Genomic DNA, 57,671 nt, shown 5'->3' on the forward strand with positions numbered 1-57,671 from the left:
GGTCTGTTAATTATAGACCGGATCGAGGAGAGTTTGCTGAGTACTATGATATTGATGAAAAAAGTTACATTCCATTTGGACCTGCTATTTGTTTAGCTATAATGGTATTAGTTTTTTATTTCCATATAATGATGTGATTCTCCACATAAACTCCTCGTTTATATAAACGAGGAGTTTATCAACTAATTAGAATTGATAGTAAAGGTTAGGTCATCATTACCTAAATTAATCTTACGGCTTGTAATCACTGAGCCATTATGAATGACCCTAGCTTCTACGGGGTGTAAACTTCTTTCGATATTCACGTGAAATTGGTTCATTTCATTTCTATTAATTTGAATGGGGGCTAACTGAAATTGTAAACATCTTCCAGTTATAAGGCTGACTTCGAGGTAATCTAAATCTGTATCGAGTTTATTACTATCATCAGGATAGACCATCCCATAAGAACCATTAAGGGCAGGGTAAATATAACTTGGCAATTTATTTTCGGGGTCATGTAACCCTAATAAGGTTATCACCTTAACACCTTGCTTGTAAGGGACCAAATCCTTAAGAAGTGCATCATCATCATGCATAATCCATTCGCGGCCATCAGAGATATAATGTAGTACTTCATTATTATGTATAATTTTCTGAGTATCATTTAGATGAAGAGTAATACTATAACTTGCTGAAGTATCAATAGTAATTAAATAATCCGGGTAATTATTGGGGGTAGGGAAAATAATATTAGGTGCGTGTCTACCATTATAACAGTGGATCATAGCTTCTTTATTAAACTGGAAAATATTTATTAATTGCTCTTCGGTGATATCTTTACCATTTTCTATGGGGACATCACTATAAATATATTTTGATGTGGTATGACGGTACTCTCTCATTTGTTGTAATTCTTCATCCCAGCGAGAAAACCCTGTGGCCGAGTTAACATTAAAAACAGCTTTACTTTCAAGAAAATGTTGAATTTGGTTAAGGGAATGAGGAGTATGTAAGGTAAATGCATTGTATTTTTCATACATAGGTGACCCCCCAGCCATTGCATCATGGCCGAGAGAGTGTTCCTTATAAGGGAGTGCGAATAACCCTTCACCTTCATTTTCTAAATACGTGGGTTTATTTCGTGTTGCGCTTTCAAAATTGGGAATAAAAAAATTATTGTGGCTATCCCATCCCCATGTTGAATTTCGCTGGCTAGGAACGGCGTTGACAGAACCATAAAATCCACCGGGGTAGTGCCCTAAGCCATAATTATGTCCAATTTCATGACTAAATTCATTACGAATAGTGTCATCTAATGTCGCCATACCTGCACCACCAGAACCGCCGTGCACTTGTAACCCATTTTCATATTTTCCTATAGAGGTGTGTACGGTTATTTGTGGTGTTACCATGTTACTCGCTTTGTCTCTTCCTGCATTGAAAAAGCCGTAGTTGGCAAAATTAATTCCAGATGCAATTAACGATTTTGCTATGTATTCCCGCATAATGCCGGTGTGCCAACCCCCATCACCAGGAGCAATACCTACCAGTAGCCGGCCATCATGCAACATAAGTTCGGTTAAATAAATAGGATCGTAGGTTGTTACCGTTAAGCGAGATAAGGGGACTTGTTGAAAATATTGCTGATGATATTCATGCATTTGTTGAAATTCGAATTTGTCCCTATAGGGTGTTAACATACCAATAGCAATAGTATGGAGAAGTAACTCATTAGGTGCACCAATATCTATATATTCAATATCTCCTTTTTTATCTTGATGTGTAAATTGTAAGGTAATATTAGGCTTAATAAATTGGCTTGGCACTATAATTGACCAACAATTACCAATATAGTCTATTTTTGATAGGAATTGGTCACAGTTATTTTCTGTATTTATTTCGAACCAAGTGCCATCTACATTAACGAGTGTAAGTTCGTCACCTGTAGCTAACTCAACATTTCTACCATTGAAAAATACTGAAAATCGATAAGTTGATTTACATTGAAATATGATTTTTTTTCGCGAATATTTTTCATCTGACTCAACTTTGAATGATGAATTATAGTGACCATCGCTGGTGATTATTTTAACCGTATCATGATTAAGAATAATATCATTAAAATAATCGGGGTCATCTAACTGATGCAATTGTTTATCATTACTAACAATGATAGTAACTTCATTAGGATGGGGTTGGGGAGGACTAATATTGGCATAGATTGGTTCACAAGTTGACGTTAGCTCATTTGGATTTTTCATCTTAGCTTCAAATATAATACGTTTTTGTTTATCAAAAACAAATAACTTGACGTCATCATTATGCGCTATGAATTCTCTAGGTTGGAATAGAAACATAGTTTTTCGATTAGATATTATTCTTGGTTGAATATCATCAGCAATATGCTTTCCCGCTGGGATTATACAATTCTGTACATAATGAACTGAACCTGCCAATGTACCGCTTGTATCACTTTTATATTTGTTATTATTAAAATGAGAGTTATTTCCTTTAGAAACAATAAGTTTATTGAAGTAACCTAATGATTTATTATTTTGTAATATTATAGTTTTGTCATGTGCCATTTTAGTTTTCTCATTTATAAAGCATGATTTTATTTCATGCGAGGTTGTTTTGGGCGTTTTAATAATAGATATATAACCAAAATTGAATCTATATTATTATGATTTTTTGTGTATATGGATATGATATATTTAAGTATATAATTAATTTTTTTAGTTAATAAATAAAATTCAAGTGACATTGTTTTAAATGAAGATGTGGGAAATTAATTATTGTTATGTTTATTCTGTTAAGCTATATTTATTAGGTAAGTAAAGTTTAACTTTCATTTTCATGATTCGCTAATTAGGAGGCAGTTTATTGCCTCCATTTTTTTACTATTTCAACATTAGTCTTTATGGCTCCCTCATGTTAATTTTCAGTGTATTATTATTTATACACATTAGAAAATAATGAAATCAATTACCTTTGTAATTAATGTTATTAATGCAAGTTAATATTATTAAGGTTATGTTTATCAATATGACAACTTGGTGAAAAGTATCTGATAGTATGTAAGTGAAATTTTAACTGGTGTTTTTATTAACCCTTAGAATACTCCTTTTTAAATTATTACTCTTATGAGGGGTAATAGATTGTATTGACCTAAATATTTAAATTTTTAGATGTGTTAAATCAGTAAAACAATATTTCTAATTGTTAATATTTATATATATCACTCATGAAATTAGTGAAAAATAAAAATAAATACAATTATCTGATTTTACTCCAATGCTGTCATTATTCCAATATTTAATCTGTGATAAATGATGGGGTGGAGTTAAGTAATAACCGAAAAACTGGTTAATCCCTAATAAGGATAATTATAACATGAATATAGGCAGGGTTTAGGATTGAATAGCTACCCATTAAATTGAACTTATATTATTGTTATGCATATAATCCAAACCGCCTTATTGGCTACTTAGTCAAAATTATTAAGGCGAAATATTTAAATTGATTTTATCTAATAGCTAATAGTTAATAGATAAAAATAAATAAGGAAATTATATGAAATTGTTAAATACAGTAGATGCATCAAAAGTTATTGGTGGAACAGCGCCAGTGTGTGAAACATCATTTGATACTGTAACAGTAGGCGCTGGCCTGACAACCTGCCAACAGATCACAAAATGTACTGATAAGCACGGTGAAGTAAGTTATAAAGCACAACCTGCAACAGGTAAATGCCCTTTATAATCTAGTTGTTATGTAATAATTATAAAGCATGCTGAGGAGGGATTCTTTGCATGCTTTGCTTTCAATCCAATGGTAAAACTGTAATGAATAATAGAAAAATATCTAAATTAACGATTATCATATATACCTTGTTTGTCATTATGATTGCTGTGCTTACAACAGTCATGTTTTATCATGTTTTTATTTTTGAGACCTTTAAAGATAATAGTCAAAGTCAGCAAACATTTTTTGAAATTTCTGCCGAAAAAGTATTGTCGAGCCCAATAAAAGAAAATAACAGTATTATTGAGGTTATGTCATATGGATGTTATGACTGCGGTATAAATAATGATGCCATCATGAAGTTTGCAGAAGAACTGCCTGATGATGATAATTTCAAAGCAATACACTTAGCAAGTAAGTATACTCCACTAGCGGCCTATGCACCTATTTTTGCGACTTTAGAAGAAATGAATATTGAGCCTAGTTTACGCTCAGCCATTTTTAATTCTGTTTTAAATGATAATGTTGATTTTAAAAATCAAGTCGAACTATTGGCATGGTTGAAAAAGCATAATGTTGATACTGAAAAGTACCTTGAAATTAGCAATACCCCAGCTGTAGCTGAAAAACTTGATTATATGGAGAGCATTGCTGAATTCTACAATATTACGGCAACACCCGCTTTCATTATCAATAAGCGCTATGTTGTTTATCAAGACCGTGATTTTCCTGAATTTACTAAGTATATGGCAGAACTTTTAGAAAAGAGTAAGCAGGAGTAATTGTGGGCCGCTTTATTATTGTATGGCTAATTTTTGGTATTAGAAGTGTCGTTGACGCAGCACTTGTAGGTATTGTGAAATTAAATACCTGTGCGGTGACTCTATTTAGGTGGTTACTGCGTTATATATCTACACCACTATTATTAATAGTTAGTTATACATTATGCCGCCTTGGGGTTATCGGTAGGAATTATCGTAATAGAACTAAGGTCGCTACTCAAAATTACCAGTGTTTAATGGATAAACCAGGGCGTATTGATACCGCATGGATCGCGGTACGCCGGTATATTTTAGAAGAGGGCGCAACTTGGGGGCAAAACAGACAAATCATGTCACAAATAGAAGCGTGTACACACAAACTTAATCAAATTGTTGAGCCTCTGCATGAACAACAAGTCCCCGTTATTCTAGCGCCATTGCATATGGTTTCTGATGTATTAGCTACTATCGTAGGGGCAGGAACATCACCTAAAAATGCGACGGTTATTGTGTCTTCAAGTGCTGAGCAAACTAAATTTGATGATACCGCCCGTATTCTTGGGGGAATTAATTTATCTTATTGCTCAATACATCAAGAGGATAAGTCATTAGCAAAAAATTTAATGACATTAATGACTGAAACGGCATCAGGACAGAAAAATATGATTATTTTCCCTGATATTACCCCAGATTATACGATTCATACGGGGGAAGGGATAAATAATAAATTAGCTTGCCGTTTATTTAATCGTCCAGCGAAATTACATAGTGGTGTTGTTCGGTTATCCAAAGTGATTTCAGCGCAAGTCGTTTTCTATAACTTATATTGCAAAAATGGAATACAAATCAATATTTATCCTCCTGTGCACGCAACAGATATTGCTAAGCAATTGCCAATCATTATTGAAAAAACGATTCGAGATTACCCTAATGATTGGCTTTTGTGGCATAGCCATTCACTTTATTTTATTAATCATTGACCTCTTATGAACAAGATTATCCCTAATACTGTTTATCAAGAAGAAACGAATGAATGTGGTTTAGCATGTATTTCTATGTTAGCCCATACGCAAGGTGTTACTGTTTCACTTGATACTCTGCGTGAACGCTATCCTGCGACAGATCATGGCACTTCTTTGTTAGAACTTTCGACAATACTTAAAGACTTCGGTATTGCAACTGCTCCCGTTCTTTTTGAACATGATGAGCTAAAAAGTATTCCGCTTCCTGCAATTTTGCATTATGGCGCTAACCATTTTGTTATTTTAGCTTATCGGAAAGGGAATAATGTCTGTGTGATCAATCCAGCGATTGGTCAGCAATGGTTACCGTATTCAGCGTTAAAGCTAGAAATTAGTGGTTATGCACTTATTTTAGACCCGAATAACCAAAGCCAATCAGATGAGGCAAATACGGTAGGCGGCAAAGAGCAACAAACAATTCAAAAACGCCCTTTGGGGATAATGAGTTTAAAAGAAACCAGTGCTATTTCGGGAATTTATTGGTTAATGCTACTGACTTTTTTAGTTGGTTTAACATTATTTATTATGCCAATAATGGTAAGTAATGCTGTTAATAAAGCATTTTCTGATATTGAAAATGCGGATTTCCCCTATGGGTTATTTATTGTTGCTTTTGTACTTGCCTCTTTACTGGCTCTTGGTGTTAGAGCGGTAACTGAACGGTTTATTAAGCACTTTGTATTAGTCAATAGTGGAGTGGGTTTCTCTAAATTACTGAGTAATTCATTACGCTTTTTTGAAAAGCGTGCACCAGGCGATGTTTTTAGTCGTTTTATGGCTTGGCAATCGGCAATGGCACAGAAAATAGAGCTTGATAACCAATTACGTACAGATTGGGTTATTGGCATTATTGCGCTGGCAATTATGTTTTGGATAGCGCCTGTGTTAGCTGCAATTTCATCTGTTGGTGTAACTGTGATGGGGTTAATCAGTGTTTGGGCTATTATTCGTGACCGCTGGTATACCCAACAATTGCAATTAAAAACAGCTTCATTGAATGATTTTTTCATGGAAACCCTTCAAGGGATACTGACTATTAAAGCAGGGGGATTGGAAGAGCAACGTAAAATACAATTTGCATGGTTAAGTCGGGATTTATTCACTTGTATTCAAAAAAGAAATGTTTATGAGCAAGTTAAAGGGACTCTTTACCAATTGACCGGTAGCCTAGAAATGGTGGTATTTATGTTAGTCATACTCCCAATGGTCGCCAGTAAAATGATATCCCTTGGTGATTTTTTTGCTTATAGCTTTATTCGCCAAATTTTTACTTCCTATATTACCCGAATTTTTTATTCGATTATTCATAAATCTCAATTACATATTATTGATACACGTGCGAATAGCTTATTTCCAGAGCGAATTGAACCTGCGGTAGCGAATTTCCACGCTAAGTCGCACCTTGGTGGCGCTCCGAATTTAACATTTGAACATATTGATTTTAGTTATGATCCGGCCAAGCAAATTTTAAAAAATGTTTCTTTGGATTTACCTACAGGCGCTCAAATAGCTATCGTCGGGGAGTCTGGCGCCGGGAAAAGCACACTATTGCGTGTGATTGCAGGGTTAATTCCATATCAACATGGCCTTTGTCATTCTGATGGGGATACGATTGTGTATCAACAATTGGCGCAGTTAGTGTGTTTACAAAGCCAAGAAGATATTTTATTTAATACCTCAGTTTGGGAAAACATCACACTGTTTGCACCGAATATTCAGGAAAAAGAACAAAAAATCATTAATAAACTGTTAAAAAGCCTAGTATTAGATTCAGTGGTTAATAACCTCCCTGGGGGAATAAATGCCCTTATTCGCGAGAGCCATAGCGCTTTATCTTTAGGCCAACGGCAGCGTTTATTATTAGCTCGCTCTATGTATAGCACTAGGCCGATATTATTACTTGATGAGCCAACCGCTAATCTAGATGAAGAAACCGCCGCTAAAGTTATTCAAGCTATTCAAAAGCATTGCCATGAAATGGGCAAGACGTTAGTTGTCGTGACACATAGTGATAAGATAACTTCAAGGTTTGATGTGGTTTATCAAATCATTGATGGTGAGCTAACAAAGACTATTGATAACAACCGTGGTCAGCAGGAAGCTCAGTTGAACAATCCACTTTTATTCGCTGAGTCAGTGCCATGAAACAGTGGGCTCAGCGATTTAAATTACGGGGTTCCAACCTACTGATCGTGCTCGGTATTACCGCTGCACTATTTGCTATCGTGTATTTCGCTACAACACGCACTGAGTCGAATATTGCTCAAGAAATGACGGTGATAACAGCCGACCGTGGTGATATCGAAAAAATCATTATGGTAACCGGGACGTTAAAGCCTTCTGTACAGGTGAATGTAGGTGCTCAGGTTAATGGGCAGATAAAGTATTTGTATGCTAAACAGGGAGATAAAGTCTTCAAAGGGCAAATACTTGCTGAGATTGACCCCGCCATTCAAAAATCTGATTTACGTAATGCAATAGCCAAGTTATCGAGTGTTAGAGCCCAAAAAGCGTCTTCAGAAGCTATATTAGTTCAATATCGAAAAGCCTTTGAACGACAAAAAAAATTACGTAAAGACGGTTCTGGCATCGACAGTGATTATGAACAAGCACAAGCACAATATGAAGCGCAGCAGTATCAAGTCAAAATGAATGAAGCATTAATTGTTCAATCAGAAATGGAAGTTGAAACAGCAAATGCAAATTTAAGTTACACACAAATTTTAGCGCCAATTGCTGGGGAAGTATTAGGGATTGTCGCAAATGAAGGGCAAACGATAGTATCTTCCCAAACGGCTCCAACGATTTTGGTATTAGCTAATCTGGATAAAATGCAAATTCAAACGCGTATTTCAGAAGCAGATATTCAATCCGTACATTCAGGTCAACCGTTATATTTTTATGTGCTTGCAGACCCAGATAAACGTTATGAGGGAACGATGGGGTATGTTCAACCAGTGCCTCAAGAAGCTTTAGAAGAACGGAATATGGCAAGCGCAAATAACCAACAGAATAATGCCGTATATTACTCAGGGACCTTTGAAGTTGATAATAAAAATCGCGAATTAAAAACGTCTATGACAGCACAAGTATTTATTCGTGTTGCTCAGGTTAAAGGGGTTGTGCGTATACCGGTTAATGCTTTAGGTCGTTCAATTGCCGCCAATGAATATGAAATCACGGTACTTAATGGTAATCAACCCGAGACTAAAACGGTTGTTGTTGGGATCACCGATCGCCATTTTGTTCAAATTATTCAGGGTCTTGAAGAGGGTGAGCAGGTTATTGTTTCAAATAATATAGGAGTAAGCTAATGGCTCCTATGATCACTGTAAAAAATATTTATCGTGAGTTTCTTGCCGGCACTCAGAGAATTCAGGTACTGAAGGATATATCGTTTTCTATTAACCAAGGCGAAATGTTAGCGATTGTTGGTGCGTCAGGTTCCGGAAAGTCCACACTAATGAATATTCTCGGCTGTTTGGATAAACCAACACGCGGGGAAATTTATATTAATGGTATTGCAGTGCACTCGGCGGATAGCGAAAAGCTCGCTGAACTGCGCAGTCAATATTTAGGCTTTATATTTCAGCGCTATCATTTGATGCCGTACTTAACGGCTGAAGAAAATATTGCTATTCCTGCATTATATACTGCGATGCCAGAACAAGAACGCCAATCACGCATACAGTTATTAGCCCAGCAACTGGGAATAGAAACGCGGTTAGCGCATAAACCGTTTCAATTGTCGGGGGGGCAACAACAACGCGTAAGTGTTTGTCGAGCACTGGTCAATGGCGCAAAAGTCATTTTGGCGGATGAACCCACAGGGGCTTTAGATAGTACTAGTGGTAAAGCGTTGATGAGTGTACTTCATCAGCTTCATCAAGCGGGACATACCGTTATTATTGTCACACACGACCGAAATATAGCCCAACAGACTCAGCGGATCATCGAAATTAGCGATGGGGAAATTATTTCTGACAATGCGAATAATGTGCTGAAAGATGAGGCAATTTCCCCGTGTTTACCAGTTGTTAACAGCAATGGGCGCGCTTCATTATGGCGTAGAGGTTTAGAGTCAGTACGCATGGCTTTTCGTGCCTTATTAGGGCATAGGATGCGGGCATTTTTGTCTATGTTAGGCATTATTATCGGCATATCCTCGGTCGTTTCTTCTGTTGCTGTTGGCGAAGGCGCTAAACGTACCATTATAGAAGAAATTGGTAAGTTGGGTAAAACGACGTTAGAGCTCCGCCCTGGCTTAGGCTGGGGGAGTAAACGCCCTGATTTAGAAAGGGCGCTTTCTTTAGATGATGTCAACAGTCTTGCGACACTTCCATGGGTTACTACGGTCTCACCCGTTATTACAAGTGTCCCTACTATTATTTATAAAGGGCTAGATTCATCTATTATGTTAAATGGAGTATCCGATTCCTATATAACCGGACAAGGGATCACCATTATACAAGGGGATAGCTTCCATCAGTTAGACATCGTCAATAAAGAACCTGTTTTTATTTTAGATGATAATAGCCGTCATATTTTGTTCGGTCCAAATGAGGAACCATTAAACCAATTGGTTCAAATTAATGGGACACCTTGGCGTATCATCGGTATAGCGAAAAAAGCAGGCCCAAAAATGACCAATAATTTTATGATTGGCTGGGCACCTTATACCGCCGTTTCACAACGAATAACCGGTGATAAGCCCTTCGAAGCCATTTCGGTTAATTTTGTGGATACGCTAGATCTTAAACAAGCGACCTCTCTAGTTGAATCCCATTTAATGAAAACCCACGGCACAAAAGATTTTTTCATTGAGTCGGACGACCAAATTGCGATGACCTTGCAAAAAACATCAGATTCAATGTCATTGTTGATCACCTCGATTGCGGCGATATCTCTTTTAGTTGGAGGCGTCGGTGTGATGAACATTATGCTGGTTTCAGTTACCGAGCGTACACATGAAATTGGCATCCGTTTATCCGTTGGTGCGAGACCTTCCGACATTATGACTCAATTCTTAATTGAAGCTGTCATGATTTGTTTGTTAGGGGGAGTAATTGGTATTGCTGGAGCATTAGCGAGTGGTGCGGTTTTTTCTTATTTAGCTGTTGAATTTCGGATGGTTTTTACGCTCACGCCAATCTTATTTGCTTGCGGTTTTTCCGTTTTAATCGGTTTTATGTTTGGATATTTTCCCGCATACAGAGCCGCGAAGCTTAACCCAACTGAGGCATTGGCCAGAGAATGAAAATAATCAAGGCTATTGGCTATGGCGTAATATTTCTACTGACAGGATGCGGTAGCTTAATGCGGACTGAATATCAGCGTCCTCAATTGGACCTGCCAGACCAGTGGCAACAAAATGTACGGATAATTAGCTCGCAAAAGCCTCTTAATAGCCAGACTCAATTACTTAATTTTCATGACCCAGCATTAATGAAACTTATTACGTTAGTATTGGAAAGTAATAATGATTTGGCATTAGCAGGCATTAAATTGAAATTGGCGCGTGCCAGTGCAGGGTTAACAAATACCAATCTTACCCCTGATTTTTCATTTACAGGCAGTGCTTCAAATACCAAATCTATTAAGCATGGTAGCCGCCCACAAGAAAATTATAGCTCAGGGCTTTCATTGAATTATGAATTAGATTTGTGGGGGAAGCTTGCACGTATACGTGAAAAGGATGAATGGGAAGCCGTTGCTAGTGAATATGATTACCAAGCGACAAGACTAACGCTAATCAATACCACCTCTCAACTTTATTGGCGTATCGCCTTACTCAACCGGCAAATTGATAACCAAATAGCGGGAAAGATGATTGCTGAAAAAATATTAGCACAAACAGAATCTTGGTACCACGCTGGGAAAGTCGGACAGTTGGATGTATTGCATGCGAAACAAACTGTAATTAACCGGCAAAATGAGTTAGAGCAACTTATAAATCAACAACAGAATACAAAGAATTCATTGACCTTATTGCTTAACAGTACGGTATTGCCTGAATCTATTGATATTAAACCGATTAATCTTCGTCAAAATGTGCTTGTTGAGTATTCAGCACCGTTAAGTGTGATCTCGACCCGACCGGATGTGCGTGCCATCGAATCAAGGTTACGTTCTATGCTCGCCAACTCAGATGTGGCTAGGCTCAGTTTTTATCCAACCTTATCACTGCAAGCTGCACTGAATGCAGGGAGCCAATTGTTTAGCCAATGGTTCAGCGACCCAACTCGGGTAGTTGGTAGTGCCGTTTCATTACCTTTTATTCAATGGAATACCGTGCGGTTGACAATCGAGCAATCAGATTTGCAAGTGCAGCAAACGGCAATCGAATTTCGTAATAGCGCCTATAACGCCATTATGGAGGTTAATAATGCCATTAATGCTCGAACAATGGCTGAGACTCAAAAATCACAGCTTTTCGAGGCATTATCACTCGGCCAGCAGCGCTTAGCACTGACCACAAACCGCTATCAAGCAGGCGCTGTTAATTACCAAACTTTGTTAACGGCTCAAGATGATTTGTTGTCCATCGAAAATTCATTAGCACAAAACCAATACGATTATTTATATGCCACGTTACAGCTTTGGTTAGCCCAGGGTGGTGAGAATTAATATGAGAGGATATCAAGCCAATGTCACAATTTAAGCGTGTTGTCGTTACGGGATATGGCGCTGTTACACCATTAGGTGAGACGGTAACTGAATGTTGGCAAGCCATAATGGATAAGAAAATAGGCTATCAGTATGTTGATAAAACAGAAAGTAATATTTCTAGTCATTTCTTAGGCTTAATTGATAAAGAGCCTAGTATGAAAGGTATACCCGCTGCTATTCGTCGGCGCCTGCCTCGCTATGCGCGTTTAACAATGGCAGCAGCACGCGAAGCCATGCAAATGGCTTTTGGTCAGAGTGAACCTAGTGAGCACTATGACCCGTTATCCTGCGGTGTCATTATGGGGACGGGATGGGCTGGGTTAGATGAAAGTTACCTGTCCATTGATGAGTTTAATAAGACAGGCATGACATCCCCATTTAACTGTTTTTTTTCAATGCCTAATGTAACGACGGCAGCTTGTAGCCAATATTGGAATTTACGAGGCTATCAAAATACCTCTATTGCCGCTTGTGCTACAGGAACGATTGCCATTGGTGATGCATTTGAAGTTATTCGAAGTGGTAAGGCTTCTATGATGCTAGCAGGCGCAGGAGAGTCACTACGCAGTAATTGTGCTGTGTGGAATATTGATATTTTAGGCGCACTATCCCATGAATCAGAAAATATCGAACGAGCTAGTTGCCCATTTAGTGCAGACCGTAGTGGGTTTGTGCTTTCAGAAGGCGCGGCAGTACTATGCCTTGAAGAGCGGGAAAGTGCTTTGGCTCGGGGTGCAACCATTCTCGGCGAAATTACGGGCTATGCGAATTTTTCTGATGCTTTTGATTTTACGTCACCCGCGGATGACTGTGTTGCGCGTACTCAAACGATTCTAACAGCGTTAAAACAAGCCAATATTACCCCAGAACAGCTCGATTATATTAATGCCCATGGTACATCAACTCAGCTTAATGATTTAAATGAAACTGAATCATTGAAGAGGGCTCTAGGATCTGCAGCATATAAAATCCCTATTTCAAGTACCAAATCCTATTCAGGGCATTTGATTGCTGCGGCAGGCAGTTTTGAAGCCATTGTTTGCTTGAAAAGCATGCAAACAGGGGTGATGCCGGCAACAATTAATTTAAATAACCCAGATCCCCATTGTGACCTTGATTATATCCCGAATGAACATCGTGAAGGGACAGTATCAACAACGTTGAATCTAAGTTTTGGATTCGGTGGCGCAAATGCCGCACTTGTTTTGGAAAAATAAAATGAAAACCTTGTGTTATAGCCTACAAGACGCCCACAGTTGGGCAGAATTTTCAGGGGATTATAACCCGGTCCACTTTGATTTACCTTGGGTTCAAGCTAACGGAGGGGAGCGTCTTAGTGTACATGGCATGCGTGCATTATTAGATATAAAGCATTTTTCAAGCCAACAAGTTTCTGTCAGTGAGATTGATGCGAATAGTGATGTTAAGTGTGTGGTCCGAATTCGCCAACCATTATGGAACAATATTGAATACTCGTTAGTTGCAGGGAGTAAAGTGGGGACTTCAGCGATTTTAACGGCAGATGACCAAAAATGCATAACCTGTAATTTATCAATCACAGAAAAAACTGAGGTTTATTCAATTAAAAATGCAAAGAAAATCAATGCAATTGAACTGGTAAAAAAGCAGGAGTTGTTTGATACCCATTTTCAACAGCTGCCATTGTGGATGTTTTTAGATGCGGTACTTTTTCAATACCTTATTGAGGACCAAACACTTTTTCAACAGGAGAATATTGCGGTTTGGTTACCTAAAGACACCACATTTAAAACCCTTTTTTCTGATTACTTCGTTGTGCAAACACACCAAGAGCTGCGGTTTGATCCTACGCTTTTACAACCACAAATGCTGGAAGACAAGACTATGGCTCTTAATATTGATATTCAGCCAGCGATTGTAACAGGGACTATTGATTCTGGTCTGTTGGTTTGTCTATCGCTGGTGGCTGAATACCAACGTAAATTTATAACGAGTGCGATTACATTGAAAATAAGTTCAACCAATAACTTAAATGAAGGGATGACTAATGAGTGATTATCAAACAATTTATCTTAAAATTAATGAAATGATCTGTGATGCAAAAGATTTAGATGAAGACATTGACGCTAACCAAACACTCGATCAAATTAAATTTGATAGTTTAGATTATGTTGAGTTGATGGTTTTAGTTAAACGTGAATATAACGTTGCACTCACTGCCTATTTTTTCATCGAAAATTCAACGATGACCATCAAGGAATTAATTGAGTATATTAGCAAGGAGTCTAGCTCATAATATGTCTACTAAATGGATTTTAATTACAGGTGGTAGCCGTGGGATAGGCCAATCACTCGTAATAGAGTTACATAAAAATTGGAATATTGTATTTACAGGCCGAAGTGAAGAAGGCTTGGCTGAGACGTTGAACATCGTAGAGAATAACCCTTCAGATTTATGGGTTAAAGGTTACGCCTGCGATGGGAAAAATGAACAACAAGTTCAAGAGCTTGCGCTAATGTTACTTGAGTCACTAGGCCCTCCAAGCGCCATCATTCATAATGCTGGTATTACTAGGGATGCTCTTCATATTCATCAAGATGCCGCTATTTGGCAAGATGTTATGGATAATAACCTTATTTCAATCATTAACTGGAACCGGCACCTTGTTCCTGCCATGTTACTTGATGGGCATGGCTCTATTGTGTTGATGTCTTCTGTGACTGGGCTAAAAGGTAATATCGGGCAAACGGCTTATGCGGCTAGTAAGGCCGCAATGTTTGGTATTGCGCGTTCTTTAGCACATGAGGTAGGCCGGTTTGGGGTCCGGGTAAATTGTGTAGCACCAGGTTTGATTGAAAGTGATATGACTAACGCGATCCCTGATGCAAAACTGAAAGCAATCCTAAAAAATATTCCATTACGTCGCCTTGGTCAACCAGACGAAGTGGCTAAAGCGGTTGAGTTTTTAATCAGTGATAATAGCCAATACCTTACAGGGCAAACCCTTGTATTGGACGGTGGTTTTACGGCTTAAAATTTGAAATTTATTTCACTTATAATTAATTTACCGCTTTTTGGATCGTATATATGGCAGCATTCAATGTAGGCAAGTTAACTTATTGTCTACATTGTTTAAAAAGATGGTAATTTATAACCCTATATTTGGATTGAAAAAATATTCTAATATATTTTTATTAAAATTATTTATCTCTTTTTTTATCAACGGCTAAATTAAAGTTAATCTTTTTGTTTTGGTTACGAATATGTTCTTTGATTTCTTTTTCTAAAACAGGCAAATCACCCGCACATATTTTATCAAGCAAGACTTTATGTTCCTGGATGATTTCTTCCATTGGTTTAGTAAAAGTTGATATTCCAATGATAATCGTTAATTGTTTTGATACGTTTTCCCATAACGAGGTGAGTGTTTTATTGCCACTCAATTCACAAAGAGTACGGTGAAAATTGACATCACTAAGGGAAAATAAATAACTATCTTCTAATTTTGCCGCCATTGTCATTTTATCAATGCACTCTTTTAGTTTTTCAATGCATTGATTATCGAGATGCTTTTTCCCAGTAATGAATTTTCTTATGACGTGTAATTCGAGTAAAACACGAACTTCAATAAGTTCATCAAGGCGTTCCTCAGAAACTGGAGCCATGCGAATGCCTTTAAATGGTTCATTGATAACGATGCATTGGCTTTCGAGAATGCGTAGAGCTTCCCTTACAGGGACCCGGCTAACATTCATTTTTTCTGCGATTTCTTTTTCGACAATTCGATCGCCGGGGAGAATATAACCTCGAGTTGCTGCCTCAACAATTTTATCTACAACATCATCGGTTAGTGTTCTTGCTTTAATCGGTTGCCAATAATCGTCTTTTGAAGGCGTATCAAAAGGGCGATTTTTGTTTTCGTCAATCATAGTGAAAGCCTATAAAATTTTTATTAATCAAAAGATTAATTATCTTCTTTATGTTAAATCCTATCCAACAAAATTACCACATCATCAAATAATAGACCACTAAAAAACAAAAAATTACCTATGTGCTGGTGGGTTTACAAACCAGATTTAGATCACAATTTACTCTATTGAATATTGTATACAATTATACAATCATGTTTAATGCATTGAAAATCAGTTCTGCTTAAAGAAGGAAAAACCATGTTAAATCTGTTGGAAGATATAAAAATTACCGAAATTGTTGCTGTGCCATTATTTGGCGAGAGCCCTAAAGGGGGGTGGTCGAATGAAATAAAACCTGAAGATCCTATTCATGCCATTGTGGCAATACATACGGACGCAGGTATTACAGGGTACGGCAGCGTGTTTACCGATGGACGACTTGTAGAGGCAGCCATTCCCATTTTGGCATCATTATGTATTGGTGAAAGCGCACTGCAACCAGAGCGTGTCTCTGAAAAATTAAGACAAAATACTTTTTGGATGGGGCGTGGGGGAACATTAACGCACACCATCAGTGGGATTGATATTGCCCTATGGGATATTTTAGGGAAAGCAACTGGGCTACCTGTAAGCACATTGTTAGGCGGGAACTACCGTACCAAGGTACAACCATACTGCTCTTTGCTTATGGAAGAGCCAGAGACCATGCATCAGGTTATTTCTGAGTATAAAGCACTTGGATTTAAGGCATTTAAAATTGGTTGGGGTCCATTTGGTCGTCGTAATGATCATCAATTAGACCGTGCAATAGTAGAGTCTGCAAGGGATGCGGCAGGGCAAGATTCCCAGCTATTTATTGATGCAGGAGCAAGTGATGCTTACTGGCCAAATGGGTTGAAATGGGCTATTCAAACAGCTCATATGTTGGCTGAATATCAAGTGGGTTGGTTTGAGGAAGCCTTGCGACCTGATGATATCGAAGATTTTAAAGTGTTACGTAAAGAAAGCCCAGTACCAATAGCCGGTGGTGAAGTGCTAACTCGTCGCCAAGCATTTTTACCTTGGTTATCCCAAGGCGCTTTTGACATTGTACAACCCGATGTGACAAAAGTTGGCGGTATTTCTGAGCAGCGCCGGATTGCATGGTTAGCCGATGAATTTGGCGTTAAATATGTTGGGCATGGATGGAATACAGCGATGGGGCTGGCTGCCGACCTGCAAATGGCGGCCGCTTTCCCTCAAGTTGATTTTGTTGAGTTTATTGGCGGTAGCCAATATATCGATGGCATTGTTAAAACTCCATTTAAAGTTGACGAGGAGGGGTATCTCACTATTCCGAATAAACCAGGGCTTGGTATTGAGCTTGATGTAGATAAATTAGCTAAGTTTACAATAAATCCAGAACGTTTATTTAAGTAACTTATATTATAAGCCAGGTAGTCATAATATTTGCCTGGCTTTCCATTCTTTTAAAAAGGTTTGGTTATTATGGCATATAAGAATAAGGGTACTAAAGTCAGATTTTCGATAGCGATATTAATGACTCTTGCTATTGTCATTAATTATCTAGACAGAACAGTAATGTCGGCAGCTGCGCCAACTATTTCAGAAGAGTTACAGATTTCGCCTGAAATGATGGGCTGGATTATGTCTGCATTCTTTCTTAGCTATGCACTTTGCCAAATACCTGCGGGGTTTATTGCAGATAAATATGGCCAAAGAAAAACGTTAGCAGGGTCAGTCTTGTGGTGGTCTCTAGCTACAGCTGCAACTGCGTTAGCAAAAACACCGCTGAGTTTTATTTCTACTCGTATTTTAATGGGGATGGGGGAAGCAGGGGCTTACCCATGTAATAGCGGTATTGCGGCAAAATGGTTTCCAGACAGAGAACGTGGCCGCATTACAGCATTATTCGATAGTGGTTCAAAATTCGGAACAGCTTTTGCCATGCCGTTAGTTGTTTGGATCATTGCAAAATGGGGCTGGGAAGCTGCATTTATTATTTGTGGTGCGCTTGGTGTACTTTGGGTATTTGCTTGGCTTAAAGTTTATCACGACCCAGAACAACATCCTAAGATTAGCCCTGAAGAACTTGCTTATATTCGCGAAGGTCAGGTAAAAAAAGAAGGCATTGATAATATTCAGCCAATGAAATGGTACCACTTAATCCGTTATCGCAATGTACAAGCAATGTGTATTGGGTTTTTTATGTTGGACTATGCCATTTATTTCTTTATTACATGGTTCCCTGCTTATTTAATGATGGAAAGGGGAATGAGTTTAGAAGAAATGGGCTTTGCCGCGATGTTGCCACCTCTTTGTGGTATCGCTGGGCAATGGTTAGGTGGGTGGACAACAGATTATTTATTTATTAAATATAATAACGTCAGTCTTGCACGTAAAATACCTATTGTCGGCGGAATGTTAATTGCAACCAGTATTGCATTCTCCGGTCTCGTAGAGTCTACAACACTGATGATGGCATTATTATGTTTATCTTATGCAGCCCTTGCATTTGCTGCATCCGCGATTTGGTCACTACCAGGAGATGTTGCACCTCGTAATATGACTTCGGTACTCGGTGGAATGCAAAGTGCGGTATCAAATTGTGGTGGAATATTAGGGCCTATCGTAACGGGTTATATTATTGCTGCTACAGGGTCATTTATTTGGGCATTAATCGTATCAGGGATTGCTTGCGCTATCGGTGCTTTAGTCTATTTGGTTATGTTAAGAGATATTAAGCCAATTGTGCCAGCAGATCATGAAATCGAACAAACTAATTAACTCTAAATTATAATTATTATTTGGATATATAAAACATGTTTATTTTTGATAAAGACATCATGGCGAAAAATATTGCTCCGGGTACGTTAAGGAAAATATTTTTAGGTAGTAAAAATATGATGATAGCAAAAATATCCTTAGCTACAGGAACATTAGGTGAGTTACACCAACATCAACATGAACAAATGAATTATATTTTATCTGGCTCATTTAACTATCGCGTAGGGGCAATAGTTAAAGTAGTAAGCAGTGGTGATGTTATATATGTACCTTCAAATGAAGAACACCAATGTGAATGTTTATTGGATGGTGAAATATTAGATATCTTTGTTCCTATGAGAGAAGATTTTATCAATTAATTAGCTAAATATCTTTTATATTATATCGCCGATAAATAAAGCGGCCCGCATTATGCTGGCCGTTTTATTATAAAAACATTATTAAATTTTTTGTATTATAGTAAGCATATGGTGTTTGAGGTGAATTTTACCAACCACTTGTTTTTTCTTAACCTCAGTTTTTTTTTGCAAAAACATATAAATAGAATGTGGCCTAAATTTAAATTAGAGTATTTTTCTTTAACAACCTTAAGGTAAATAAAAGTTTTTACGTAAGGTTTATTCATGCGTTATGAAAAATAGACTCTAATTTAATTAAGTTAATTATGATTTTTTAGTGTTATTTATATCTCATTTTATACCATTAAGCACAGTTCTTCTTACTCAAGACTAGCTATTTAGTAATTGTTAATGAAATTTTTCATTTGAGTTTCAGCATTAATATGCTCTAACTCAATACGGCTTGTGTCCATAGCAATACCTTCAACACCAATAAAAGTGGTGTGCTCAATTCCAACAAAACTGAGTATATCCCTTAGATAATCAACAAAATAATCAGATTTATTAGCATTTTTTAATCCACCTTGACTTGTTAAAATTAAAGCTTTCTTATTTTTAAGTAAACCAATGCGTTCGTTATTTACATAATTAAACGTTAAACCTGCTCTGATAATAAGGTCAAAGTAGTTTTTTAGTTGACTAGGAATTGATAAATTATACATCGGAGCTGCGATTACGATTAGTTCCGAAATTTTAAGTTCTTCAATAAGCTTATCTGATATAGCTAGAGCTTCTTTTTGTTTTTCACTTTGTTGCTGCTCTGGTACCGAATAGTACGCAGAAAAAATATCTTCATCCATAATTGGTAGAGGAGATGCTATTAAATCTCGTTGAATAATGGCGGTATTCTTATGATTTTCAGTCCATGAGTGCTCAAAAGAATCAAGCATACGTTTAGTATGGGATTGCATTCCCATAACCGATGATTTAATGAGTATAATTTTTTTCATTATATTGTTCTGCTTATTCACTTATTGTTTTAATAATCTTGTCGTATATTTCTTTAATTACGTTTTCTTTGTTTTGGTTGTATACCTGTACATTGGTTACTTTAACCGAGGCCATTTTTTTTGCCTCTTCGTATAATCTTCTATCATCGGCATGTGTACGTAACCAATCTCTAAATAAGATATGACGTAGGTGCTCAGGGCAGTCAGGCCCGAATACATGTAAATTAACTCTTGGTTGTTCAAGGCGAAACATGCGATGTTGGTACCACGAAGGTTCTCTTACAGTTAGTAAAAAACCAAACTCTTCTAATATAGGAGCATAATTAAGTTCTTGTTCCGGGTTTTTGACAATTAAATCAATGTCAATTACTGGCTTTGCTGATAGATCTGAAACTGCGGTAGAGCCCACATGCTCGATAGCAAGCGCCTTATGACCTAACTTGTTTTGTATATTTTGTTTAATCTGTTTAAATTGCGCCTGCCAGTTTGGGTCATAATCAACCACATCAATTATTTCTGTTTTGGGTTTTCCTAGTACCCATGGGTTTTCATTTGGATTACTCGTTTGAAAAGAAGTAATTTGTTCTAAGTGTTTTTTGTAATACTGTCGTTTTGAGTTATCCATATATGACCTTATAATGTAATTTCATCTTCGATAAGAATAATATCGTCTATGGTTTTTTTATTAAAATGAATAATTCGAAATTTATAAATTCGATTTACGAATGGATTGGTTATGAAATATACAGACTTGCAAATTGACTGGTTAAAATGTTTTGTCGCTGTAGTAAATACAGGGTCTGTCTCTGCTGCTGCTTTGGAGATTCATCGCTCACAATCTGCAGTCAGTATGCAACTAAAAAAGCTTGAGTCATCACTCGGTTGTCAATTGTTAGTACGTAATCCTCGGCAACATCAATTAACCTACGAAGGTCAAAAATTATTGGGTTATGCAAGGCGGATACTGGATATACATAATGAAGCTATTATTGCATTTAATGGTGGTGAGCTAGAAGGGCGAATCAGACTTGGTGTTCCAGATGATTATGCTGAAAAATATCTGACCCCTGTATTAAAACGTTTTGCCGCATACCATAGCTCCGTTGAAATAGAGCTTAACTGTGAGCAATCTACCTCATTGATACCAAAGGTAGAAAAGGGTGAAATAGACTTAGCTTTAGTCTCAAGAGAAAATAATACTCAGGGAGCATTATTATTTTATGAGCCTATGGTATGGGTCGGTTCTTCACAATTTGAAATTTGGCGACGTGACCCATTACCGATCGCGGTATATGAGCACACCAGCTTGGCAAAACGAAGCGCCATCAATGCGCTCTCATTACAGGGGCGTAGATATAAAATTGTTTATAATAGTTCGAGCTTGCCAGGGCAGGTTGCTGCTGTTGAAAGTGGGCTGGCCGTTGCTGTACTGACTCAATGTAGTGTTCCCCCCAATCTGGAAATATTAGGCGCATTGCATGGGTTAGGGCCTTTGGAACCAATGGGTGTCGCAGCATATAGAAGTAATCAGTCTCTTGGAGATCAAGCTGTTGATAGCCTCTATAATCTCCTAATCCAAACTCTAAGAGTAGCTAAATGAGTTTGAAAGATAAAACACATATACTTGGTTAGTTAAAGGAAGCCTCCATTTTTTATGTTTTACTACTTTTTTAACCAACTGTTAACATGGCTAAGGGCCCCCTTTTTAGGCTTATAGAAAACCAATATAATCCCCAGTATAATTGCAGCCATGCCAAAGATGCCAAATAATGAAGGTTTATTCCCAAGAATACAATAGTCAAGCAATGACGTAACAATCGGAACAAAATAAAATAAGCTAGTTACATTCACTACATTCCCCTTACTTAATAAATAATAAAGTAATATTTGAGCGATAACGGAAATAAATATACCTAGAAATAGGATGGATATCAGAAAATTCAAGTTAAAATTAAAATGTACAGTTTGCATTGGAATGAATAACAAACATAGTACCAAACTGACAGCGTATTGAATCGGTAACACTCTATATGGAGATTGCTTAATTTTTTGCTGTGAAATAGCTCCGATAGTCATAAATAACAGTGCCATTAGCGAAAGTACAATGCCCATAATAGGTAACTGGGAAGTTATTAAACTATGCCATACAAGCACAATTAGGCCGGATAACGCCATAATTAACCCAACTAACCTGTAGCCATAAATTTTTCGTTCTGTAATACAGAGTGAAAGTATTGGTTGTACTCCCATAATAGTGGCGATAAGACCAGGAGTAACACCATTTTCCATTGATAAAAAATAACAAATAGAGTAGCCACCGATTAAAATAATTCCTACCAATGCCGTTTGTAATATCATTCCTTTTTCAGGTAAATATTGTTGTTTATATCTGCAAAATATCAAAATGACAATTAGTGCGATACTAAATCTAAATACTAATAAAATCATAGAAGAAGCATTATCGATTCCTAGCTTAGTAAAAATTGCAGCACTGCCCCAAAGTAAAACAAAAGTACCAGTGATAACTAATGATTTTAGTTTGTCTACTCCCATATATTCCTCTTTATTGCTTATAATATTTTTTCATATACTGAAATTCATTCACTTGCCGGTATTTTTAGATCTTAAAAATAGTCAGCAATATTTTTAATATTCAGAGTGATATCATGCTATTGAACTTAACTTACTGAACTTGATTATAAAATCAAATAAATCAGCGTGGTGACATTCGAAAATCGAATAATTCAATAATATCAATAGAGTTCTATGGTTTTAATCAACATTTATCTTTAGCCAAGCTAAAAAATGAGTCTTTCCTGAAATGTAGATAGGTGGAGTAGGAGGGGTAGTAAATGCCATAAACAACGGGTTATTTAAAATAAAAATTTTTTAAGTTTTACGCCATTTAAAATTAATTTATTGAAGTTTAGATTATTTAACCTCTCTCCAGATATGGTGCCACCAATTAAACTAAGATGTACTAATTTACCAATTGTTTGAGCATGTTGAGCCGGAATAGGTAGGCTTCCTAATTTATTAATAACAAAATTTAAACGCTTCTCATCAACAATCGTTTGATACTCTGCAACGATAGGGTCATGTAATGCCCAAGCTCTGATGGAAATTTCTCTTGCTGTTTTTTTTCTTGATGTGAAATTAATATACTCTGTAAGCACCTTATTGATACTCGTTTCTTGTTCTAGTTCATTTAATATTTTATCAGTATATTCAACAACCCAACAAGAAAGCATTGAACGGATAAAATCTTCACGGTCATTAAAATGATGATAAAAGGAGCCTCGGGTAACATCTAGTTTCCTAGCAACTCTCTCAACAGAACAACGTGTATATCCTTCATTATCCAAAATATTAAAACCTGCGTTAATCCAAGATGTTCTCGTTAATTTTTTCATTTTCAATACAGTCTGTGTATGGTGATTCAAGTTCTGATACGTTAAAGCTTAATTTGTATTTCCGCTAAAAGGAATAAATTTATGAAAAAAATTGTGATTGTTGCATTTGATGATTTTACGGATATAGACCTTTTTTTTATGTGGGATATTCTTGGCCGTAACCATATAGATTGGCAAGTCAAAATATTAGGGAACAAATCAAGCTTACGATCAGCACATGGCTTAAACATACATGTTCAAGGGGCATTATCTGAAGCGAATTCAGCTGATGCGGTATTATTTAGTAGTGGTAAAAATGGCGTACCAAAGGCGATTGAAAATGCAGATTTTTTATCCGAATTTAAATTAAACCCTGAAAAACAGTATATCGGTTCTATTTGTGCAGGCGCTTTAATTCTTAATGCATTAAACCTATTACCTGAACGAAGAGCCACCACTCATCCAGATGCTAGGAATGCATTATTAGCATCACAACTTGAGCCAGTAGGGCAACCTCTTGTATGTCATGGAAGGGTAGCTACAGCAGGTGGTTGCCTTTCCGCCCTTTATCTAGTTGGATGGCTAATAGAATCGCTATACGACAAAGAAAAAAGAAGGGAAACATTATTACCAGTCTTACCAACTGGACAACAAAGTGTGCTCGAATCTTTGATTGAATTTAGTATACAACAGGGCAGAATGTAACGAATATATTATGTAAATATCAGCTAGGAAGGCTAAAGTACATAGGTATGACAAGGATGTCTTAAAATAAATTAGCGGTAGTTATATGAAAACCATTTCGGATGATAGAGTGAATTTGGTATTTGGCAGTTATCCTATTCAATACCAAAAAGTGTTATTAATGATTAGAGAGCTGATTTTTAGAACAGCAGCAGAAAATAAAAAAGTAGGAACAATCACTGAGACTCTGAAATGGGGGCAACCAAGTTATCAAACAATTGAAACGGGCTCAGGAACAACGATACGAATAGGCCGGTTCAATCAGAGCTCCGTTGCTCTTTTTGTTCACTGTCAAACCACCTTAATTGATTCATTTAGAACGCTTTTTCCTGAACTTAATTACTCAAAGAACCGAGCAATTATCTTAGATATCAATGAAGCGCTGCCAATAAAAGAATTGGCCATATGCATTGAGATGGCTCTTACTTATAAGCTAAGAAATAAAACAGCTTAAGTTTCAGTAGCCAGTTAATTACAGTTTATTTTTAATGTCGTGAATTACACCAAGGGTCATCAGAATCTAAATCAGTATTATCAATCGAATTATTTTCTATCATATCCAAATAGAGTAATTCGACTTGAGTTCTTGCCCAAGGTGTTCGGCGCAGAAACTTTAAGCTGGATTTAATACTTGGATCTTTGTTAAAGCAGTTTATTTTTATAGTACGCCCAAGTTGGTTCCAACCGTATCTGTCAACCAATGCATTAACTTGCATTTCTAGTGTAACTCCATGTAAAGGGGATTTCGATTTAAATTCACTCATTACGGCATATCCGAAGTTATAGGTTAGGTTATCATTGAGCGCATATAAATAAGCTGAACACGGCTCTAAGTCAATAGGGAACTAACAATGCTTGATCTATCAAGACCGATTCTTAATTCAATATCCTATTTAACATAATATGCATTATGCGAACCTAAGTATGAAATGAAGAAATCCAGCGTTCTGGCTGGTTAATCATGTTGGCTTTTTTATCGCTGAATTGGTTAATCGTAAGGATTGAATCTTAGCTCAACTCGACTTCATAAATCTTACGTTTTGCTATCATTTTTACTGGGGTTTCAATAGCTCGGATATCAGTTAGCTCCCAAGCTAGCCAACCTGCTTCATAGTAAAATGCACAGGCTGCATCAATATCACTTTCAACGAATGGCCTCACATTTTTCACTTTAACAATTGCGACTGCTTTCCCCATTTCTTCATCGCCATCTTTTAAAAGATAATGGTGATTTTCAACAATTAGTAAGTCTTCATTACAATCGATGTTTGGTGCCCATTTTCTTATTTCTAACGTTTTTATTCCTAACGCAATATTTTTACCTGCTGGAAAAACTATAGATATGGCTTTCATTGGTGTGATTTTTCCTGTTAATCAAAATGTTATTGTTTGTTGTTTTATAAATTATTTTTTTCCTGGGCTTGTATGTATGACCGCCGGCTAATAGCCCTATCAATGTAATCATTAATTGTAGGACTAAGGTTAACATGGCATAACCTAGCCCACAAAAGCGTATGAGATAGAAAAATATCAGCTAAAGTGAAGTTGTCACCAGCGACCCACTCGTTATCTTTATTAAGCTTAAATTGCCTTGTTACATTTTCAGATTCTATTTTAAAGTAATCAACTAACGATAAAGAACGCTTCTCTTCAGGAATAAAAACAAGTTGTTTTAGTAGATTCCAGATAGGAGATTCTAAATCTGTTAAAGCAAAGCTTATATAAGAATAAATAACTGATTGTTCTTTTATATCAGATGGATAGAACGTTTCCTTTGGGTGTTTATTACACAAATAATGACATATCGCAAATATCTCTTCTATTGAAACATCCCCATCTACCATTAACGGAACCTTACCTCGTGAATGAGGTGATTTAACTTTAGGTTTATCGCTGAACATATCAACTCTAACTGTTTCATAGTCAACACCAAGTTCTTCTAATGTCCATAAAACCCTCAGAGAACGACTTCTAGGAAAAGTATATATTTTCATAAAAAATAACCTATGTAGTTAAATGCCCGCTGCATATTTAATACGAACAAAACTGAATCAACACTATGGTGTTGATTCAAATTTTTAAGCTGTAGATATACCCATCATTTTATCGATGAATAAGTGACAGCGTCACATAAAGTGCTATTTATACATCTAAGATTAAGGTTTTGCTGGCCGGAGTTCATCATACGAAATAGCAACATGCTCGCGATATGCAGGCCTATCAAGAAGACGCTTATAGTAAGCCTCAATGTAAGGAAGCAATTTTCTTTTTATATCAATATCATAATAACGATACAACACATGCCCGAATTGGATGTCAGCCAGTGAAAAATCATCACTGGCCAAGTAGTTTCTGGATGCTAATATCTCTTCTGCAATCATTAAATTATTTTCAAATTTGTCGATAGCAAGTTTGATGGAATTAATATCTTGGGATTCCTTTGGAGTGCGTGCTACTTGCCAAAAGATAGGCGCCGTAAATGCCAATGCTACATTTAACTTTGACCATTCCATCCAGCGATCAACCTCGGTTCTTGCTAATATTTCATCAGGCCAAAAATTCCCTTTTGCATATCGGTTAGCAAGATACCTAAGTATTGCCCCAGTTTCCCATAATGGAGGGTTGCAACCATCCTGAATAACAGGAACAGTACGATTAGGATTTAAGCGGTAAAATTCGTCAGTATCAGTACCGCCATAGCGATGCCCAAAATCAAGCCTCTTATAAGGTAATTCTAACTCACCAATACACCACATTAGTGCTTGGACGTTAGATGAAGTTTTACGACCCCAAACTGTTAGCATGAATTCTCCATAAAGGCTTTCTTAATGTTCTTCTAATACTACATGCTTAAAATAGGATATTTCAATCTTAGTTTGAGGTTTTGACGTTTAGCCTTCTATTGCTAACATTATCACTACCCGGTCCATATACCATCTAATTGGTCGTCATAGCGCTGATTAAGGTTACCATAGAGCACTGATTTATAATCTTCTCTTAATTGGCCAGTACAGTTGTTATTTTTTAAACTCGCAAGCATATAACGAAAAGACGGTAAATCATCTGTCATTTCCTTTGATGCATTGCGAAAGTTTTCATAACTTGAAGCATCAAGCCTAAATGCAATATTTTGTTTTAGCTCAAGTGGGAGATTGCTGATATGGTTAATTTTTTGGTGTATGTTTGGTTCGTGCTCCGAGAGCGCAGATTCTGCATCTGTACCTTGATGTGATGAAAATGTTTTAATATCAAAAATGTTATTTATCATTTGATTATCCACCATTTTTCTATTTTATAATTCTATTAATAATGATCAATGAGCTAGTGATTCGGTAATTTCCTCATTAAATCCCCCCAGTATTCATCTTGCTTTTGCCCTTCTCTCCTAACTCCATAAAATTGGGCTATATGCTCTTCATTTTTATTAAATAACTCTAGGCTTGTAATAAACCCATCACGAGAGTTTTTATTAACAACCCAAGCTTCCCCAACCTCATCTTTTGCTATTCTTATTACTGATTTCCCTCCTTCTTCAGTTGTACCGTGGATGACTATTTTTTTGCCATTCATTATTTCAGTAATTTTATCTATTGGGCCTGTATAGATCTGGATTGCAGAATCATTACCCACAAAAATCATCATTTTTTTATTGTCGTTATGTATCTTATTTAAAGTTGTCAATAAACTTTCTGTACTTACTTTTCTTGCCAAGTCATTTGGTACTTTTTGGAATGCTTCAAGTTTGCTTATTCCAAGTTGTTGTAGCATTGGATAAAAATGGTGTACATCAGCCATGTTTCTCCATAAGTTTTCAATATCATTACTTTTATTTATTGTTTTCATTGTTGATTTTTGAGAGACGATTTCACTTGAGCTTATGTTTAAATCTTCTTTTGAATAAAAACTTAATGACAATACTTTATTTCCATCATGAGACATTAAATTAGCTTTATATCTATTATCACTAATTTTTTCATAATTAACGTTTTTAATTTTCCCAGGGATAACTCGTAGGTCAATCCCACTTGGATTAAGTATTAAATGACCATTTGCTGCAGGTTGCTTTATCTTACCATTTGTATAGATTATTGAATGCCCTGATGGCCCACTAGTGCTCATTTCTACATTGTTATTTGATATGTTTTTTATGTTTTCTAGAATATGTTTTAATGATGAATATTTGGTATTTTCTTCAAGATTAATACCATATTGACTACTGGTATCCTTTACTGAATAAAGCCTAGAACTGAGCATTTCTTCTTCCTTAATATTATTTAATTAATACCAAATTTTTCTTTTATTTCAAAAGGTAAGTAAACTGACAAATTTTTGACTAAAAAAAATGCATCAGACCTTATGTCATCATTTAAATCAGCGGAAGGCGTATTTATATAATCATGATAGAACTTATTGAGTCTTAATGTTGTATTCATTAATATATCAGATGATTTCTGTTGCTCAGTTAATGAGGATTTACATAAATTTTCTGCACACTTTGCATTTGCTGCTGCGATTGCAATATCGTTAGAAATATTACTTCGGCTACATTGTTCAAAATGATGATGAAAATCATTCTGTGTTAGATCACTTGGTGCAGACATTCCTTCATAAACAATGTTATAAGCAAAATTATATTGACAGGTATTCCAGTACGTAAGTCTTTTTTCTATATCTATCTTTTGTTTTAATTGTTCACTGGTACTAAGTAAACAATCTGTAGAGTTAAAGAATTTCTCATTATTTTCAAAAACCTCTTTGGATAACCCAAAGCTCTCCCACTCCGTATCTCCACTTTTCATTGCTGCCATACCATACATAACGTTTAATTCTTGTAACCTTTTGATTGATGTGATATTTATCTCTTCCTTATTCTTTAAGATATCTTCTATTATATTGATATTTTCAAATGCCTTACTGTTCAGTTCATTTTTTCTTTCGGGGCTAGGCTCGTATTGATTGTAAAGCTCCTTTTCAATTTTTAATAATTCATTATTTAGCGTCTTTATAACTGTAGTGGCATCATTGTGATCAGCTTTGTAATAAAATGTGGAGCTAGTCGGGGCTATATTCATAAAATACACCTATTCTCAATTTAAAAAATTTGATGTATTATTTTTCCACAAAAGTAAAAAACATCTTTCAATATTTACCTTAATCTTTTTTATTTTCCTTTAGCTATTTTCTGTTTATGGATATTTTTAGGTTTAATAACTTAATTTTTATAATCAACTTTTCGGTTTTATCTGCTATCGCTGAAAAGATCAGTTAAATAGGATGGTTACATAATTTCGTGTGTAATAACTTTATCATTATTGGAGTTCACATATGACCGTATCTACTCGACTGGCAAGTAGTTTGATATTGACGGCACTTTTTACGTCTCAATATGCGTTTGCTGAAGCTAAAAACAATTTAAATCAACCAGTTAAATTAAATCATGCCACTGTATTTCTACACGGGGCTGAATTAGATAATGATGTGACGCTGTCACTTAATAAGGGGCAAAATAAGGTAATTTTAACGAATATAGCCCATAACGTTGACCCACGTACGTTATCAGTTAACCTAAATGATAAAAATGTAATAATTCGTTCTGTTAATATTCAAACTGTCCCTACTGAAGTTGTTTATCCCGAAAATATCAAGGCACTTCAAACTCAACAAAAGCAATTAATGCAGCAAATAGAAGATGCTATTATTGCGATTAAAGTCGGAGAAGAACAATTAAGCTTATTGAAAGACCAACGCTTTTTTGGGGAAAATAATGCTCAATCTTTAGAGCAATCATCCCAAAAGCTAGACTTTATACGTCAGCAAATGACGAAAATTTTACAAGAACAACAAAAATACCAACTCACTATCGATGAGCTTGAAGAAAAATCAGCACTGCTACAAGCCCAAATTGACCAAAATATGCCGGCTTCCCTAGGCAAACAAACACAGGTTGTTATGTCGATAGACGCACCTGAAGCCACAACAGCAAAACTACAGCTTTCTTATTTAACACAGGATGCCGCTTGGTCACCTAGCTATGATATACGCAGTCAGAACACAGAATCACCTATAGTTTTAACTTATAAAGCGGATGTCATTCAAAATACAGGTATTGATTGGGAAAATATTGACCTAACCTTATCGACCATTAATCCATCAAAGAATATCACCCCTTTTGATTTACAGCCTTGGCGTCTGTCAATTTATGATGAAAATAAACAGTTGGAACGTCAAGTCCGTATGAAACCAATGCCAGCTGCACCTGTTGCTATGTATGAAGAAAGTATGACTGCTAGCAAAAAAAAGGTTGGGTCAGGTATTGCTGATTTTGTGACCACCGCAAATAACGGTATTAGCCTAAACTATCAAATCACCCTTCCTTTCACACTGAAAAGTACATCCAAGCCAAGTTCATTGACGATTAAACAAGAAGATATTGCGGCTAAGTATAAGTACACTGCAACACCAAAACTTGCAGAGGATGTCTTCTTACAAGCAGATATTGAAAATTGGCAAGCTCTAAACTTATTGAACGGAAATGCCAATATTTACTATGGAAATACGTATATTGGAAACGTTAAAATCGATGCAAATCGACTGACTGATACTTTACAAGTTCCTTTTGGTATCGATAAAAATATTCAGATTTCACGTGAAAACAATGAAAAAATGAAGAAAAAACCAAGCTTCATTGGTTCAACGGTAGAGCAAAAAGAGAGTTATCTCATCAAAGCTAAAAACATACATCCAACCCCTGTTAAATTAACTATTTATGACCAACTGCCTATTAGTGAAGACAGTGATATAAAAGTGTCAGATGTAGATAATAAAGACGCTGTGATCAACAAAAAAACAGGGAAAATAACTTGGAATGTTGAGCTAAAACCGAATGAAGAGATTCAGATCCCATTTAGTTACACATTAAGTTACCCTAAGGATAAACATATCCTAGGATTATAACAGCTTTTGTAGTTCACATTAGAAAGCGTTAAAATCGCTACATGCTGACACAACAATAACAATTTGAGGTTCTCATGATTATATTAGTAACAGGTGCTTCATCGGGCTTTGGTGAGTCTATAGCTCGCAAATTTATTCAACATAATTATACCGTTATTGGAACAGGCCGTAGAACAGAACGTTTAGAAGCGCTACATCAGGAACTAGGTGAAAAATTTTATCCATTAACTTTGGATGTCCAAGATAGAAAAGCAATTCAATCAGCTGTTGCAAGTTTGCCTGCTCATCTCAAAAATATTGATGTACTAGTTAACAATGCTGGTTTAGCGCTCGGTTTAGAACCTGCTTTTGATGCTAACCCTGATGATTGGGAAATTATGATTAATACCAATACTAAAGGTTTAGTTAATATGACTTATGAGGTACTACAAGGTATGGTCGCGAATAATCATGGTCATATCATTAACATCGGTTCAACGGCTGCGAGCTGGCCTTATAAAGGCGGTAATGTATACGGCGCAACTAAAGCCTTCGTAAAACAATTTTCTTTAGGTCTACGTGCTGACCTTCAAGGCAAAAAGATCCGGGTTACTGATATAGAACCAGGCTTAGTGGGTGGAACAGAGTTTTCCAATATTCGTTTTAAAGGTGATGATGATAAAGCCGCTAATACGTACCAAGGTGCAGAAGCCTTGACGCCTGAAGATATCGCTGAAACGGTTTATTGGGTGGCAACATTACCTGCTCATATGAATGTGAATACACTTGAATTGATGCCAGTATGCCAAACCTTTGCAGGTTTAACCGTACATAAACAACTTTGATTTTTAGTACTATTCTATACTGACGCAATCATATACTTTTGGCTATACTTTGGTTATTGCCCCTACTCAAGTAAGGAATTTTTACATGAGCCCACATAAAACTTTGAAAACTGGCTTAACTGCGTTTTGTTTTTGTCTCCCTTTATTTTGGGTAACATCCTCTTTGGCAGCACAAGCAACCACATCCTGTACCGCCGGAAGCACATGTGTTTCTGTTGGTAAAGGTGATGATACCCTTAACAAAGAGCAAGCGCGTCAGGAAAAAGAGCAATGGGATAATACCCGTATGCTACGTAATAAAGTCAATACTCGTACTGAAAAAGAATTTGATAAGATAGATGCCGCTTTTGATGCAAAAGATAAATGTGAAAAAAGCCTTAATCTGAATGCTTATTGGGAACCTAGCACCAAGCGCTGTCTTGATGTCAGTACAGGCCGTCCAATCAATCCATAATTTCTAGCTTGCTGTTTTATGGATTGATTACCAAGGAGGTATAATGCAAAAGAAATTATTAGTTCCATTATTAGTATTAACGCTAGCACCGGTTTTTGCACAAGCTTCATGTGAAAGCGTAATTGAAGAGATCAAGCAGAAAATCATCAATAACGGTGTACCTGCTGACAATTTTAGTTTAGTCGCAGTCCCTAATGATGAGGCCGATTCATCTAAAGGGCAAGTTGTTGGGCACTGCCAAAATGATTCGTATAAAATTATTTATACACGTCATTGATTGATTTCTAATGGCTAAAATCAAGGGCGCGATATTTTTTACGCGCCCTTTATTTATTTTGCGAGTTAGGCGGGTATAGCAATAAATTGTTGAAGTTTTTCTACATCTAGATAATGCCCAAGTTCTTTCTCTTCAGGGCGCAATAGATAGGGTATCTCACCAATTAGTGGGGCCTTAATGTGGTGTTGTAATCTTTCAATGATTTGAGCGTAATGTGCGAGCCCAGGGTTAATGCGATTTGCCATCCAACCAACCAAAGGTAGTCCGTCAGCTCTAATCGCTTCCGCAGTTAACAAGGCATGGTTAACACAGCCATGTTGAATACCTACAACAAGAATAACACCTACTGGTTGCCCTTTTAGCCAATCTGCATAAAACGTATTATCATCAAGAAGATATCGCCAGCCTCCATTACCTTCAATGACAACCATGTCACATTGGCTGTGTAAATGCTCTAAGCCTTGTTTGATTTGATTGAAATCAATACTGTTTTCGTGACTATAATTATCGCTGATCCGCACTGGATTGACTTCATCATAGGAAACACGGTCTTTAGATACACTTTGGATTAATAATGCATCTTTGTTTCTTATCCCCTCTGGCGTATCAATGCATTGATCCGCGATGGGTTTATATCCGACGGCTTTAATTCCTTGGCCATTTAGTGCCTGCAATATGGCAAGCGTCGATACTGTCTTCCCGACATCTGTATCTGTCCCGGTAATAAATAGATTGATCATGGTCTTTTTCTATCCTGAAGTGACAGACTTACACAGCAATAAGCTGCAAAAATGATATGGATTCAGTTTATTGGAATGGGAAAGTGATAAGTTTGCGTTAGCTCAATTTTGTGTGGGATAATGTAAAGATTATCGAATTAATTTAACCTTGTAATAACTGCATCAATAGCGAACCATCATATAAAGCACGTTGTATTAATGATGATTCACTATCACTAACACTTAACGTGGATTTTTCTATTGTTATTTTTGATGAGTAAAGAGGAATTGACTGCTGGTCGATGTAGTGATGAAGTTTATCAAAAAATAATTCTGAGATTTGATTAATAGGCGAATTGATTAAGATTAATTCGGTTCCGAGTACATTGACCATTAAAGCTAATGGTTTTGCCAATAACTGCGCAATATTGTCGATAAGTTGAATGCAAAGAGTATCGCCTAATTTTACGCCGCTACAAATGCTATCAATAGAAATAATATTATGTTGTAAGTAAGAGTCTGAATAATTACAGAGTAAGTTATTTGCTTGTTGCAATATTGCAGGTAGGGATGTGTGTGTTTCTAAGCAACCAACACCTCCACAATAACAGGGGATGTTTTGCGTTTTTTTATACTGGGTATGAGCAAATAAATTGGGGCGCTGAGTATTAGCATCTAACGTTATACCATGGTTTAGAACTGTAATATTGACAACATCTTGTAGTTGAAGATAAATAATGTTTTTTGCTTTTCGTTTTGCCAAATGGGAAAAATAATCTTTTAATGCCAAAGCATCCACTGATGGATGTAAATAAATAGGTAGCCCTGTATGTTCAGTTAAGTATTCGCCAATAGCTAATTGGTTAATATTAAAGTGAGCATGGTGATGGATAACGCCGGTATAAGGATCTAAGACGCCATCAGATAGAATGCTTATTGCTGTAACTCTTTCTAATATACTCTGGTGGCTCGCAAAAAAATGACTAATTAATTCAGATAATTTATTTATAAATTGTTCATTATTAATAGGTTTAAAAGGATATTCTGTTTGAGCTAATGTTGTAGCGTTAATTTCCTTTAGTGAAATAGTGATTTTCTTGTCTTGTATGCGGATTGCTAAAAACTGCCACCCTTCACTTTCAACGACTAAGCCTACTGCTGGGCGACCACGCAACCCGAGAACAGGAAACTCTAACTCTTTTATTATATGAGCATCCATGAGTTCACGCGTGATTTTAGTGATACTGGCTGGGGCAAGTTGTGATTGTTTAGATAATGCAATACGCGAAATAGGACCATGTTGATCAATTATTCGATATACGATCCCCGTATTTAATTGTTTTATCTGGTCAATATGACCTGTTTGATTCACCATGGCAATAATTGAAATCCTTTATAAAGCAATTAGTTATTATGCCTTAATCTGCATATTAATGATTTCGCATACAGCATAAGTGTGATGTTAATCACACTTATTCACCAACAATATTAGACATTAACAGGTTGGTTAACTTTTTAGCCGCAGCAGGTAAGGTTCTACGCGTATTGTAAACTAACCAAACCTCAGATGAAGCATTAATATTAGCGAGTTTTATATATTTCACACCATCAACTTTCATACGTGTAAACGACTCAGTAATAATTGAAATCCCCATCCCTGCGGAGACGAGGCCTAAAATAGTCATTGCCTCACCTGCTTCTTGAGAAATTTTTGGTACGACACCAGCAGAAGTCAATAGCTGGTTTATCTCATCGTATAATGCAGTCCCGACATCGCGCTCGAAAAAAACTAATGGGTAATTAGCAAGTTGTTCTATATCAATGCCGACATCAGCATATTCGAGCAATGGGTGTCCTTCATAAACCGCCACCATAAAAGGTTCTTTGAATAATAATTTGTAATCTAATTGCTCTGGTAACCCTGTATTTCGCATAATACCGAAATCGATACGGCCAGTAATTAAAGGAGCTATCTGCTGCTTAGTATTCATCTGATGCATATGAATAGAAACTTCAGGATAAGACTCCCGATACTGACGTAAACTCATTGTAACCTTATGCATAAAGGGTGTGGTGGAAGTAAACCCAATAGATAATTCGCCAAGTTCGCCTTTTTCCATTCGCGCTGCTTTAGTCGCCGCAGCATTAACCTGAGCCAAAATTTGATAGGCTTCTTTCAAGAACATCGTTCCCGCAGGTGTTAATGCGACGTTACGATTATTTCTTTCTAATAATTTCGCATGGATTTTTTCTTCAAGTATTTGTATTTGTTGGCTTAAAGGTGGTTGTGACATATGCAACCGCTCTGCTGCTCGGCCAAAGTGTAGTTCCTCGGCGACAGCAATAAAGTATCTAAGGTGTCGAAGTTCTATGCTCATAGTTCATTTGATATCTTTAAAGTATTATTGTGTATAATTAATATATTAGACAAAAAACTGAAAAATTTCTATTCTTTGATCGAAATCAAACCAGTTGGTATGACAAGGAATACATATGGAACATTCATCAAATAGTCTGACTTCTGAGCAACCAGCCAAAGGGAAAAAAACGGACGCCCCTGCCCATACCGAACCTAAAAAGCATTATATTCAAAGAGATGATGCTCTATATTTACGTGTCACTTTATCTTTCTTTACCGTTGGGTTCGCTACATTCGCGCTGTTATATTTTGTTCAACCTATCTTACCAATGTTGTCTGAGGATTTTAATGTTTCTCCTGCAACCGCGAGTTTGTCGCTATCACTCAGTACAGGTTTAATGGCTCTAGGTCTATTAATTACAGGGCCAATTTCAGATGCCATTGGTAGAAAAAACGTCATGGTCATTGCACTGATGTGTGCTGCGCTATTTACCTTATTAAGCTCTGTAATGCAAAGCTGGAATGGTATTTTGATAGCTAGAGCATTGGTTGGGCTATCACTTAGCGGAGTCGCAGCCGTTGCAATGACTTATTTAAGTGAAGAAATTCACCCGAGTTATGTTGCGCTCTCCATGGGGTTATACATTAGCGGTAACTCTATTGGCGGTATGAGTGGGCGGTTAATGACTGGGGTAATTTCAGATTATTATTCATGGCGGGTCGCTGTTGTTCTTTTAGGGACATTAGCGTTGATCGCTGCAATTGGCTTTTGGCGGCTATTACCTCCATCTCAACATTTCCGTGCAAGCTCATTAAAACCTAAAAATTTATGGGTAAACTTACACCTACACTTTAGGGACCGAGGTTTGCCTTGGCTCTTTGTAGAAGGCTTTGTACTGATGGGTGGTTTTGTGACAATGTACAACTATATTGGTTACCGCTTGCTTGACGCCCCCTACTATTTCTCACAATCCACTGTAGGCCTTCTTTCTGTCATTTATTTAACGGGAACATATAGCGCAACTAAAACTGGTAGTCTCACACAAAAATATGGTTTAGGTAGTGTACTAATCTCTGCAATTTGTATGATGTTAGTGGGTATATTATTAACATTACACCCAAATATTTGGGTGATCCTATCTGGTATGACGGTATTAACGGCGGGCTTTTTTGCAGCACATTCAGTTGCAAGCAGTTGGGTTGGGCGAAGAGCAAAACGGGCTCGCGGCCAAGCATCATCGATGTATCTTTTTAGTTATTATGCCGGTTCAAGTATTGCAGGCACCTTAGGTGGAGTATTTTGGACTTATTTTGGATGGAACGGTGTTGCTTTATTTATTGCTGGAATATTACTTATCGGTATTATCATCGCCTATCGTTTGAAATTAGGATGTTATGATTAATTATCTTAGTATTTAATAAAGGTTGAAATTTCGATCCTCCTCGTTGTTAGTGATGATAGTTATTCTATTAATGACGAGGAAATTCTATGAAACAACAATTACTACTTGTACCTATCCTTTTTTTCTGCAGTTTTTTGGCCTACCCCCACGGATATGTAAAGTCTCCAGAAAGCCGTTCGTATTTGTGCCGCAAAGAAGTAAATACCAATTGTGGTCAAATTCAATATGAACCTCAGTCACTAGAAGGTCCAAAAGGTTTCCCACAACAAGGCCCTGCTGATGGTGAAATTGCTAGCGCTGGCCTTTCTCAGTTTTCACCGCTCGATGTACAAACAGCTGAGCGATGGAAGACTGTTCCCCTGAAGACCCGTAATGTAGAATTTGAATGGTATTTAACTGCAAAACATAAAACGACCAAATGGGAATATTTTATGACTAAACCCGATTGGGAGCCCAATATTCCCTTATCTCGTGCTCAATTTGAATTAACCCCTTTTTGCGAATTTCACCGTATAGAAACCCCCGATAACACAGTCAAACACAACTGTGTGTTGCCTCAAGAACAAACAGGATATCAGGTTGTTCTTGCTGTTTGGACGATAGACGATACGTCAAAGGCATTCTATCAAGTTATTGATTTATCATTAGATTAATGTTTTTCATATAACAAAAATTGAGTAATAGGCTAAACTGTATATTTATATCTAAAACCATTTCAATACTATATGTTATGTATATTGAAATGGTATTTATTGACATCATCCACCGTTACCTTGCTACTCCTTGTACCTTCAGTAAATGTTAATCCACTTTCTCTTTCACTTATTGCGGGTAATCGAAAACGTTCCATAAAGTCTTTGGCTCGACGTACTTCTGGTCTCAAATAACTATTAAAATTATTAGCATGCTCAGCTTCTGCTAATAACGGATTAATAAATTGCATAACTGAGTGAATTGGTTGTTCAAAAGCGTTAATACTTCCATCTTGTAAGTTCAATACAACCCCATAATTATGTGGTATACACGATGAAATCGCCCATTGTTCCCAAGATGAATTTACTCCATGATTGCTTAATACCTTTTTTACCGGCTCACCAATGTTATCCCCACCCATAAGCCAAATTCCTCCCGTAAGCGTTGATACAACATCGCTATTATTCTGAGGAGCTATTTGTAATAAAGTTGCTGTAACTGCTTGGTCTATCAAACTTATTATATTATGGTCAAAATGAATAATGGCTCCAGTCTGATTATTTTTATTGTATAGCGTTGCGACCACACAGGTTTGCGCATTCACAGAACATAAATAATTATTCTCATTATTAGTACTGTAACTAGATAAAACGCCTTCCCCTTGTAAAGCACAACGAAGATGACTTGGTGTTGCCCCTTCGGGTAAAGCATCTTGAATATGTTGAATGGTACCAAGATATTGGTAATTAGCTTGTGTAGTTGTATTTTTTTGAAAAAGGTCAACAAACGGTTGGATCAGCGGTGGGATAGTCAGCATACCTTACCTTTTAAAATTGAGTGAGTATTACATCATTTATAATGTTTAATATTTCCATAATTAAGACATTAACACTTTCAATTTAATATATAATTTACTGAATTTTATTCGAGGATAATGGTGTATTCCAAAGCCTTATATCGAAAAGATATCGATGGTACTGCTATCGGTACAGGGGGGAAAACTCATCCTGAAGTACCAATGAAGAGAAAAAGCTACCAGTTCCCCTGCCCGCTAACGTTAAGTTTCGCTAAAATCCCCCGTAGTCTGGTTAAAAAATTGCTAATAATGATTGTTAATGCTACATTTTATTTATCACAAATAGAATGTTGTAACTAAAAATGAACCCTAGACAAAAACTTATCGACACTTTCAATAACTTAGAGATTGAAATAAAACAACTTAGTCATTTATTGTTAGAACAAGCTCAACTCGTCCCATTTATAGCAAGTACGTTTATTTTACCTAATATAATCAAAGGTGAAGAAAATAACGAGATTAGCCATATTCCTGTTCAAAAATTAACTAGTCATAGTGCTATTGAAGCAACAATTAAGTTAATTAACCTACTGTTTATCCATAATAAATCTGAAGAAATTAGCAATAAATCGGCTATCCGTCTACCTGGTGTTATCTGTATCCAAACTGAATTAAAAACATATCGGGAATTTAATGCATTAATATCAAAGATTAATGAATTGAAAGTACAGATAAAAACAATCGTCACACAAATAAATGAAACTCAACGTTTTGAATTTATAAGAGAAAGCCTTCATGGGTTATTAACATTAAATACCTATCGCACCCTCACCTCACTAGTCGATATTGATACCATTAATTTTGGATGGGCCAATAAAAAAATCATCAATAAAGTGACCAAAGAAACCGTATTAAGCCGTTTACAAGCAAGTTTAGAAAGTGGTCGCTGCCCTTTACATATCCCTAAAGAACATTGGCAATTACAAATAGAAAGCGATATTCAATTGATCTACTCGTTACCCCATGATGCGATTTTAAAAACTCAACGCCCTGTAAAGGTTCAGCCGATAGCGCGAGTCTGGGATAGTTCTCAACAAAAACAAACCCAATTTGCTTGCTCTACCCCCTTATTTGTTTTTGCCCTAGAGAAAACAGTTGCCGAAATAAAAGTTGGTGAATTACACGATTACCATGTAGATAATATCCCACTACGTAACCGGCCAAAAGCTAAGCCAGTAGAATTATTAATCCCACGTTTAAATTTATATATAGAACGTTAAAAAACACCCAATTGTTACCAATATGGGTGTTTCCTCAGTTTATTACATGATATTAGCAAGCCATAAAGTTTATGACTTCATGCTTCCAACCATGTCTTCTGGGCGAACCCATTCATCAAATTGTTCTTCTGTCAGATAATTTAATTTCAATGCTGATTGTTTTAGTGTTAACCCTTCTTTATGAGCTTTCTTAGCAATTTCAGCGGCTTTATCATAACCAATATGGGTATTTAAAGCGGTTACTAACATCAATGATTCATGCAGTAATTTTTCAATGCGCTCACGATTTGGTTCAATACCAATAGCACAATGTTCATTGAAACTACGCATACCATCAGCTAATAAACGGACAGATTGTAAGAAGTTATCAATTACCATTGGGCGAAAAACGTTAAGCTCGAAATTGCCTGATGCGCCACCAATATTAACTGCAACATCATTTCCCATCACTTGCGCACATAGCATTGTTAATGCTTCACACTGTGTAGGGTTAACTTTCCCTGGCATGATTGAACTACCTGGTTCGTTCTCTGGTATCGCAATTTCACCAATGCCACAACGAGGACCTGATGCTAACCACCTAACATCATTCGCAATTTTCATTAATGAAGCCGCTAAGCCTTTCAGTGCACCATGAGCATGAACTAAGCTGTCACACGTTGCCAAAGCTTCAAATTTATTAGGTGCAGTGATAAATGGCTGACCCGTTAATTCGGCAATTTTTTTCGCAACACGAACTGCGTATTCAGGATGAGTATTCAACCCTGTACCAACAGCAGTACCACCCAGAGCAAGTTCACAAACATGAGGTATTGAATTCTCAATATGTTTTTCATTGTGTGCTAACATTGCAGCCCAGCCAGAAATTTCTTGGCCTAACGTCAATGGGGTTGCATCTTGTAAGTGGGTACGACCAATTTTGACGATATCTTTGAATTCTTTTGCTTTTGCATCTAAAGTTTTGTGTAAAACTTTTAGTTCTGGTAGTAGATGTTCGCGAATAGCAACCACCGCAGCGACATGCATGGCTGTTGGGAAAACATCATTTGAACTTTGGCTTTTATTAACATCGTCATTTGGGTGAATAAGGCGATCATTACCACGCTGGCCACCGAGGATTTCGCTACCACGGTTAGCTAATACCTCATTCATGTTCATGTTACTTTGCGTACCAGAACCCGTTTGCCATATAGCCAGTGGGAACTCTGTAGGGTGTTTGCCAGCTAATACTTCATCAGCAGCAGCAATGATTGCATCGCCACGCTCTTTGGCTAATAATCCTAGATCCATATTTACACTAGCGGCGGCTTTTTTTGTGATAGCGAGTGCGTGGATTAACGCGACAGGCATTTTTTCTACAGATATACGGAAATGTTCTAAAGAACGCTGCGTTTGCGCGCCCCACAAGTGGTCAGCAGGTACTTCAATAGGTCCCATTGAGTCTTTTTCAATGCGAGTGGCTGCCATTACTATCTCCTTAGGTACATATACAGAATAATTGATTTTAGAATCATCTGCTTGCAGGTAAGCAAATAACCGAGCAGTATAATGCCACAAATTGAATTTCATTTATGAGACTTAGTCGAGCTTATTGTACTGTAATGAAAAGGAAATGAGTTGATTTTTATAAAAAAGAGAATTTTGCTATGCTTAAAATGATAAACAAAGTCCAAAATTATGATTGGGGTAGTAAAACGGCCCTAACTAAGCTATATGGGCTCCCTAACCCTAACCACCTACCAATGGCTGAGCTTTGGATGGGGGCTCACCCCAAAGCGAGCTCAGAAGTTCTCGATGCGCAAAAAAATCAAACTGTCCCCCTTAACACCTTGATTGAGAGCGCCCCTGAATATTATTTGGGTTCGCATATCGCACAAACTTATCATCGATTACCGTACTTGTTTAAGGTACTGTGCGCTGCTCAACCGCTGTCAGTACAAGTACATCCCAACAAAACCTATGCTGAGGTCGGGTTTGCTAAAGAGAATGCAGCGGGTATTCCAGTAGACTCACCTATTCGCAACTATAAAGATGATAACCATAAACCAGAATTAATTTATGCCTTAACACCTTTTAAAGCAATGAATGCATTTCGTCCATTGAATGAAATAGCACAATTGCTTGATTTTGTTTCAGCGGCTCATCCGGACATCCAACTATTTGTTCAAGACCCAACAGAAGAAAAGCTATCACGCCTATTTGCACAAATTCTTAATTTAACAGGTGAACAAAAAGAGCTCGCGCTTGGAGTACTAAAAGCGGCTTTAAATAGTCGCCAAGGTGAACCGTGGAACTCAATAAAGCAAATGGCAAGTTTATACCCTGAAGATAATGGTTTATTTACCCCACTTCTTCTTAATGTTGTTGAACTGCAACCCGGTGAAGCGATGTTTTTATATGCAAGAACACCGCATGCTTATTTAGAAGGGGTTGGGTTAGAGGTCATGGCTAATTCAGATAATGTTCTGCGTGCAGGGTTAACAAATAAACACATAGATGTCCCTGAACTGATTGCGAATATTGACTTTAACCCTACGTCAGCAAAGGATTTATTAAGTATCCCCGAAAAATCTGGAAATATCTGGAAATATAATATTCCAGTAGAAGATTTTTCATTTAATATATATTCTATAAACAACTCGGAGGTTACTCTATCTAACGATACAGCCTCAATTTTATTTTGTATTGAAGGTCAGTTAGTTTTCCGTTCAGGTAATGAAGAAATATGCATAGATTCTGGTGAGTCTGTTTTTCTACCTGCTTATGAGAAAAGTATTACCATTAACGGCAATGGTAAGCTTGCCCGAGTTTTTAATAAGTAGTGTCATATTCTGTATTTAACCGTTTATTTTGTTAAAAAACGGTTATTTAAAACTTATATAATTTTATAAGTACGTTTATAACGTACTGAAAGGATGGATGTTTATAATGAAAAAGTCATTAGTCGCGGTTGGTGTTATTGTAGCTCTGGGCGCTGTATGGACGGGTGCATCGTGGTATACAGGTTCAAAAGTAAAAGATGAACTTGACAGAGTGATCCTCAAAACCAACGATTTTTTTGCTGTAAATGTGCCTGAAGCAGGTTTGAATTTCAAAGTAGAAAACTATGAAAAAGGCGTTTTCTCTTCTAAAGCTGACATCGTAATTACTTCAGCTGATTCAGTAACACCTGATGATTCTATCATATTTAAGACAAATATTGATCATGGCCCATTCCCATTATCACAAGTTGCTAAGTTTAATTTGTTGCCAAAACTGGCTGCTACTCAAATAGAATTAGCAAATAATGCAACAACTAAAGAGCTTTTTGAAGCAACCAAAGGAAAGCCGTTTGTTAATGGTTCTGCTGTCATTGGTTATAGCAAAAGTATCGATACTAACTTAGAGCTTATCCCAGTTGAATATAGCAAAGATGATATTTCGCTATCGTTTAGCGGCTCTAAATTTGATGTTTCAACTACAGCAGACTTAGAGTCTGTCGATGCATCAATAATCACTGATAACTTTGTGATGGGTAAAGCAGATAAATCAGAAACAATGACCGTTAAAGGGTTAAAATTAGTTTCTAATGTCAAAAAATCACAATATGGTTTCTACACAGGAACACAAGAATTTGTGATTGCAGATACAGACTTCAATATCCCAGAAACAAAATTCTCATTTAAAGATTTTAAAATCGCCAGTGATACTTCTATCAACGGTGAAGATGTTAAAGGCAACATTTCTTACAGTATTGGTGACATTAAAGCATTAGAACAAAATTTAGGTTCAGGCCAAGTCACTGTTGCAATTGAAAAACTAGATGCTAAAGCATTAGGTAAATTTGTAGAACAATACAACAAAGCCTTAGCAGAAGGTTTAGCAACTGGTGACCCATCAGAAGCTACTGAACGTTTAGCCATGGAAATGATGTCAACCACATTGCCTGAGCTAATGAAAAGCAAACCTGTATTCACAGTTAGCCCGCTATATTGGAAAAATGAAGCTGGCCAAAGCTCTGTTGACTTAAATGTCACTTTCAATAAATGGAACCAAGACGAAATCACCGCGTTGGCAATGTCTAATAAAGTTGATGAAGCATTCAAACAATTGATTTCTTCTTTTGATTTTAACCTGAAGCTGAATAAGCCAATGGTAATTGAATCCATGACACAAGCCATGATTTTAGACCAAGGCGTTCCAGTTGATGCTGAAACTAAAAAAGAAATGAAAGGTATGGTGACATCTGAATTTGCAGGTGTACAGCAAATGTTGACTTCGGATATGTTCTCTTCCCCGTTTGAAGAAATGTTTATGACCGATGAAGAACGCGCTGAAAAAGCTAAACAGAAAAAATCACCTTGGATGATTGATAGCGAAAATGATTTAACAATGACGATCAAATTCGCTGGTAACGACCTGACATTCAACAATGATAAGTACACCTTAGCTGAGTTCTTGACTAAGATGAAAATCATGTCTGGACCTGAAGACGAGTTAGAATATGACGCTCAACCAGCTCCAGGTGCGGAAATCGCACCAGAAATTGGTAATGAGCCTGAGTTAGCACCACAAGCTGAAACACCTGCTAACTAATCAAACTCAAGCTAATAGAAAAAACGCTAGTCAATTATGATTGGCGTTTTTTTTATCACCAACATTTCGGTGACGCACATCACAAATTAAATGTAATTTTTTATCATGTTTCACATTTTACGTGATTTACAATTGCTTTTAGCTAAATAACGGCCAAAATAAGGAAAGAAAACAGATAAAGGATCATCCCGTGATAAATACCCGTCTCCCTTTAACCGACTTACACCGTCACCTTGATGGTAATATCCGACCGGAAACTATTCTTTCACTAGCTGAACAGCACCATATTCAATTACCCGCAACAGAACTTGAGGCATTACGCCCTCATGTACAAATTATAGGACAGGAAGCTGATTTAGTCGGTTTTTTGTCAAAATTAGATTGGGGGGTTTCAGTACTCGCTGATTTAGATGCCTGCCGCCGTGTTGCATTTGAAAATGTAGAAGATGCGTTTAATGCGGGGATTGATTATGCAGAGCTTCGTTTTTCACCTTACTACATGGCGATGAAACACCACTTACCTGTCGAAGGTGTCGTGGAAGCGATTATTGATGGTGTACAAGCAGGTTGCAAACAATTTGAAATCAAAATTAATTTGATCGGAATTTTAAGTCGCACGTTTGGGCAGCATGCTTGCTCTACTGAATTACAAGGGCTTTTAGCTCATCGCCATCATTTGTGTGCTTTAGACCTCGCTGGAGATGAACTTGGTTTTCCAGGGGAATTATTTGAGTCTCACTTCATAAAAGCCAGAGATGCAGGTTTAAATATTACCGTTCATGCAGGTGAGGCTGCGGGAGCAGAGAGTATTTGGCATGCAATTAATGTATTAGGTGCGCAACGAATTGGCCATGGTGTAAAAGCAATTGAAGACCCCGCTCTAATTGATTATTTAGTGAAGCACCAAATCGGTATGGAAAGTTGCTTAACCTCCAATATCCAAACTAGCACTGTCTCATCATTAGCTAAACACCCGTTAAAGGCCTTTTTACAGCATGGGGTATTAGCATCAATAAATACTGATGACCCAGCAGTGCAAGGAATTGAGTTACGTTATGAATATGAAGTCGCAGCACCACAAGCAGGCTTGACCGCTGCTGAAATCGAGCAAGCTCAACGTAATGGCCTTGCTATCGCATTTTTATCCACAAATGAGAAAAATGCACTGTTAGAAAAAGCAGCTAAACGATAAAAACTAAAGGGCATCACACTGGGTGCCCTCATCCATTCCACTCACTGCATTTTGACCCGCCCTTTTTCCCTAGTAAGCCATTAATTAGCACAGAGTTAATGTATGTTCTTTATAAAAACCCCCCACAGCATGTTGTAACTAAAATAGAATGAAAGTAAACAGCATTGACTTGAGGTGGTGCCATATCCTCAAGTCAATAATATATTATTTAGTTAATAACCGTTTAGCGTAACGCTGAGCCAATACAGCACTTACCATCAGCTGAATTTGGTGGAAAATCATTAAAGGAAGTAAGATCACCCCTACCGTTGCCGCAGGAAACAATACATTAGCCATTGGAACCCCATTAGCTAAACTTTTTTTAGACCCGCAAAATACAATAGTAATCTCATCTTCTTTACTAAAACCAAGCAAGCGTGCGGCTAATGTGTTAACCACTATGACAATAAATAAAATGACACAAGTGACAACCACTATCATCAGTAAAGAAAATGCGTCGATTTTCTGCCATATTCCCTCAACGACAGCTTCACTAAATGCAACATAAACAACTAATAGTATAGAGGAACGGTCAGTTATATTGACTAATTTACGGTGGCGATTAATCCAATTAACAATTAAAGGTCGCGCTAAGTGCCCTACTACAAATGGTAACATTAACTGTAATAATATAGAGCCAATTGCATTAAGCGTATCGACCGCCTGGCTACCATCTGCATCCATTAAAGCACCGACTAAAATAGGAGAAAGGAATACGCCAAGAATACTGGATGCTGAAGCGCTACAAATCGCCGCCGCTATATTACCACCTGCAACTGAAGTAAAGGCAATCGCGGACTGTACCGTTGCAGGTAATGCACAAAGGTACAAAAACCCCATATAGACAGTGGGTGACATCCATTCAGGAACGATGACAGCGAGCCCTAATCCTACAATAGGAAATAAAATAAACGTGCTCGCAAAAACTAACAGGTGCAGACGCCAATGGCCTATACCTGCCACTATTGATTCCCTTGATAACTTTGCACCATGCATAAAGAACAACAATGCGATTGCGGCAGTTGTTAGATATTGAAAGCCCGTTTTTATTTCCCCTTCACAAGGAAAAAGGCTAGCAATAATTACAACACCTATCATGATAAGTAAAAATGGGTCTATTCTTAGTTTAGCTAGCAGGTTCATTCTGTTTTCCATAATAAAAGCCAGTTACATAGACTGGCTTTATGATAGGTCGTGGACTCAAAAAATTGATTCAATAGTACGCTTTTCTGTTGCTGAACGTATTCCTGCTTCGATAAGCTTCATGATATCAATGGCTTCACTTGGTGTGACCGGATTGGGTTTATTATGGCGTATCGCATCATAAATAGCTTGGTAATACCCACCATAATTACCTTTTTCGTTAGGCCAAGGTTGTGTGATAAGCGCCTCACCTTGTGACAGGGTCACGATTCCAGTGTTGTCATCTACGCCCCATTTTTCACCTTCTGGTTTCATTCCACTTTTTAGACAATCTTCTTGCGGGTCTAAACCATACTTTACATAGCTACCATTCATACCATGAATAACATAAATTGGCATAGGTGCGGCTGCTAACGTGGTCGCATGTAAAACCACCTTTTTAGTTGCATATTGTAATATGACATGAAAGTAGTCTACCGCTTCCGCATTCGGGCGGATCATAGCAAGATCAGCGGTGATCCCCATCGGCTTACCAAAATATTGCAGTATTTGGTCTAATAAGTGCGGTCCTAAATCATACCAAATACCTGAGCCCGGAATATTCGCTTCACGCCATCTTTGCCTTACCATTGGCCGGTAGCGATCAAAGTGTGACTCATAATATTTAATATCACCAAGACAACCATCTTGAAGTATTTTTTTGACAGTTAGAAAGCCAGAGTCCCACCGACGATTATGATAGATAGAAAGCAATTTCCCTGACTGTTCTGCTTGTTGTTTAAGTTGTTCTGCTTGTGCAACGTCTAGAGTAAATGGTTTATCAACAACCACATGTTTGCCCGCGGATAATGCCGCTTTAGCTAAAGGAAAGTGAGTTTCATTTGGCGTTGGGATCACCACTAATTCAATGTCATTATCAGCAAAAATAGCTTCTGGAGATGCAACAACATTGACATTTGGCCAATCCGCCTTAACTTTATTAGGGTCACTCGTTGAAATTGCAGTTAAATCATACTCTTTTAGAAAACCTAAGAAAGGCGCATGAAAGGTTTTACTTGCATAGCCATAACCTATGACCCCTACTTTAATCGGTTTAGACATATTGACCTCATACAAAAACAAACTCAGAAAGATATAAAAAGTACCATCAGAATGAATTAAATGGCAAATATATCTATGATAGGATTATAAAATACCCTAGGATCTTCTACCGCTATTTTGCAAAAATGGATGTTTACTTATGTCTTCAATTTATAATGCTAACCGTATCACTGGCTGGTTACTGCTGCCAGCTATGTATCTGTTGCTAACGTTTTTAGCCGTATGCAGTATGACAGTCATGTATTGCATTAAATTTTATGAAATTGTGAGCACAGTTGATAATTGGGCAAGCTATATTCCCTTGGCATGGTATCTATCATTTGCTATCGCAATTGCCATGACATTATTTAGTATTCATGTACTGCAACTGATGTTTGCTCATTCAAAACATTTTCCACGTCGTTTTATTATTTGGTTACTTATCTTATTGTTATTAGGTATAAAAACATTTGCATTTTCACCTATTGATGATAATACCGCCTTACAAGTGCTTGCCTGGCCATTACTTGGAGCCGGTTTCTTCGTCCCTTACTTAAAACGTTCACAGCGTGTAAAAATGACTTTCACACAAGATCGATAAGCGCCAGATAAATTGCTTGATATCATAATGATAGTTTAGCTGGCTTAGGTCAGTTTTTGTTCTTTTTTCATTTCAGGCAATAGCATGACTGATTATCTACTACTCTTTATTGGAACGGTGTTGGTTAACAACTTCGTCCTTGTAAAATTTCTTGGTTTATGCCCCTTTATGGGGGTGTCAACTAAGCTTGAACCCGCTATAGGAATGGGGTTAGCAACAACCTTTGTTCTAACATTAGCTTCGATAAGCTCATGGTTGATTGACACCCTGATACTTGTTCCACTCGATCTTATCTATTTACGCACGCTAAGCTTTATTTTGGCGATAGCTGTAGTAGTTCAATTTACTGAAATGGTTGTCAGAAAAACTAGCCCTACGCTTTATCGCTTATTAGGTATTTTCTTACCACTAATTACGACTAACTGCGCGGTTCTTGGCGTTGCATTACTAAATATCAACATGTCCCATACTTTTATGCAATCTGCCGTCTACGGCTTTGGTGCAGCTGTTGGGTTCTCATTAGTAATGGTGTTATTTGCCGCAATCAGAGAGCGGCTAGCTGTTGCCAATGTCCCTGCCCCGTTTCGTGGCTCATCAATTGGCTTAATTACTGCCGGCTTGATGTCACTCGCATTTATGGGCTTTAGTGGTTTGGTGAAATTCTAATGATGTCAGTCTGGATTGCTATCGGTATATTAGCCGTTTTTGGTCTTATATTTGGCCTTATTTTGGGCTATGCCTCTTTGCGTTTTAAAGTTGAAGCCGACCCTATCGTTGAACAAGTCGAAGCGATTTTACCCCAAAGCCAGTGTGGTCAATGTAGCTACCCAGGTTGCCGCCCCTATGCAGAAGCCGTGGCTAACAATGGGGAAATGATCAACAAATGTGCACCTGGTGGTGAGCAAGTTATGTTAAAAATTGCTGAGCTACTAAATGTTGATCCACAACCTATTGATGGTGACGAAGCGGCGCAAAACCCTGTGCGTAAAGTGGCTATCATTGATGAACAAAACTGTATTGGTTGTACCAAGTGCATTCAAGCTTGCCCTGTTGATGCTATTGTTGGCGCGACCCGCGCTATGCACACTGTGATTGAAGATTTATGTACGGGCTGTGACCTGTGTGTTGCCCCGTGCCCTACTGATTGTATTGAACTTGTTCCTGTGAAAACGACTACCGCTAACTGGAAATGGGATTTAAACGCCATTCCCGTTAAAAATATTAATGTTGAACCCAATGAACAGCCATTAACGCAAGCGAGAGGTAATACTCATGCTTAAGCTGTTTAGTTGGTTAAAAAAAGAGAATATTTGGGATTTTAACGGCGGTATTCATCCGCCTGAAATGAAATTGCAATCAAGTCAAACTCCCATGCGTATTGCTTCAGTGCCTAATGAGTTAATTATACCATTACAGCAGCATCTAGGCCCTGAAGGTGAATTAATTGTGCAAGTGGGTGAATATGTCCTAAAAGGCCAGCCCCTCACTAAAGGATTGGGTCGTACAGTACCTGTTCATGCCTCTACATCTGGCGTAATAACAGCCATTGAACCGATGGTAACAGCGCACCCATCAGGTTTGAAAGAGCTATGTGTTCGTATTCAATCGGATGGCAATGATACCTGGTGCACATTGAGTCCTGAAGCAGATTACACACAATTGTCTCAAGCTGAATTACTGCAAAAAATAGAGCAAGCGGGTATTGCGGGTCTTGGTGGTGCTGGCTTCCCTACTGCCTCAAAATTAGCAGGTGGAAAAGAAGCAATTAAAACCTTAATTATTAATGCTGCCGAGTGTGAACCGTATATCACTGCAGATGATAGGTTAATGCAAGAACATGCTCAGGAAGTTATCGAAGGTTGCCGAGTATTACAGCACTTATTAAACCCAGACCAAGTCTTAATTGGGATTGAAGATAATAAACCAGAAGCGATCCGTGCTTTAAAACACGCGCTGAGCAAACAAGATCAACAGATATTCATACGGGTTATACCAACCAAATACCCATCAGGTGGTGCTAAGCAGCTCACAAAAATATTAACCGGTAAGGAAGTCCCTTCTGGTGCCCGTTCATCACAAATTGGCGTATTAATGCAAAATGTAGGCACCGTAGTGGCGATAAAACGCGCGGTTATTGATGGGCAACCATTGATTGAACGTGTAGTGACCGTTACTGGTGATGCTATTAGCAAACCGGGGAATTTTTGGACTCGTTTAGGCACTCCTGTTAAACACCTATTACAACAAGCAGGTTTTAATCCAGAGCCGGAACAAATGGTAATCATGGGCGGGCCATTAATGGGCTTTACCCTACCGGACCTAAATGTACCTGTTGTTAAAATTTGTAATTGCCTGTTGGTTCCAACATCTGAAGAAATGGGGGCTGAATCTCCCGAAGAAGCTTGTATCCGCTGTGGGCTGTGTGTAGAAGCATGCCCAGCTGCTTTGTTACCCCAACAGCTTTATTGGTTTAGCAAAGGCGAAGAACATGAAAAAGCACAAAAGCACAATCTGTTCGACTGTATTGAGTGTGGAGCATGCGCCTATGTTTGTCCTAGTAATATTCCGCTAGTTCAATATTACCGCCAAGAAAAAGCAGAAATTCGTGAAATTGCCCAAGAGGAACGCCGAGCCGCAGAAGCAAAACTTCGTTTTGAAGCTAAGCAATTACGGATGGAACGAGATAAGAAAGCACGTGAAGAGCGGCATAAGAAAGCCGCCGTACAAGTTGATAGCGCAGGTAAAGACGCTGTTAATGCGGCTTTAGCTCGGGTCAAAGCAAAACAAAGTACCGCCTCTGATCCGGTTAAAATCATTTCAGGCGAATTACCAGATAATAGTGCTGTCATTGCAGCCCGTGAAGCACGTAAAGCACAAGCTCGAGCTAAACAAGCTGAGAAATTAGCAGCGGCTCAAGTTGAGCAGAACAATCCAGACACTCACGATGACCCGCGCAAAGCGGCGGTAGCGGCTGCTATTGCCCGTGCTAAGGCGAAAAAATCGGCTCAGCAACCTACTGCGGCTGAACCGGTGGCAGACACAACTCCCGATACAGATGTCGACCCACGCAAAGCAGCGGTAGCGGCTGCTATTGCCCGCGCTAAGGCCAAGAAAGCGGCTCAGCAACCTACTGCGGCTGAACCGGTGGCAGACACAACTCCCGATACAGATGTCGACCCACGCAAAGCAGCGGTAGCGGCTGCTATTGCCCGCGCTAAGGCCAAGAAAGCGGCTCAGCAACCTACTGCAGCTGAACCGGTGGCAGAAACAACTCCCGATACAGATGTCGACCCGCGCAAAGCAGCGGTAGCGGCTGCTATTGCCCGTGCTAAGGCGAAAAAAGCGGCTCAGCAACCTACTGCGGCTGAATCGGTGGCAGACACAACCCCCGATACAGATGTCGACCCACGCAAAGCAGCGGTAGCGGCTGCTATTGCCCGCGCTAAGGCCGAAAGAAAGCGGCTCAGCAACCTACTGCGCTGAACCGGTGGCAGAGACACAACCCCCCCGATACAGATGTCGACCCACGCAAAGCGGCGGTAGCGGCTGCTATTGCCCGTGCTAAGGCGAAAAAAGCGGCTCAGCAACCTACTGCGGCTGAACCGGTGGCAGACACAACCCCCGATACAGATGTCGACCCACGCAAAGCGGCGGTAGCGGCTGCTATTGCCCGTGCTAAGGCGAAAAAAGCGGCTCAGCAACCTACTGCGGCTGAACCGGTGGCAGAAACAACTCCCGATACAGATGTCGACCCGCGCAAAGCAGCGGTAGCGGCTGCTATTGCCCGTGCTAAGGCGAAAAAAGCGGCTCAAGCAGAGCAAGTTGCCCAAGAAGAGTTAACTCCAGCCGCAAAACAACCTATTGAAGAAGAAACTGACCCGCGGAAAATTGCGGTTGCTGCTGCTATAGCTCGAGTAAAAGCGAAGCAGGCTCAAAAACAAAATGAACAAATGACGACAGAGTAAGTGATAACCAGATGAAATTTAGGCCTATTGACGCAAAAAATCGCCGTTTAAAAATTGCGAGTGCACCATTTACTCATAACAAACAAAGCACGAGTTTAGTCATGCTTTGGGTACTTTTAGCTGCAATACCCGGTATCGCAGTTCAAATTTATTTTTTTGGGGTTGGTACTCTGTTCCAAATATTGTTAGCCATGTTAACAGCCGTATTAACGGAAGCTGTTTCTATTAGGCTACGTGAAAAGCCCATTGTTCCTGTATTGAAAGATAATTCAGCGATTGTCACTGCCTTATTATTAGGGGTTAGTCTTCCCCCCTTAGCCCCTTGGTGGCTTATCGTCTTAGGGACTTTCTTTGCGATTACTATTGCTAAACAATGTTACGGTGGTTTAGGTCAGAACCCTTTTAACCCAGCGATGGTGGGTTATGTGGTGTTATTAATCTCTTTCCCTGTCCACATGACAAATTGGCTTCCACCACATGAGTTACAGAACCTTTCTATCTCCCCCTTAGATAGTTTGTCCGTCATTTTTAATGGTCATACCTTAACGGGTATCTCTCTTGAACAGCTTCGAACAGGAGTTGACGGAATGAGCCAAGCAACCCCTCTGGACAGTTTTAAAACCGGTTTGCTGACCCATTCAGTCACCGAAGTACTACAGCAACCTATTTTACAAGGGTCACTAGCAGGGATTGGTTGGCAATGGGTCAACGTTGCTTACCTGATTGGTGGTTTAATTATGATCAACCGCCGGATAATTAGCTGGCACATACCGCTTTCGTTCTTAGGGACATTGGCAATTTTATCCGTAGTTAGCTATTTAATTGATGACAGCCGCTTTGCACCACCACTGGTTCAATTACTTTCAGGTGCCACGATGTTAGGCGCATTTTTCATTGCGACAGACCCAGTGACTGCCTCAACAACCCCTAAAGGTCGAATTATTTTTGGTGTAATAATTGGTTTCTTGGTTTGGGTGATCCGTGTATTTGGCGGCTATCCAGATGCTGTCGCATTTGCAGTGTTATTGGCGAATATAACCGTACCGTTAATTGATTACTATACGCAGCCACGTGCGTACGGTCATGGACATAAATAAGGGCCACCGATGTTAAATACAATGCGACGCCATGGTGTCATCTTAGCTATCTTTGCAGCAGGAACTACCGCTCTGAGTGCAGTTGTCTATACGTTAACTAAAGATACCATTGCTAAACAAGCTGCTATTATGCAGAAAAAGTTACTCGACCAAGTTATACCTAGCAATTTATATGATAATGATTTAACCAAAGAATGTTATTTAGTCAAAAATGAAGCCATACTGGGCAATACGCAACCAAAGCACCTCTATATTGCCCGTAAAAATGGTGAACCTGTTGCTGCTGCTTTAGAAACAACGGCTTTAGATGGTTATTCAGGTGCAATTCATCTATTAGTAGGTACCGATTTCAACGGGACAGTCCTTGGTGTTCGAGTCACTGAACACCATGAAACGCCTGGTCTAGGTGATAAAATTGAGACACGCATTTCAGATTGGATCACCTATTTTAGTGGTAAAAAGATTAATTCAGATAATGACCCCAAATGGGCAGTTAAAAAAGATGGCGGCGAGTTTGACCAATTTACAGGGGCAACCATAACCCCTCGTGCGGTGGTCAACGCCACTAAACGCACCGCCGTTTTTATGCAACATGTTCCGCAACAACTGTCGAATTATCCGAGCTGTGGAGAAGAATAATGAGTGAAACTAAAGACCTGTTACTGCAAGGGTTATGGAAAAATAACTCAGCTTTGGTCCAATTATTAGGGCTTTGCCCTCTCCTTGCTGTTTCATCAACAGCAACAAATGCCCTAGGCCTCGGTTTAGCGACTACATTAGTTTTAGTTTGCACTAATATTGCGGTGTCTGCGCTGCGACGTTGGGTACCATCAGAGATCCGTATTCCAATCTATGTCATGATTATTGCTTCGGTGGTGAGTGCAGTACAAATGTTAATTAATGCGTATGCATTTGGGCTATATGAGTCTCTTGGTATTTTTATCCCGCTGATCGTCACTAACTGTATTGTCATTGGCCGTGCAGAGGCATATGCATCGCGTAACCCTGTTCCATTATCAGCGTTAGATGGGTTCGCCATGGGATTAGGAGCAACAGCGACCTTATTTGTGCTTGGCTCTATTCGTGAAATTTTAGGCAATGGAACTTTATTTGATGGCGCTGACCTTTTATTAGGTTCTTGGGCAACATCTCTTCGTATTGAGGTATTACACCTTGATTCTCCTTTTTTACTCGCTATGCTACCTCCGGGCGCCTTTATTGGCCTAGCCTTGCTATTAGCGGCAAAATACCTAATTGATGAAAAAATGAAGAAAAGAGCTGCTTTACAATTGGGCCAACAACCCACTCGTGAGTATGAAAAACAACAAGGTTGTGGCAGCCATATTTCTTAATAATGATATTATTGTGAGCAATGAATAAATCAAAACGTATTGAAATACTAACTCGTCTACGCGATAACAACCCACATCCTACGACAGAGTTACAATTTAACTCCCCGTTTGAGTTACTGATAGCTGTTTTGCTTTCCGCTCAAGCGACTGATGTGAGCGTCAATAAAGCAACGGCAAAACTATACCCCGTCGCGAATACCCCCGAAGCCATAATGGCTCTCGGCGTCGATGGTATTAAAGAATATATTAAAACTATCGGGTTATTTAATACCAAAGCAGAAAGCGTATATAAAACCTGTAAGATTTTAGTCGAAAAGCACCACAGCCAAGTACCCGAAGATAGAGATGCACTCGAAGCCTTGCCCGGCGTAGGCCGTAAAACAGCAAATGTTGTGCTTAACACCGCGTTCGGTTGGCCAACTATTGCGGTTGATACTCATATTTTTCGGGTATGTAATCGCACTAATTTTGCACCGGGGAAAAATGTCGTTGAAGTCGAAGAGAAACTACTCAAGGTTGTTCCTGCAGAGTTTAAAGTCGATTGCCATCATTGGTTTATTTTACATGGCCGTTATACCTGTATTGCACGCAAACCTCGTTGCGGCTCCTGTATTATTGAAGATTTATGTGAATTTAAAGAAAAAATATACCCTGAAGATTAACTTAGTTATGGCTCTATTTGGTTATAGGAAAAACAGTCTGTTAGCGACTAATCTTGTTTGTAACGCATTTTTTCCTTGCTCTAAGACTTTGTCTTACGTAACAATAGAGCCAAACTCAACCTCAATTAAACGGTAAGTATGTTTCAAAACAACCCACTACTCGCGCAACTTAAACAGACGTTACATGCCCAGACCCCACGCGTTGAAGGGCTGGTAAAAAGCACAGAAAAAGGTTTTGGCTTTCTCGAAGTTGATGGCCAAAAAAGTTACTTTATTCCACCTCCACAAATGAAAAAAGTAATGCACGGTGACCGTGTAATTGCCAGTGTTCATACAGATAAAGACCGTGAATTTGCTGAACCGGAAGAGCTTGTTGAGCCTTTTTTAGATAGGTTTGTTGGGAAAATTCAGAAAAAAGAAAATGATAATCGCTTATTTGTCATTCCCGACCATCCTTCACTCAAAGATATGATTTCCTGCCGTCCCATTAACGGCCTTACCCACGAATTTAAGCAAGATGATTGGGTTGTTGCCCACATGCGCCGTCACCCTTTAAAAGGTGATAAAGGCTTTTATGCAGAAATTACCGAATACATTACTGAGGGTGATGACCATTTTGCACCTTGGTGGGTAACGTTACGGCGTCACCAATTAGACCGTGACGAACCGCAAATGGTTGATAGTGAACGTGACGATCAAGGCATTGAACGGACTGACTTAACCCATTTGCATTTCGTTACTATTGATAGCGCAAGCACTGAGGATATGGATGACGCCCTGTATGTTGAAAAAACAGCAGATGGCGATTTAAAACTTTTCATCGCCATTGCCGACCCTACAAGCTATATCCACGAAGGGAGTGAACTTGATAAACTGGCATTAGCGCGCTCTTATACCAACTATTTGCCCGGTTTCAATATCCCGATGCTGCCGCGTAAATTATCTGATGACCTGTGCTCCTTACGCCCAAATTTACGTCGCCCTGCTTTAGTTTGTACAACGTTAATTAAATCAGATGGTAGTATCGATAATAATATTGAGTTTTTCAGTGCTTGGGTTGAATCAAAAACAAAACTGGTTTATGAGGAAGTCTCTGATTGGCTTGAAAATGTAGGTACTTGGCAACCAGCAAATGATACAGATAAACAGCAAATCGAACTACTCAAAGAAATGGCTGATAAACGGTTACAATGGCGTGAAAATAATGCTTTAGTCTTTAAAGACCGCCCAGATTATCGTTTCGTGCTAGATGATAAAGGAAATGTAGTAGATATCGTTTCTGAACGTCGTCGCAGCTCAAATCGTATTGTTGAAGAAGCAATGATCACCGCTAACCTCTGCGCAGCTGCTGTATTAAAAGAAAAATTAGGTTTTGGCGTATTCAACGTGCATATGGGGTTTGAACCTCTGCAAATTGAACAGGTTGTCCAAACACTCAAAGACCATGGTATTGAAACAACTGCTGAGTCTTTGCTATCCCTAGAAGGTTTCCGCCAACTACGTCGTCAGTTAGATGCACAACCAACCCAATTCCTTGATAGCCGCATCCGTCGTTACCAAACCTTTGCAGAGGTTAAAGCGGACCCCGGTCCACACTTTGGTTTAGGTTTTGATGCATATGCCACATGGACTTCCCCAATCCGGAAATATACCGATATTGTTAACCATCGGCTATTAAAGTCCATCATTGCAGGCAAACCTTCACCTGATAAACCCTCAGAGGAACTATCAATAAAACTAGCCGAACGCCGTCGTGCCAACCGCATGGCGGAACGTGATGTTGGGGACTGGTTATATTCTCGATACTTAAAACCATTTGCAGGGACTGACACAAAGTTCCCAGCAGAAATCATTGATATCACCCGT

The 57,671-nt window shown here is 38.1% G+C and carries 56 protein-coding genes and 1 pseudogene (2 of these 57 only partly in view); 37 read left to right on the top strand and 20 right to left on the bottom strand.

Annotated features, from left to right (window positions below; genetic code table 11):
- A protein-coding gene (locus P3L56_RS10360; RefSeq protein WP_166684943.1) for a prepilin peptidase crosses the window boundary here: on the top strand, positions 1-137 show its final stretch. It extends 697 nt beyond the left edge of the window; the window shows 137 of its 834 coding nt (coding positions 698-834); the start codon falls outside the window, past its left edge; its stop codon occupies positions 135-137.
- A 45-nt stretch (positions 138-182) separates the two neighbouring features.
- Here P3L56_RS10360 and P3L56_RS10365 read toward each other — a convergent pair whose 3' ends face one another.
- A complete protein-coding gene (locus tag P3L56_RS10365; RefSeq protein WP_272685993.1) occupies positions 183-2,567 on the bottom strand; it encodes a M66 family metalloprotease in 2,385 nt (794 codons plus the stop codon).
- 988 nt (positions 2,568-3,555) lie between these two features.
- Between P3L56_RS10365 and P3L56_RS10370 the strand changes: the two genes are divergently transcribed.
- The 11 genes from P3L56_RS10370 to P3L56_RS10420 all read left to right on the top strand — a co-directional run bounded on the left by P3L56_RS10370 (position 3,556) and on the right by P3L56_RS10420 (position 15,192).
- Positions 3,556-3,744 (top strand): DUF4762 family protein, encoded by a 189-nt coding sequence (locus tag P3L56_RS10370; RefSeq protein ID WP_166685961.1) that lies wholly within the window; start codon positions 3,556-3,558, stop codon positions 3,742-3,744.
- Positions 3,745-3,827: 83 nt separating this feature from the next.
- A complete protein-coding gene (locus P3L56_RS10375; protein ID WP_272685992.1) occupies positions 3,828-4,508 on the top strand; it encodes a DsbA family protein in 681 nt (226 codons plus the stop codon).
- Between the two features lie 2 nt (positions 4,509-4,510).
- Positions 4,511-5,467, top strand: coding sequence for an ABC transporter (locus P3L56_RS10380; protein ID WP_042843755.1), 957 nt, complete (start codon positions 4,511-4,513; stop codon positions 5,465-5,467).
- 6 nt (positions 5,468-5,473) lie between these two features.
- Positions 5,474-7,654, top strand: a complete 2,181-nt coding sequence (locus P3L56_RS10385) for a peptidase domain-containing ABC transporter (protein ID WP_217008309.1) — start codon at positions 5,474-5,476, stop codon at positions 7,652-7,654.
- The gene (locus P3L56_RS10390) at positions 7,651-8,823 is read left to right on the top strand and encodes an efflux RND transporter periplasmic adaptor subunit (RefSeq protein WP_129465927.1); all 1,173 of its coding nucleotides are present in this window, start codon (positions 7,651-7,653) and stop codon (positions 8,821-8,823) included. Before P3L56_RS10385 ends, P3L56_RS10390 begins: the two co-directional genes overlap by 4 nt.
- Positions 8,823-10,766, top strand: coding sequence for an ATP-binding cassette domain-containing protein (locus tag P3L56_RS10395; protein WP_166685963.1), 1,944 nt, complete (start codon positions 8,823-8,825; stop codon positions 10,764-10,766). Before P3L56_RS10390 ends, P3L56_RS10395 begins: the two co-directional genes overlap by 1 nt.
- Positions 10,763-12,136 (top strand): TolC family protein, encoded by a 1,374-nt coding sequence (locus P3L56_RS10400; RefSeq protein WP_272685991.1) that lies wholly within the window; start codon positions 10,763-10,765, stop codon positions 12,134-12,136. Before P3L56_RS10395 ends, P3L56_RS10400 begins: the two co-directional genes overlap by 4 nt.
- Positions 12,137-12,156: 20 nt before the next feature.
- The gene (locus P3L56_RS10405; protein ID WP_166696730.1) at positions 12,157-13,395 is read left to right on the top strand and encodes a beta-ketoacyl-[acyl-carrier-protein] synthase family protein; all 1,239 of its coding nucleotides are present in this window, start codon (positions 12,157-12,159) and stop codon (positions 13,393-13,395) included.
- Between the two features lies 1 nt (position 13,396).
- Positions 13,397-14,212, top strand: a complete 816-nt coding sequence (locus P3L56_RS10410; RefSeq protein WP_210856059.1) for a protein dehydratase — start codon at positions 13,397-13,399, stop codon at positions 14,210-14,212.
- Positions 14,205-14,453 carry an acyl carrier protein gene (locus P3L56_RS10415; protein ID WP_272685990.1) on the top strand — a complete coding sequence of 83 codons (249 nt, stop codon included), beginning with the start codon at positions 14,205-14,207 and terminating at the stop codon, positions 14,451-14,453. Before P3L56_RS10410 ends, P3L56_RS10415 begins: the two co-directional genes overlap by 8 nt.
- A gap of 1 nt (position 14,454) precedes the next feature.
- Entirely contained in the window at positions 14,455-15,192 is a 738-nt protein-coding gene (locus tag P3L56_RS10420; protein ID WP_198860635.1) for an SDR family oxidoreductase, read from the top strand.
- A gap of 166 nt (positions 15,193-15,358) precedes the next feature.
- Here the strand turns inward: P3L56_RS10420 and P3L56_RS10425 are convergent, their stop codons facing one another.
- Positions 15,359-16,087 (bottom strand): GntR family transcriptional regulator, encoded by a 729-nt coding sequence (locus P3L56_RS10425; RefSeq protein ID WP_052219276.1) that lies wholly within the window; start codon positions 16,085-16,087, stop codon positions 15,359-15,361.
- Positions 16,088-16,327: 240 nt separating this feature from the next.
- Between P3L56_RS10425 and P3L56_RS10430 the strand changes: the two genes are divergently transcribed.
- The 3 genes from P3L56_RS10430 (at position 16,328) to P3L56_RS10440 (ending at position 19,215) form a co-directional block, all read left to right on the top strand.
- Positions 16,328-17,488, top strand: coding sequence for a mandelate racemase/muconate lactonizing enzyme family protein (locus P3L56_RS10430; protein ID WP_042843745.1), 1,161 nt, complete (start codon positions 16,328-16,330; stop codon positions 17,486-17,488).
- Between the two features lie 69 nt (positions 17,489-17,557).
- On the top strand, positions 17,558-18,856 hold the full coding sequence (locus P3L56_RS10435) for an MFS transporter (RefSeq protein ID WP_042843744.1): 1,299 nt from the start codon (positions 17,558-17,560) through the stop codon (positions 18,854-18,856).
- Between the two features lie 35 nt (positions 18,857-18,891).
- The gene (locus P3L56_RS10440; RefSeq protein ID WP_210831904.1) at positions 18,892-19,215 is read left to right on the top strand and encodes a cupin domain-containing protein; all 324 of its coding nucleotides are present in this window, start codon (positions 18,892-18,894) and stop codon (positions 19,213-19,215) included.
- A 377-nt stretch (positions 19,216-19,592) separates the two neighbouring features.
- Here the strand turns inward: P3L56_RS10440 and P3L56_RS10445 are convergent, their stop codons facing one another.
- On the bottom strand, positions 19,593-20,204 hold the full coding sequence (locus P3L56_RS10445; RefSeq protein ID WP_129465932.1) for an FMN-dependent NADH-azoreductase: 612 nt from the start codon (positions 20,202-20,204) through the stop codon (positions 19,593-19,595).
- Positions 20,205-20,217: 13 nt separating this feature from the next.
- Positions 20,218-20,829, bottom strand: coding sequence for a GrpB family protein (locus P3L56_RS10450; RefSeq protein ID WP_042843742.1), 612 nt, complete (start codon positions 20,827-20,829; stop codon positions 20,218-20,220).
- A gap of 111 nt (positions 20,830-20,940) precedes the next feature.
- On the opposite strand from P3L56_RS10450, the gene P3L56_RS10455 reads away from it, so the two are divergent.
- Positions 20,941-21,804: a LysR family transcriptional regulator gene (locus P3L56_RS10455; RefSeq protein ID WP_166685970.1), complete on the top strand. Its 864-nt coding sequence runs from the start codon at positions 20,941-20,943 to the stop codon at positions 21,802-21,804.
- A gap of 62 nt (positions 21,805-21,866) precedes the next feature.
- On the opposite strand, the gene P3L56_RS10460 is transcribed toward P3L56_RS10455, so the two are convergent.
- Positions 21,867-22,757 (bottom strand): DMT family transporter, encoded by an 891-nt coding sequence (locus P3L56_RS10460; protein WP_272685989.1) that lies wholly within the window; start codon positions 22,755-22,757, stop codon positions 21,867-21,869.
- Between the two features lie 320 nt (positions 22,758-23,077).
- Positions 23,078-23,617, bottom strand: coding sequence for a TetR/AcrR family transcriptional regulator (locus P3L56_RS10465; RefSeq protein ID WP_071548109.1), 540 nt, complete (start codon positions 23,615-23,617; stop codon positions 23,078-23,080).
- Positions 23,618-23,698: 81 nt separating this feature from the next.
- Here P3L56_RS10465 and P3L56_RS10470 point away from each other — a divergent pair, with 81 nt between their 5' ends.
- Together P3L56_RS10470 and P3L56_RS10475 are read left to right on the top strand one after the other, a co-directional pair.
- Complete coding sequence (locus P3L56_RS10470) at positions 23,699-24,301, top strand: DJ-1/PfpI family protein (protein ID WP_164975496.1); 603 nt, start codon at positions 23,699-23,701, stop codon at positions 24,299-24,301.
- A gap of 85 nt (positions 24,302-24,386) precedes the next feature.
- Positions 24,387-24,794, top strand: a complete 408-nt coding sequence (locus tag P3L56_RS10475; protein WP_105881029.1) for a DUF1801 domain-containing protein — start codon at positions 24,387-24,389, stop codon at positions 24,792-24,794.
- A 31-nt stretch (positions 24,795-24,825) separates the two neighbouring features.
- On the opposite strand, the gene P3L56_RS10480 is transcribed toward P3L56_RS10475, so the two are convergent.
- From P3L56_RS10480 to P3L56_RS10510, 7 genes are all read right to left on the bottom strand, one after another.
- Entirely contained in the window at positions 24,826-25,104 is a 279-nt protein-coding gene (locus P3L56_RS10480) for a VF530 family DNA-binding protein (protein ID WP_166685974.1), read from the bottom strand.
- 244 nt (positions 25,105-25,348) lie between these two features.
- Entirely contained in the window at positions 25,349-25,693 is a 345-nt protein-coding gene (locus P3L56_RS10485) for an ASCH domain-containing protein (protein ID WP_198860640.1), read from the bottom strand.
- Positions 25,694-25,737: 44 nt separating this feature from the next.
- Positions 25,738-26,334: a glutathione S-transferase family protein gene (locus tag P3L56_RS10490; RefSeq protein ID WP_272685988.1), complete on the bottom strand. Its 597-nt coding sequence runs from the start codon at positions 26,332-26,334 to the stop codon at positions 25,738-25,740.
- A 162-nt stretch (positions 26,335-26,496) separates the two neighbouring features.
- A complete protein-coding gene (locus P3L56_RS10495) occupies positions 26,497-27,144 on the bottom strand; it encodes a glutathione S-transferase family protein (protein ID WP_210831987.1) in 648 nt (215 codons plus the stop codon).
- A gap of 113 nt (positions 27,145-27,257) precedes the next feature.
- Complete coding sequence (locus P3L56_RS10500; RefSeq protein WP_042843722.1) at positions 27,258-27,608, bottom strand: hypothetical protein; 351 nt, start codon at positions 27,606-27,608, stop codon at positions 27,258-27,260.
- Between the two features lie 53 nt (positions 27,609-27,661).
- Positions 27,662-28,594: a ChuX/HutX family heme-like substrate-binding protein gene (locus tag P3L56_RS10505; protein ID WP_129465935.1), complete on the bottom strand. Its 933-nt coding sequence runs from the start codon at positions 28,592-28,594 to the stop codon at positions 27,662-27,664.
- A gap of 20 nt (positions 28,595-28,614) precedes the next feature.
- Positions 28,615-29,412, bottom strand: a complete 798-nt coding sequence (locus P3L56_RS10510) for a hypothetical protein (RefSeq protein ID WP_166685978.1) — start codon at positions 29,410-29,412, stop codon at positions 28,615-28,617.
- A gap of 253 nt (positions 29,413-29,665) precedes the next feature.
- Here P3L56_RS10510 and P3L56_RS10515 point away from each other — a divergent pair, with 253 nt between their 5' ends.
- From P3L56_RS10515 to P3L56_RS10530, 4 genes are all read left to right on the top strand, one after another.
- Positions 29,666-31,294, top strand: a complete 1,629-nt coding sequence (locus P3L56_RS10515; protein WP_210831900.1) for a DUF4139 domain-containing protein — start codon at positions 29,666-29,668, stop codon at positions 31,292-31,294.
- Positions 31,295-31,368: 74 nt separating this feature from the next.
- Positions 31,369-32,118: a bifunctional NADP-dependent 3-hydroxy acid dehydrogenase/3-hydroxypropionate dehydrogenase YdfG gene (gene ydfG / locus P3L56_RS10520; protein WP_042843718.1), complete on the top strand. Its 750-nt coding sequence runs from the start codon at positions 31,369-31,371 to the stop codon at positions 32,116-32,118.
- An 85-nt stretch (positions 32,119-32,203) separates the two neighbouring features.
- Positions 32,204-32,572 (top strand): DUF1283 family protein, encoded by a 369-nt coding sequence (locus P3L56_RS10525; RefSeq protein ID WP_166685980.1) that lies wholly within the window; start codon positions 32,204-32,206, stop codon positions 32,570-32,572.
- Positions 32,573-32,615: 43 nt separating this feature from the next.
- Positions 32,616-32,849 (top strand): DUF1161 domain-containing protein, encoded by a 234-nt coding sequence (locus tag P3L56_RS10530; protein ID WP_210831899.1) that lies wholly within the window; start codon positions 32,616-32,618, stop codon positions 32,847-32,849.
- Positions 32,850-32,914: 65 nt separating this feature from the next.
- Here P3L56_RS10530 and bioD read toward each other — a convergent pair whose 3' ends face one another.
- The 3 genes from bioD to P3L56_RS10545 form a co-directional block, all read right to left on the bottom strand.
- Complete coding sequence (bioD, locus tag P3L56_RS10535) at positions 32,915-33,589, bottom strand: dethiobiotin synthase (RefSeq protein ID WP_166685981.1); 675 nt, start codon at positions 33,587-33,589, stop codon at positions 32,915-32,917.
- Positions 33,590-33,731: 142 nt separating this feature from the next.
- Positions 33,732-34,943, bottom strand: a complete 1,212-nt coding sequence (locus P3L56_RS10540; RefSeq protein ID WP_181468495.1) for an ROK family protein — start codon at positions 34,941-34,943, stop codon at positions 33,732-33,734.
- 97 nt (positions 34,944-35,040) lie between these two features.
- Positions 35,041-35,946, bottom strand: coding sequence for a LysR family transcriptional regulator (locus tag P3L56_RS10545; protein WP_042843713.1), 906 nt, complete (start codon positions 35,944-35,946; stop codon positions 35,041-35,043).
- Positions 35,947-36,061: 115 nt separating this feature from the next.
- On the opposite strand from P3L56_RS10545, the gene P3L56_RS10550 reads away from it, so the two are divergent.
- On the top strand, positions 36,062-37,330 hold the full coding sequence (locus P3L56_RS10550) for an MFS transporter (protein ID WP_042843712.1): 1,269 nt from the start codon (positions 36,062-36,064) through the stop codon (positions 37,328-37,330).
- Positions 37,331-37,416: 86 nt separating this feature from the next.
- A complete protein-coding gene (locus P3L56_RS10555) occupies positions 37,417-37,983 on the top strand; it encodes a lytic polysaccharide monooxygenase (RefSeq protein ID WP_048607228.1) in 567 nt (188 codons plus the stop codon).
- 68 nt (positions 37,984-38,051) lie between these two features.
- On the opposite strand, the gene P3L56_RS10560 is transcribed toward P3L56_RS10555, so the two are convergent.
- Positions 38,052-38,840 carry a hypothetical protein gene (locus P3L56_RS10560; RefSeq protein ID WP_272685987.1) on the bottom strand — a complete coding sequence of 263 codons (789 nt, stop codon included), beginning with the start codon at positions 38,838-38,840 and terminating at the stop codon, positions 38,052-38,054.
- 341 nt (positions 38,841-39,181) lie between these two features.
- Between P3L56_RS10560 and tus the strand changes: the two genes are divergently transcribed.
- A complete protein-coding gene (tus, locus tag P3L56_RS10565) occupies positions 39,182-40,099 on the top strand; it encodes a DNA replication terminus site-binding protein (protein WP_042843708.1) in 918 nt (305 codons plus the stop codon).
- 69 nt (positions 40,100-40,168) lie between these two features.
- On the opposite strand, the gene fumC is transcribed toward tus, so the two are convergent.
- A complete protein-coding gene (gene fumC / locus P3L56_RS10570; RefSeq protein ID WP_042843706.1) occupies positions 40,169-41,566 on the bottom strand; it encodes a class II fumarate hydratase in 1,398 nt (465 codons plus the stop codon).
- A 179-nt stretch (positions 41,567-41,745) separates the two neighbouring features.
- On the opposite strand from fumC, the gene manA reads away from it, so the two are divergent.
- The 3 genes from manA (at position 41,746) to add (ending at position 45,866) form a co-directional block, all read left to right on the top strand.
- Positions 41,746-42,921 carry a mannose-6-phosphate isomerase gene (gene manA / locus P3L56_RS10575; RefSeq protein WP_042843705.1) on the top strand — a complete coding sequence of 392 codons (1,176 nt, stop codon included), beginning with the start codon at positions 41,746-41,748 and terminating at the stop codon, positions 42,919-42,921.
- 106 nt (positions 42,922-43,027) lie between these two features.
- Positions 43,028-44,674: a YdgA family protein gene (locus P3L56_RS10580; RefSeq protein WP_042843704.1), complete on the top strand. Its 1,647-nt coding sequence runs from the start codon at positions 43,028-43,030 to the stop codon at positions 44,672-44,674.
- A 190-nt stretch (positions 44,675-44,864) separates the two neighbouring features.
- Positions 44,865-45,866: an adenosine deaminase gene (add, locus tag P3L56_RS10585; RefSeq protein WP_131680024.1), complete on the top strand. Its 1,002-nt coding sequence runs from the start codon at positions 44,865-44,867 to the stop codon at positions 45,864-45,866.
- Positions 45,867-46,070: 204 nt separating this feature from the next.
- Here the strand turns inward: add and P3L56_RS10590 are convergent, their stop codons facing one another.
- Positions 46,071-47,048, bottom strand: coding sequence for a bile acid:sodium symporter family protein (locus tag P3L56_RS10590; protein WP_042843702.1), 978 nt, complete (start codon positions 47,046-47,048; stop codon positions 46,071-46,073).
- A gap of 57 nt (positions 47,049-47,105) precedes the next feature.
- Positions 47,106-48,149: an oxidoreductase gene (locus tag P3L56_RS10595; protein WP_198860647.1), complete on the bottom strand. Its 1,044-nt coding sequence runs from the start codon at positions 48,147-48,149 to the stop codon at positions 47,106-47,108.
- Positions 48,150-48,288: 139 nt separating this feature from the next.
- Between P3L56_RS10595 and P3L56_RS10600 the strand changes: the two genes are divergently transcribed.
- The 9 genes and pseudogenes from P3L56_RS10600 to P3L56_RS10645 form a co-directional block, all read left to right on the top strand.
- Positions 48,289-48,729, top strand: coding sequence for a DUF2569 family protein (locus P3L56_RS10600; RefSeq protein WP_166685991.1), 441 nt, complete (start codon positions 48,289-48,291; stop codon positions 48,727-48,729).
- Positions 48,730-48,813: 84 nt separating this feature from the next.
- A complete protein-coding gene (gene rsxA, locus P3L56_RS10605; RefSeq protein WP_042843698.1) occupies positions 48,814-49,395 on the top strand; it encodes an electron transport complex subunit RsxA in 582 nt (193 codons plus the stop codon).
- Positions 49,395-50,009, top strand: coding sequence for an electron transport complex subunit RsxB (gene rsxB, locus P3L56_RS10610; protein WP_071548120.1), 615 nt, complete (start codon positions 49,395-49,397; stop codon positions 50,007-50,009). Before rsxA ends, rsxB begins: the two co-directional genes overlap by 1 nt.
- Positions 50,002-52,694, top strand: a pseudogene (gene rsxC / locus P3L56_RS10615) (electron transport complex subunit RsxC). The gene rsxB and the pseudogene rsxC overlap by 8 nt, the downstream one beginning before the upstream one ends.
- A gap of 11 nt (positions 52,695-52,705) precedes the next feature.
- On the top strand, positions 52,706-53,791 hold the full coding sequence (gene rsxD / locus P3L56_RS10625; RefSeq protein WP_042843695.1) for an electron transport complex subunit RsxD: 1,086 nt from the start codon (positions 52,706-52,708) through the stop codon (positions 53,789-53,791).
- A gap of 9 nt (positions 53,792-53,800) precedes the next feature.
- Positions 53,801-54,430: an electron transport complex subunit RsxG gene (gene rsxG / locus P3L56_RS10630; protein WP_210831442.1), complete on the top strand. Its 630-nt coding sequence runs from the start codon at positions 53,801-53,803 to the stop codon at positions 54,428-54,430.
- Positions 54,430-55,143, top strand: a complete 714-nt coding sequence (locus P3L56_RS10635; protein ID WP_048607238.1) for an electron transport complex subunit E — start codon at positions 54,430-54,432, stop codon at positions 55,141-55,143. Before rsxG ends, P3L56_RS10635 begins: the two co-directional genes overlap by 1 nt.
- A gap of 20 nt (positions 55,144-55,163) precedes the next feature.
- Positions 55,164-55,805 carry an endonuclease III gene (gene nth, locus P3L56_RS10640; RefSeq protein ID WP_042843692.1) on the top strand — a complete coding sequence of 214 codons (642 nt, stop codon included), beginning with the start codon at positions 55,164-55,166 and terminating at the stop codon, positions 55,803-55,805.
- A 138-nt stretch (positions 55,806-55,943) separates the two neighbouring features.
- On the top strand, positions 55,944-57,671 hold the 5' portion of the coding sequence (locus P3L56_RS10645) for an exoribonuclease II (RefSeq protein WP_071548123.1). Its footprint extends 216 nt past the window's final position; only the first 1,728 of its 1,944 coding nucleotides appear in the window; the start codon lies at positions 55,944-55,946; its stop codon lies beyond the right edge, outside the window.

It is taken from the genome of Providencia sp. PROV024, assembly GCF_032709665.1.
GTDB classification, from domain to species: Bacteria; Pseudomonadota; Gammaproteobacteria; order Enterobacterales; family Enterobacteriaceae; genus Providencia; species Providencia huashanensis.

Bases quoted from the DNA above. Each gene is read 5' to 3' on its own strand.
- P3L56_RS10500 (WP_042843722.1), bottom strand. From the start codon at position 27,608: ATGATAAATAACATTTTTGATATTAAAACATTTTCATCACATCAAGGT.
- P3L56_RS10410 (WP_210856059.1), top strand. From the start codon at position 13,397: ATGAAAACCTTGTGTTATAGCCTACAAGACGCCCACAGTTGGGCAGAA.
- P3L56_RS10510 (WP_166685978.1), bottom strand. From the start codon at position 29,412: ATGAATATAGCCCCGACTAGCTCCACATTTTATTACAAAGCTGATCAC.
- P3L56_RS10490 (WP_272685988.1), bottom strand. From the start codon at position 26,334: ATGAAAATATATACTTTTCCTAGAAGTCGTTCTCTGAGGGTTTTATGG.
- P3L56_RS10485 (WP_198860640.1), bottom strand. From the start codon at position 25,693: ATGAAAGCCATATCTATAGTTTTTCCAGCAGGTAAAAATATTGCGTTA.
- P3L56_RS10495 (WP_210831987.1), bottom strand. From the start codon at position 27,144: ATGCTAACAGTTTGGGGTCGTAAAACTTCATCTAACGTCCAAGCACTA.
- rsxB (WP_071548120.1), top strand. From the start codon at position 49,395: ATGATGTCAGTCTGGATTGCTATCGGTATATTAGCCGTTTTTGGTCTT.
- P3L56_RS10385 (WP_217008309.1), top strand. From the start codon at position 5,474: ATGAACAAGATTATCCCTAATACTGTTTATCAAGAAGAAACGAATGAA.
- P3L56_RS10600 (WP_166685991.1), top strand. From the start codon at position 48,289: ATGTCTTCAATTTATAATGCTAACCGTATCACTGGCTGGTTACTGCTG.
- P3L56_RS10505 (WP_129465935.1), bottom strand. From the start codon at position 28,594: ATGCTCAGTTCTAGGCTTTATTCAGTAAAGGATACCAGTAGTCAATAT.
- bioD (WP_166685981.1), bottom strand. From the start codon at position 33,589: ATGATCAATCTATTTATTACCGGGACAGATACAGATGTCGGGAAGACA.
- manA (WP_042843705.1), top strand. From the start codon at position 41,746: ATGCTTAAAATGATAAACAAAGTCCAAAATTATGATTGGGGTAGTAAA.
- P3L56_RS10415 (WP_272685990.1), top strand. From the start codon at position 14,205: ATGAGTGATTATCAAACAATTTATCTTAAAATTAATGAAATGATCTGT.
- P3L56_RS10525 (WP_166685980.1), top strand. From the start codon at position 32,204: ATGAGCCCACATAAAACTTTGAAAACTGGCTTAACTGCGTTTTGTTTT.
- P3L56_RS10460 (WP_272685989.1), bottom strand. From the start codon at position 22,757: ATGGGAGTAGACAAACTAAAATCATTAGTTATCACTGGTACTTTTGTT.
- P3L56_RS10545 (WP_042843713.1), bottom strand. From the start codon at position 35,946: ATGAGCATAGAACTTCGACACCTTAGATACTTTATTGCTGTCGCCGAG.
- P3L56_RS10515 (WP_210831900.1), top strand. From the start codon at position 29,666: ATGACCGTATCTACTCGACTGGCAAGTAGTTTGATATTGACGGCACTT.
- P3L56_RS10375 (WP_272685992.1), top strand. From the start codon at position 3,828: ATGAATAATAGAAAAATATCTAAATTAACGATTATCATATATACCTTG.
- tus (WP_042843708.1), top strand. From the start codon at position 39,182: ATGAACCCTAGACAAAAACTTATCGACACTTTCAATAACTTAGAGATT.
- P3L56_RS10420 (WP_198860635.1), top strand. From the start codon at position 14,455: ATGTCTACTAAATGGATTTTAATTACAGGTGGTAGCCGTGGGATAGGC.
- fumC (WP_042843706.1), bottom strand. From the start codon at position 41,566: ATGGCAGCCACTCGCATTGAAAAAGACTCAATGGGACCTATTGAAGTA.
- P3L56_RS10560 (WP_272685987.1), bottom strand. From the start codon at position 38,840: ATGCTGACTATCCCACCGCTGATCCAACCGTTTGTTGACCTTTTTCAA.
- P3L56_RS10465 (WP_071548109.1), bottom strand. From the start codon at position 23,617: ATGAAAAAATTAACGAGAACATCTTGGATTAACGCAGGTTTTAATATT.
- ydfG (WP_042843718.1), top strand. From the start codon at position 31,369: ATGATTATATTAGTAACAGGTGCTTCATCGGGCTTTGGTGAGTCTATA.
- P3L56_RS10530 (WP_210831899.1), top strand. From the start codon at position 32,616: ATGCAAAAGAAATTATTAGTTCCATTATTAGTATTAACGCTAGCACCG.
- P3L56_RS10435 (WP_042843744.1), top strand. From the start codon at position 17,558: ATGGCATATAAGAATAAGGGTACTAAAGTCAGATTTTCGATAGCGATA.
- P3L56_RS10365 (WP_272685993.1), bottom strand. From the start codon at position 2,567: ATGGCACATGACAAAACTATAATATTACAAAATAATAAATCATTAGGT.
- rsxD (WP_042843695.1), top strand. From the start codon at position 52,706: ATGAAATTTAGGCCTATTGACGCAAAAAATCGCCGTTTAAAAATTGCG.
- P3L56_RS10555 (WP_048607228.1), top strand. From the start codon at position 37,417: ATGAAACAACAATTACTACTTGTACCTATCCTTTTTTTCTGCAGTTTT.
- P3L56_RS10595 (WP_198860647.1), bottom strand. From the start codon at position 48,149: ATGTCTAAACCGATTAAAGTAGGGGTCATAGGTTATGGCTATGCAAGT.
- rsxG (WP_210831442.1), top strand. From the start codon at position 53,801: ATGTTAAATACAATGCGACGCCATGGTGTCATCTTAGCTATCTTTGCA.
- P3L56_RS10550 (WP_042843712.1), top strand. From the start codon at position 36,062: ATGGAACATTCATCAAATAGTCTGACTTCTGAGCAACCAGCCAAAGGG.
- P3L56_RS10590 (WP_042843702.1), bottom strand. From the start codon at position 47,048: ATGAACCTGCTAGCTAAACTAAGAATAGACCCATTTTTACTTATCATG.
- P3L56_RS10635 (WP_048607238.1), top strand. From the start codon at position 54,430: ATGAGTGAAACTAAAGACCTGTTACTGCAAGGGTTATGGAAAAATAAC.
- P3L56_RS10445 (WP_129465932.1), bottom strand. From the start codon at position 20,204: ATGAAAAAAATTATACTCATTAAATCATCGGTTATGGGAATGCAATCC.
- P3L56_RS10480 (WP_166685974.1), bottom strand. From the start codon at position 25,104: ATGAGTGAATTTAAATCGAAATCCCCTTTACATGGAGTTACACTAGAA.
- P3L56_RS10455 (WP_166685970.1), top strand. From the start codon at position 20,941: ATGAAATATACAGACTTGCAAATTGACTGGTTAAAATGTTTTGTCGCT.
- P3L56_RS10425 (WP_052219276.1), bottom strand. From the start codon at position 16,087: ATGATTGACGAAAACAAAAATCGCCCTTTTGATACGCCTTCAAAAGAC.
- P3L56_RS10440 (WP_210831904.1), top strand. From the start codon at position 18,892: ATGTTTATTTTTGATAAAGACATCATGGCGAAAAATATTGCTCCGGGT.
- nth (WP_042843692.1), top strand. From the start codon at position 55,164: ATGAATAAATCAAAACGTATTGAAATACTAACTCGTCTACGCGATAAC.
- P3L56_RS10395 (WP_166685963.1), top strand. From the start codon at position 8,823: ATGGCTCCTATGATCACTGTAAAAAATATTTATCGTGAGTTTCTTGCC.
- P3L56_RS10475 (WP_105881029.1), top strand. From the start codon at position 24,387: ATGAAAACCATTTCGGATGATAGAGTGAATTTGGTATTTGGCAGTTAT.
- P3L56_RS10470 (WP_164975496.1), top strand. From the start codon at position 23,699: ATGAAAAAAATTGTGATTGTTGCATTTGATGATTTTACGGATATAGAC.
- P3L56_RS10370 (WP_166685961.1), top strand. From the start codon at position 3,556: ATGAAATTGTTAAATACAGTAGATGCATCAAAAGTTATTGGTGGAACA.
- P3L56_RS10580 (WP_042843704.1), top strand. From the start codon at position 43,028: ATGAAAAAGTCATTAGTCGCGGTTGGTGTTATTGTAGCTCTGGGCGCT.
- P3L56_RS10390 (WP_129465927.1), top strand. From the start codon at position 7,651: ATGAAACAGTGGGCTCAGCGATTTAAATTACGGGGTTCCAACCTACTG.
- P3L56_RS10405 (WP_166696730.1), top strand. From the start codon at position 12,157: ATGTCACAATTTAAGCGTGTTGTCGTTACGGGATATGGCGCTGTTACA.
- rsxA (WP_042843698.1), top strand. From the start codon at position 48,814: ATGACTGATTATCTACTACTCTTTATTGGAACGGTGTTGGTTAACAAC.
- P3L56_RS10430 (WP_042843745.1), top strand. From the start codon at position 16,328: ATGTTAAATCTGTTGGAAGATATAAAAATTACCGAAATTGTTGCTGTG.
- P3L56_RS10540 (WP_181468495.1), bottom strand. From the start codon at position 34,943: ATGGTGAATCAAACAGGTCATATTGACCAGATAAAACAATTAAATACG.
- P3L56_RS10400 (WP_272685991.1), top strand. From the start codon at position 10,763: ATGAAAATAATCAAGGCTATTGGCTATGGCGTAATATTTCTACTGACA.
- P3L56_RS10450 (WP_042843742.1), bottom strand. From the start codon at position 20,829: ATGGATAACTCAAAACGACAGTATTACAAAAAACACTTAGAACAAATT.